Origin of the sequence: Ramlibacter aurantiacus, from assembly GCF_016722895.1 — a bacterium.
GTDB lineage: Bacteria > Pseudomonadota > Gammaproteobacteria > Burkholderiales > Burkholderiaceae_C > Ramlibacter > Ramlibacter aurantiacus.
Map to the genome: position 1 here is coordinate 1,071,829 of NZ_JAEQNA010000001.1, position 57,671 is coordinate 1,129,499.

The 57,671-nt window shown below is 68.3% G+C and carries 47 protein-coding genes (2 of these 47 only partly in view); 30 read left to right on the forward strand and 17 right to left on the reverse strand.

The genetic code is table 11. The annotated features are described in order from the left end of the window. The 13 genes from JI739_RS04950 to JI739_RS05010 all read left to right on the forward strand — a co-directional run. On the forward strand, positions 1-910 hold the 3' portion of the coding sequence (locus JI739_RS04950; protein ID WP_201682701.1) for an acyl-CoA dehydrogenase family protein. It extends 284 nt beyond the left edge of the window; only the last 910 of its 1,194 coding nucleotides appear in the window; its start codon lies off the left edge, out of view; its stop codon occupies positions 908-910. Between the two features lie 20 nt (positions 911-930). Continuing rightward, complete coding sequence (locus JI739_RS04955; RefSeq protein WP_201682702.1) at positions 931-2,064, forward strand: acyl-CoA dehydrogenase family protein; 1,134 nt, start codon at positions 931-933, stop codon at positions 2,062-2,064. A 35-nt stretch (positions 2,065-2,099) separates the two neighbouring features. Next, a complete protein-coding gene (locus JI739_RS04960; RefSeq protein WP_236589065.1) occupies positions 2,100-3,104 on the forward strand; it encodes a Bug family tripartite tricarboxylate transporter substrate binding protein in 1,005 nt (334 codons plus the stop codon). A gap of 1 nt (position 3,105) precedes the next feature. Next, on the forward strand, positions 3,106-4,323 hold the full coding sequence (locus JI739_RS04965; protein ID WP_201682703.1) for a thiolase family protein: 1,218 nt from the start codon (positions 3,106-3,108) through the stop codon (positions 4,321-4,323). A gap of 4 nt (positions 4,324-4,327) precedes the next feature. Next, on the forward strand, positions 4,328-4,708 hold the full coding sequence (locus tag JI739_RS04970; protein WP_201682704.1) for a Zn-ribbon domain-containing OB-fold protein: 381 nt from the start codon (positions 4,328-4,330) through the stop codon (positions 4,706-4,708). A 9-nt stretch (positions 4,709-4,717) separates the two neighbouring features. Beyond that, positions 4,718-5,917 (forward strand): CaiB/BaiF CoA transferase family protein, encoded by a 1,200-nt coding sequence (locus tag JI739_RS04975; protein ID WP_201682705.1) that lies wholly within the window; start codon positions 4,718-4,720, stop codon positions 5,915-5,917. A 34-nt stretch (positions 5,918-5,951) separates the two neighbouring features. Beyond that, positions 5,952-6,953, forward strand: a complete 1,002-nt coding sequence (locus tag JI739_RS04980; protein ID WP_201682706.1) for a DODA-type extradiol aromatic ring-opening family dioxygenase — start codon at positions 5,952-5,954, stop codon at positions 6,951-6,953. Between the two features lie 5 nt (positions 6,954-6,958). Next, the gene (locus tag JI739_RS04985; protein ID WP_201682707.1) at positions 6,959-7,654 is read left to right on the forward strand and encodes an RraA family protein; all 696 of its coding nucleotides are present in this window, start codon (positions 6,959-6,961) and stop codon (positions 7,652-7,654) included. Beyond that, positions 7,651-8,328, forward strand: a complete 678-nt coding sequence (locus tag JI739_RS04990) for an RraA family protein (protein WP_201682708.1) — start codon at positions 7,651-7,653, stop codon at positions 8,326-8,328. Before JI739_RS04985 ends, JI739_RS04990 begins: the two co-directional genes overlap by 4 nt. Beyond that, positions 8,325-8,987, forward strand: coding sequence for a 4-carboxy-4-hydroxy-2-oxoadipate aldolase/oxaloacetate decarboxylase (locus tag JI739_RS04995; RefSeq protein ID WP_201682709.1), 663 nt, complete (start codon positions 8,325-8,327; stop codon positions 8,985-8,987). The genes JI739_RS04990 and JI739_RS04995 overlap by 4 nt, the downstream gene beginning before the upstream one ends. Next, on the forward strand, positions 8,974-9,756 hold the full coding sequence (locus tag JI739_RS05000; RefSeq protein WP_201682710.1) for an enoyl-CoA hydratase/isomerase family protein: 783 nt from the start codon (positions 8,974-8,976) through the stop codon (positions 9,754-9,756). The genes JI739_RS04995 and JI739_RS05000 overlap by 14 nt, the downstream gene beginning before the upstream one ends. A 1,317-nt stretch (positions 9,757-11,073) precedes the next feature. Further along, positions 11,074-12,306: an NAD(P)/FAD-dependent oxidoreductase gene (locus JI739_RS05005; RefSeq protein ID WP_201682711.1), complete on the forward strand. Its 1,233-nt coding sequence runs from the start codon at positions 11,074-11,076 to the stop codon at positions 12,304-12,306. 88 nt (positions 12,307-12,394) lie between these two features. Further along, positions 12,395-12,919, forward strand: coding sequence for a DUF421 domain-containing protein (locus tag JI739_RS05010; protein ID WP_201682712.1), 525 nt, complete (start codon positions 12,395-12,397; stop codon positions 12,917-12,919). Between the two features lie 17 nt (positions 12,920-12,936). Here the strand turns inward: JI739_RS05010 and JI739_RS05015 are convergent, their stop codons facing one another. The 5 genes from JI739_RS05015 to JI739_RS05035 form a co-directional block, all read right to left on the reverse strand. Next, positions 12,937-14,265 (reverse strand): DUF2254 domain-containing protein, encoded by a 1,329-nt coding sequence (locus tag JI739_RS05015; RefSeq protein ID WP_201682713.1) that lies wholly within the window; start codon positions 14,263-14,265, stop codon positions 12,937-12,939. After that, positions 14,262-15,239, reverse strand: a complete 978-nt coding sequence (locus JI739_RS05020) for a mechanosensitive ion channel family protein (RefSeq protein ID WP_201682714.1) — start codon at positions 15,237-15,239, stop codon at positions 14,262-14,264. The genes JI739_RS05015 and JI739_RS05020 overlap by 4 nt, the downstream gene beginning before the upstream one ends. Before the next feature lie 10 nt (positions 15,240-15,249). Beyond that, positions 15,250-17,079: a sensor histidine kinase gene (locus tag JI739_RS05025; protein WP_201682715.1), complete on the reverse strand. Its 1,830-nt coding sequence runs from the start codon at positions 17,077-17,079 to the stop codon at positions 15,250-15,252. 109 nt (positions 17,080-17,188) lie between these two features. Next, a complete protein-coding gene (locus tag JI739_RS05030; protein WP_201682716.1) occupies positions 17,189-18,199 on the reverse strand; it encodes an AI-2E family transporter in 1,011 nt (336 codons plus the stop codon). A gap of 2 nt (positions 18,200-18,201) precedes the next feature. Continuing rightward, a complete protein-coding gene (locus JI739_RS05035; RefSeq protein ID WP_201682717.1) occupies positions 18,202-19,284 on the reverse strand; it encodes an AI-2E family transporter in 1,083 nt (360 codons plus the stop codon). A gap of 212 nt (positions 19,285-19,496) precedes the next feature. On the opposite strand from JI739_RS05035, the gene glgP reads away from it, so the two are divergent. Then, the gene (gene glgP, locus JI739_RS05040) at positions 19,497-21,176 is read left to right on the forward strand and encodes an alpha-glucan family phosphorylase (protein ID WP_201682718.1); all 1,680 of its coding nucleotides are present in this window, start codon (positions 19,497-19,499) and stop codon (positions 21,174-21,176) included. A gap of 184 nt (positions 21,177-21,360) precedes the next feature. Here the strand turns inward: glgP and JI739_RS05045 are convergent, their stop codons facing one another. Next, on the reverse strand, positions 21,361-22,575 hold the full coding sequence (locus JI739_RS05045) for an FAD-dependent monooxygenase (protein WP_201682719.1): 1,215 nt from the start codon (positions 22,573-22,575) through the stop codon (positions 21,361-21,363). Then, a complete protein-coding gene (gene acnA / locus JI739_RS05050; RefSeq protein WP_201682720.1) occupies positions 22,572-25,439 on the reverse strand; it encodes an aconitate hydratase AcnA in 2,868 nt (955 codons plus the stop codon). The genes JI739_RS05045 and acnA overlap by 4 nt, the downstream gene beginning before the upstream one ends. Before the next feature lie 114 nt (positions 25,440-25,553). Between acnA and JI739_RS05055 the strand changes: the two genes are divergently transcribed. From JI739_RS05055 to JI739_RS05080, 6 genes are all read left to right on the forward strand, one after another. Further along, complete coding sequence (locus JI739_RS05055) at positions 25,554-27,260, forward strand: hypothetical protein (RefSeq protein WP_201682721.1); 1,707 nt, start codon at positions 25,554-25,556, stop codon at positions 27,258-27,260. Positions 27,261-27,776: 516 nt separating this feature from the next. Continuing rightward, positions 27,777-29,426, forward strand: coding sequence for a hypothetical protein (locus tag JI739_RS05060; RefSeq protein WP_201682722.1), 1,650 nt, complete (start codon positions 27,777-27,779; stop codon positions 29,424-29,426). Positions 29,427-29,530: 104 nt separating this feature from the next. Continuing rightward, entirely contained in the window at positions 29,531-29,998 is a 468-nt protein-coding gene (locus JI739_RS05065; RefSeq protein ID WP_201682723.1) for a hypothetical protein, read from the forward strand. 249 nt (positions 29,999-30,247) lie between these two features. Further along, positions 30,248-31,396: a hypothetical protein gene (locus JI739_RS05070; RefSeq protein ID WP_201682724.1), complete on the forward strand. Its 1,149-nt coding sequence runs from the start codon at positions 30,248-30,250 to the stop codon at positions 31,394-31,396. Between the two features lie 447 nt (positions 31,397-31,843). Further along, a complete protein-coding gene (locus tag JI739_RS05075) occupies positions 31,844-32,296 on the forward strand; it encodes a hypothetical protein (protein ID WP_201682725.1) in 453 nt (150 codons plus the stop codon). Between the two features lie 658 nt (positions 32,297-32,954). After that, entirely contained in the window at positions 32,955-34,172 is a 1,218-nt protein-coding gene (locus tag JI739_RS05080) for a hypothetical protein (RefSeq protein WP_201682726.1), read from the forward strand. A gap of 40 nt (positions 34,173-34,212) precedes the next feature. On the opposite strand, the gene serC is transcribed toward JI739_RS05080, so the two are convergent. Both serC and sbmA read right to left on the reverse strand, forming a co-directional pair. Then, on the reverse strand, positions 34,213-35,298 hold the full coding sequence (gene serC, locus JI739_RS05085; RefSeq protein WP_201682727.1) for a 3-phosphoserine/phosphohydroxythreonine transaminase: 1,086 nt from the start codon (positions 35,296-35,298) through the stop codon (positions 34,213-34,215). Positions 35,299-35,373: 75 nt separating this feature from the next. Further along, on the reverse strand, positions 35,374-36,378 hold the full coding sequence (gene sbmA, locus JI739_RS05090) for a peptide antibiotic transporter SbmA (RefSeq protein ID WP_201682728.1): 1,005 nt from the start codon (positions 36,376-36,378) through the stop codon (positions 35,374-35,376). A gap of 147 nt (positions 36,379-36,525) precedes the next feature. Here sbmA and JI739_RS05095 point away from each other — a divergent pair, with 147 nt between their 5' ends. Beyond that, positions 36,526-37,035, forward strand: coding sequence for a pyridoxamine 5'-phosphate oxidase family protein (locus JI739_RS05095; protein WP_201682729.1), 510 nt, complete (start codon positions 36,526-36,528; stop codon positions 37,033-37,035). 133 nt (positions 37,036-37,168) lie between these two features. Continuing rightward, positions 37,169-37,363, forward strand: coding sequence for a hypothetical protein (locus JI739_RS05100; RefSeq protein ID WP_201682730.1), 195 nt, complete (start codon positions 37,169-37,171; stop codon positions 37,361-37,363). Positions 37,364-37,428: 65 nt separating this feature from the next. Here the strand turns inward: JI739_RS05100 and JI739_RS05105 are convergent, their stop codons facing one another. Further along, positions 37,429-37,932 (reverse strand): hypothetical protein, encoded by a 504-nt coding sequence (locus JI739_RS05105; RefSeq protein ID WP_201682731.1) that lies wholly within the window; start codon positions 37,930-37,932, stop codon positions 37,429-37,431. A 21-nt stretch (positions 37,933-37,953) separates the two neighbouring features. On the opposite strand from JI739_RS05105, the gene JI739_RS05110 reads away from it, so the two are divergent. The 4 genes from JI739_RS05110 to galE are packed head-to-tail and all read left to right on the forward strand — an operon-like array spanning position 37,954 to position 43,568. Then, positions 37,954-39,132: a glycosyltransferase gene (locus tag JI739_RS05110; RefSeq protein ID WP_201682732.1), complete on the forward strand. Its 1,179-nt coding sequence runs from the start codon at positions 37,954-37,956 to the stop codon at positions 39,130-39,132. A 58-nt stretch (positions 39,133-39,190) separates the two neighbouring features. Next, entirely contained in the window at positions 39,191-40,405 is a 1,215-nt protein-coding gene (glf, locus tag JI739_RS05115) for a UDP-galactopyranose mutase (RefSeq protein WP_201682733.1), read from the forward strand. A 32-nt stretch (positions 40,406-40,437) separates the two neighbouring features. Then, positions 40,438-42,576, forward strand: a complete 2,139-nt coding sequence (locus JI739_RS05120; RefSeq protein ID WP_354003680.1) for a family 1 glycosylhydrolase — start codon at positions 40,438-40,440, stop codon at positions 42,574-42,576. Next, positions 42,573-43,568, forward strand: coding sequence for a UDP-glucose 4-epimerase GalE (gene galE / locus JI739_RS05125; RefSeq protein WP_201682735.1), 996 nt, complete (start codon positions 42,573-42,575; stop codon positions 43,566-43,568). Before JI739_RS05120 ends, galE begins: the two co-directional genes overlap by 4 nt. Before the next feature lie 16 nt (positions 43,569-43,584). Here the strand turns inward: galE and galK are convergent, their stop codons facing one another. From galK to JI739_RS05140, 3 genes are read right to left on the reverse strand one after another with little or no spacing between them, the layout of a single operon-like run. Further along, complete coding sequence (gene galK / locus JI739_RS05130; protein WP_201682736.1) at positions 43,585-44,640, reverse strand: galactokinase; 1,056 nt, start codon at positions 44,638-44,640, stop codon at positions 43,585-43,587. Further along, complete coding sequence (gene galT, locus JI739_RS05135) at positions 44,637-45,722, reverse strand: galactose-1-phosphate uridylyltransferase (protein WP_201682737.1); 1,086 nt, start codon at positions 45,720-45,722, stop codon at positions 44,637-44,639. Before galT ends, galK begins: the two co-directional genes overlap by 4 nt. Further along, a complete protein-coding gene (locus tag JI739_RS05140) occupies positions 45,722-47,515 on the reverse strand; it encodes a glycoside hydrolase family 2 protein (RefSeq protein WP_236589066.1) in 1,794 nt (597 codons plus the stop codon). Before JI739_RS05140 ends, galT begins: the two co-directional genes overlap by 1 nt. A 610-nt stretch (positions 47,516-48,125) precedes the next feature. On the opposite strand from JI739_RS05140, the gene JI739_RS05145 reads away from it, so the two are divergent. Then, complete coding sequence (locus JI739_RS05145; RefSeq protein ID WP_201682739.1) at positions 48,126-48,344, forward strand: helix-turn-helix transcriptional regulator; 219 nt, start codon at positions 48,126-48,128, stop codon at positions 48,342-48,344. A 60-nt stretch (positions 48,345-48,404) separates the two neighbouring features. On the opposite strand, the gene JI739_RS05150 is transcribed toward JI739_RS05145, so the two are convergent. The 4 genes from JI739_RS05150 to JI739_RS05165 form a co-directional block, all read right to left on the reverse strand. After that, positions 48,405-49,535, reverse strand: a complete 1,131-nt coding sequence (locus JI739_RS05150) for a hypothetical protein (RefSeq protein ID WP_201682740.1) — start codon at positions 49,533-49,535, stop codon at positions 48,405-48,407. A 132-nt stretch (positions 49,536-49,667) separates the two neighbouring features. Continuing rightward, positions 49,668-50,453, reverse strand: coding sequence for a hypothetical protein (locus tag JI739_RS05155; RefSeq protein ID WP_201682741.1), 786 nt, complete (start codon positions 50,451-50,453; stop codon positions 49,668-49,670). Further along, positions 50,450-53,008, reverse strand: coding sequence for a phospholipase D-like domain-containing protein (locus JI739_RS05160; RefSeq protein ID WP_201682742.1), 2,559 nt, complete (start codon positions 53,006-53,008; stop codon positions 50,450-50,452). Before JI739_RS05160 ends, JI739_RS05155 begins: the two co-directional genes overlap by 4 nt. Further along, entirely contained in the window at positions 53,001-54,656 is a 1,656-nt protein-coding gene (locus JI739_RS05165) for a hypothetical protein (RefSeq protein ID WP_201682743.1), read from the reverse strand. Before JI739_RS05165 ends, JI739_RS05160 begins: the two co-directional genes overlap by 8 nt. A gap of 290 nt (positions 54,657-54,946) precedes the next feature. Here JI739_RS05165 and JI739_RS05170 point away from each other — a divergent pair, with 290 nt between their 5' ends. The 3 genes in view from JI739_RS05170 to JI739_RS05180 are tightly spaced (at most 5 nt apart) and all read left to right on the forward strand, a layout consistent with a single transcriptional unit that may run on beyond the window. Then, complete coding sequence (locus JI739_RS05170) at positions 54,947-55,255, forward strand: hypothetical protein (protein WP_201682744.1); 309 nt, start codon at positions 54,947-54,949, stop codon at positions 55,253-55,255. A 5-nt stretch (positions 55,256-55,260) separates the two neighbouring features. After that, a complete protein-coding gene (locus JI739_RS05175; RefSeq protein ID WP_201682745.1) occupies positions 55,261-57,180 on the forward strand; it encodes an N-6 DNA methylase in 1,920 nt (639 codons plus the stop codon). Next, positions 57,107-57,671 carry the 5' end (the start) of a type I restriction-modification system subunit M gene (locus JI739_RS05180; protein ID WP_435531588.1) on the forward strand. Its footprint extends 1,931 nt past the window's final position, so the window shows 565 of its 2,496 coding nt (coding positions 1-565); its start codon is at positions 57,107-57,109; the stop codon falls past the right edge of the window. The genes JI739_RS05175 and JI739_RS05180 overlap by 74 nt, the downstream gene beginning before the upstream one ends.

The window sequence follows — 57,671 nt, forward strand, 5'->3', positions numbered from 1 at the left end:
GATGCTGGGGCCGGTGCTGATCGGCTTCGGCACCGCGGAGCAGAAAAGGAAATACCTGCCCGACATCCGCCAGAGCAACACCTGGTGGGCCCAGGGCTTTTCCGAGCCCGGCGCCGGCTCCGACCTGGCGGCCGTGCGGACCACGGCCGTGATGGACGCGGACGGCAAGCACTTCGTCGTCAACGGCCACAAGGTCTGGACCTCGTACGCCCAGTGGTGCTCGATGATGTTCGCCCTGGTGCGCACCGACCCGCAAGCGGCCAAGCCGCAGGAGGGCATCTCCTTCCTGCTGATCGACATGGCCTCGCCCGGCGTCACCGTGCGGCCGATCCGCATGCTCGAAGGCGGCACCGATTTGAACGAGTGCTACCTGGACAACGTGCGCGTGCCGGTGGAGAACCTGGTGGGCGAGCTGCACAAGGGCTGGACCTGCGGCAAGTACCTGCTGGGGCACGAGCGCACCGGCATCGCCGGCATCGGCTCGTGCAAGCAGCAACTGGCCCGCGCCCGCCAGCTGGCCGAGCGCCAGGGCCTGGGCGGCGACCCGCTGCTGCTGGCCCGGCTGGCGCAGTTCGAGGTGGAGCTGATCGCACTGGAGGCCACGGCGCTTCGCCTGCTCAGCGCCAACCAGCAAAGCCGCGTGCCGGCGGTCGAGGCTTCCATGCTCAAGGTGCGCGGCACCGAGCTGCGCCAGGCCATCTTCGAGGCGCTGCTCGACATCGCCGGGCCGGACGCCATTCCCTTCGAGCCCGAGTGGCAGTTCCTGGAGCAGCTGGACCAGGCGATGGTGGACGAACCGCTGGTTTCCGTCGCCGCCAACTGCCTCGACTCCCGCAAGCTGACCCTGTACGGCGGGACCAACGAAGTACAGCGCAACCTCATCGCCCGCGCGGCGCTGGACGCCTTCTGACCCGCGCGAGGAACGCAGACATGGACTTCTCCCTCGACGACGAACACCTCGCCCTGCGCGAGGCCGTGCAGCGCTTCTGCGATGGCGAATACCCGGCCGAACACCGCGGTGCGCCCGAGACGCCCGAGGACCAGCGGCGCCGCTGGTCGGGCATGGCCGAACTGGGCCTGCTGGGCCTGAGCATTCCCGGCGCCTTCGGCGGCAGCGGACAAGGCCCGGTCGAAACCATGCTGGTCGCCCAGGAGCTGGGCCGCGCGCTGGGCGGCGGCGCCTTCGTGGCGTCCACCGTCGTGGCCGGCACGCTGCTCGCGCAACTCGGGTCGGACGCACAGCAGCAGCAGTGGCTGCCGGCACTGGCCACGGGCGAGATGCAGGCGGCCCTGGCCCTGGACGAGCCCGGCACCCGCTACGACTGGGACCGCGCGCAGCTGCGGGCCAGCCGTGATGGGGACGACTGGGTGCTCGATGGCAGCAAGGCCGGCGTGCCCCATGGCGATACCGCGCAGCTGTTGCTGGTGCTGGCACGTGTCGAAGGCGCAGCCGATGGGGACGCCGGCCTGGCGGTCTTCGCGGTGGACGCCGCCACCGCCGGCGTGCAGGTGCGTGGCCATGGCACCCTGGACGGCCGCCGTGCCGCGCAGGTGCGCTTCGAGCAAGTCCGCGTGCCCGCCACCCGGCTGCTGGGCGCGGTCGGTGGCGTGCGCGACGCGCTCGAGGCCGCGCTCGACGCCGGCACCGCCGCCCTGTGCGCCGAAGCCGCAGGAGCGGTGGAAGCGCTGATCGTGCACACCACCGAGCACCTGCGCACCCGGCGCCAGTTCGGCGCCCCGCTGGCCAAGTTCCAGGTGCTGCAGCACCGGCTGGCCGACCTGGTGATCGCGCTGGAGCAGCTCAAGTCCATGGCCTGCATCGCCGCCATGTCGGTGCAGCAGGGCGAGCCGGCGAGCCGCCGCCGGGGGGTCTCGGCCGCCAAGGTGCTGGCCAGCCAGCTCGGACGCCAGGTCGGCCTGGCCGCCATCCAGCTGCACGGTGCCATGGGCATGACCGACGAATGCCGCGTCGCCCATTACGCCAAGCGCCTGCTGGTCATCGGCCAGCTGCACGGCGATGCGGCCTGGCACCTGAGGCGTGTCGCGACCGCGAACGCCCGCTGAACCCTTTTTCCACCACCACCCCGGAGACACACCCCATGAAATGCACCCGCCGCGGCCTGATGGCCGCCATGGGCCTGGCCCTGACCTTGAGCGTCGCGCAGGCGCAAACCGCGCCGGCCGCCGCCGCACCCGCCGCGTCCAGCCAGGCCGTCAAGCTGCTGGTGGGCTTTCCGCCCGGCGGCTCCACAGACACCCTGGCCCGGCTGCTGGCCGACAAGCTCTCGCTGGTGCTGCGGCAGCCGGTGGTGGTGGAAAACAAGCCGGGCGCCGGCGGCCGCATCGCGGCGCAAGCCCTCAAGGCGAGCGCGCCCGACGGCCTGAACTTCATGGTCGCGCCCAACGCCACGCCGGTATTCCAGGCGCTGCTCTACCCCGTGGACGTGCTGAAGTTCGACGTGCTCAAGGACTTCGCTTCCGTGGGCGTGATCGCGTCCTACCCCTTCGCGCTGGCGGTCGGCCAGCAGACCGGGGCCACCCAGGTCAAGGACTACGTCGCCTGGCTCAAGGCCAACCCGCGCCAGGCCAGCTTCGGCACCGCCGGCGCCGGCGGCCAGACGCACTTCACCGGCATCCAGTTCGGACGCGCGATCGGCGTGGACATGCAGGCCGTGCCCTACCGCGGCAACGGTCCGCTGATCACCGACCTGCTCGGCGGCCAGGTGCCCGCGGGCGTGATGACGGCGGGCGACATCCTGCCTCAGGCGCGCAGCGGCCGCGTGCGCGTGCTGGGGGTGTTCGGCGGCAAGCGATCGCCGCTGATGCCCGAGGTGCCCACGTTGAAGGAACAGGGCATCGACATCGACGCCGGGGACGCCTGGACCGGCATGTGGGCCCCGGCCGCCACGCCCCGGGAGCACATCGAGCGCATGCAGAACGCGCTGCGTTATGTGGTGGGCCTGCCGGAAGTGCGCGAGGCCATGCAACGTGCGGCCCTGCAGCCCGACTTCCAGCCGGCCGCCGAGATGGACGCCTTGCTGCGCAAGGAACTCGCCTACTGGGGCCCGGTGATCAAAGCCTCCGGCTTCAAACCCGAGCAGTGACATGAGCTTGAATGGCAAAGCCCACATCGTCGGCGCCTACGAGCACCCGAGCCGCCTGGCCGAGAACCTCTCGGTGGCCCGCCTGCACGCCGACGTGGCGCGTGGCGCGCTGGAAGACGCGGGCCTCACCAAGGACGACATCGACGGCTACTTCTGCGCCGGTGACGCGCCCGGCCTGGGCACCACCCAGATGGCCGAGTACCTGGGCCTGAAACTGCGGCACGTCGACTCCACCGAGTGCGGCGGCTCGGCCCCCATCCTGCACGTGGCGCACGCGGCCGAAGCCATCGCCGCCGGCCGCTGCCATATCGCGTTGATCACGCTGGCCGGCCGGCCCCGTGCCGCCATGGCCGAAGCGCAGGCGCGCGCAGCCGCCGCCGCCGGCGAGGGCAAGCCCGCCAAGGCGCCGCTCGCGCTCAAGGCGCCCGATCCCGACGAGCCCAACGCCGCCTTCGAGCGGCCCTACGGCCCGACCACCCAGAACCTCTACGGCCTGGTCGCGCGCCGCCACATGCACGAGTTCGGCACCACCCCTGAGCAGCTGGCCTGGATCAAGGTGGCGGCCTCGCACCACGCCCAGCACAACCCGCATGCGCTGCTGCGCAAGGTGGTCACCGTGCAGGACGTGCTGCAGTCGCCGATGGTGTCCGACCCGCTGCACCGGCTCGACTGCTGCGTCATGACCGATGGCGGCGGCGCGCTGATCGTGGCCCGCCCGGAGATCGCGCGCGAACTCAAGCGGCCGCAGGTGGTGGTGCGCGGCACCGGCGAGGCGCCCAAGCACGCCATGGGCGGGCGCATCGACCTCACGCACTCGGCCGCCCTGTGGTCGGGCCGCCAGGCCTTCGCCGAGGCCGGCGTGTCTCCGGCCGACATGCAGTACGCCTCGCTCTACGACAGCTTCACCATCACCGTGCTGATGCAGCTGGAGGACCTGGGCTTCTGCAAGAAGGGCGAAGGCGGCCGCTTCGTCGCCGACGGCAACCTGATCTCGGGCGTGGGCAAGCTCCCCTTCAACACCGACGGCGGCGGGCTGTGCAGCAACCACCCGGCCAACCGCGGCGGCATCACCAAGGTGATCGAGGCCGTGCGCCAGCTGCGCGGCGAAGCCCACCCGGCGGTGCAGGTGCCCAATTGCACCTGGGCCCTGGCCAACGGCATCGGTGGCGCCCTGGCCTCGCGCCACACCGCCGCCACCCTGATCCTTGAAAGGGTCTGAAGCCATGACCAGACTCATCGCTGCGCAGGTGCTGCCCGAATCCCTCCCCTACTGGCAGGCGGCCGATCGCGGCGAGCTGCTGCTGAAAGGGTGCCGCGCCTGCGGCCAGGTGCACCACTACCCGCGCGACGTGTGCCCGTTCTGCCTGAGCGCGGACACCGAATGGGTGCCCGCCAGCGGCCGCGGCACCCTCTACAGCTACAGCACCATGGGCGCCGGCGACAAGGCCTACACCCTGGCCTACGTCACGCTGGCCGAGGGCGTGACCCTGATGACGCGCATGGTCGATTGCGACCCCGCGCAGCTGCACGTGGACATGCCGGTGCGCGTGGTGTTCCGCCCCTCGCAAGGCGGCCCTGCCGTGCCCGTGTTCGCCCCCGCCTGAGGAACCACGATGACCGACCGCAAGGGCCCGCTGGCCCGCTTCACCATCCTGGACGCCTCGCGCGTGCGCGCCGGCCCCACCGCCATCCGCACCTTCGCCGACCTGGGCGCGCGCGTGATCAAGCTGGAGATCCCGCCCGGCGCGCCGGGTGGCGACGACATGATCGGCGGGCGCGACCACAACCGCGCCGACTACGAGAACCTGCACCGCAACAAGGAGAGCCTCACGCTCAACATGAAGACGCCCGAGGGGCTGGAGATCCTGCGGCAGCTGGTGCGGCAGGCCGACGTCTTCATCGAGAACTGGCGGCCCGACGTGAAGCACCGCCTGGGAGTTGGCCCTGAGGAGCTGCGCGCGATCAATCCCCGGCTGGTGTACGCCAGCATCTCGGGCTTCGGCCAGAGCGGCCCCTATGCCCGCTGGCCCGGCTTCGACTCGATCGCCCAGGGCATGGGCGGCCTCATGAGCGTGACCGGCAAGCCCGGCGAAGGGCCGATGCGCGTGGGCATTCCCATCGCCGACCTGTGCTCGGGCCACTTCTGCGCGCAGGCGATCATGGCGGCGCTGCTGGAGCGCGAAGTCACCGGCGAAGGCCAGTGGGTGCAGACCTCGCTGCTGGAAGCGCAGATCGCCATGCTCGATTTCCAGGCCGCGCAGTGGCTGATCGACCGCAAGGTGCCGCAGGCCAGCGGCAACGAGCACCCGCTGACGGTGCCCACCGGCGTGTTCGCCACGCGCGACGGCTTCATCAACATCGCCGCCATCGGCCAGACCATGTGGAAGCGCCTGTGCGAGGCACTGGGCGCGCCGCAGCTGGTGCAGGAACCGGGCTTCGGCTCCGACCCCGAGCGGGTGGAGAACCGCGACCGCGTGAACGCCGCCGTGGGCGAGCTGCTGCGCACGCGCGGCACGCAGGAATGGACCGAGCGACTGATCGAGGCCGGCGTGCCCTGCGGGCCCATCTACAGCGTGGACCGCATGTTCGATGATCCGCAGGTGCGCCACATCGGCATCGCCCGCCCCATGCACCACCCGGAGCTGGGCGAGGTGGAGGTGGTGGGCCTGCCGATGCAGTTCTCGCGCCATCCGCGCGACGCAGGGCCGCTGGAGCCCGCCCCCGAGCAGGGCGCGCAGACCGATGCCATCTTGTCCAGCCTGGGCTGGGGCGCCACCGACATCGCGCGGCTGCGCGCCCGGCACGTGGTCTGATCCACGCTGCCGCAACCGACAAAGGAATCGACACATGGCACGACTCGTCGCAGCGTTCGGCTCATCGCACAGCATCATGCTGGTGTCCCGGCGCGAGGACTGGCAGCACGGCTTCAAGGTCATCGACAGGACCAACCCGCACTACTACGACCGCGAGGGCCGCAAGACCGACTACGCCGCCCTGCTGGCCGCCGCGCCGGCCGACGCGCAAGCCCAGGTGACGCCCGATCGCATGGGCGAGCGCTTCGACGCCGCCCAGGCCGCGATGGACCAGTTGGGCCAGCGCATCCGCGACGCCCGGCTCGACGTGCTGCTGGTGGTGGGCGACGACCAGACCGAGCTGTTTCGCACCACCAACAATCCGGCGATCGCCATCTACTACGGCAAGACCATCCGCAACACCGCGCGCGAGCCGGCGCAGGCGGGCGACCCCTGGCCCAAGACCGCGCGCATGTGGCGGCACGAGCCGGAGCAGGACCGCGAGTACCCGGTGGCCAGCGAGCTGGCCGAGTGGCTGGTGCGCGAGCTGTGCGACCGCGACTTCGACATCGCGGCGATGGACGGCCTGGAGCCCGGCCAGTCGGAAGGCCACGCCTTCCAGTTCGTGCACCGGCGCCTGCTGGCCGGGTACGAGCTGCCGGTCATCCCGGTGATCCTGAACACCTTCGATCCGCCCAACCAGCCGACCCCGCGCCGCTGCGTCGCCCTGGGCCGCGTTCTGCGCGAGCTGGTCGCGCAATGGCCGCAGGAGCTGCGCGTGGGCGTGATCGCCTCGGGTGGCCTGAGCCACTTCGTGGTCGACGAGGAACTCGACCAGCAGGTGCTCTCGGCCATCCGCCGCAAGGACAGCGCGGCGCTCGCGGGCTTCGATCCCGGGCGCCTGCAGGCCGGCAGCTCGGAGATCCGCAACTGGCTGGTGGTGGGCGAGCTGGCGCGCGATCTGGACCTGGATTGGGTGGAGTACATCCCGGGCTATCGCACCCCGGCGATGACCGGCACCGGCCTGGCCTTCGCCGCCTGGAAGACCCTGGACTGAATGACATGAGCGACGAAAACATCCAACGATTGCGCCGGCTCGATGCCTGCGCGGTTTCCGACGCCCTGGACAAGCTGGGCCTGCCGGGCGTGGTCACCGGGCTGCCTCAGCGCAGCGGCCGCGACGACAGCGGCGGCGGCCGCATCGCCGGCCGCGCGGTCACCATGAAGGTGGGCCCGGGCGAGCGGCCGCCAGGGCCGCCGGTCCACCTGGGCTGCAGCGCCATCGAACACGCCGGCCCCGGCCAGGTCATCGTGGTCGAGCAGCGCAGCGGCGTCAAGGCGGGCTGCTGGGGCGGGCTGCTGACCCTGGGCGCCCGCCTGCGCGGCGTCGAAGGCGTGGTCGCCGACGGGCCGCTGCGCGACGTGGACGAGGCCATCGGGTATCGCTTTCCGATCTGGAGCCGCAGCCTCACCTCACGCACCGCGCGCGGCCGCGTGGTGGAGCTGGGCACGCAGGTACCCGTGACCATCGGCGCCGAGGCCGGCGGCCAGGTGACGGTGCAGCCGGGCGACTATGTGCTGGCCGACCGCAGCGCGGTGATCTTCATCAGCCCGCTCCACATCGAACGCGTGCTGGATGCGGCCGAGTCCATCGTGGCGCGGGAAGCGGCGATGGCCAGGGCCATCCTGGCCGGCACGCCCATCTCGCAGGTGATGGGCGGCAACTACGAACACATGCTGGAGAAAGAAAAACCATGAGCACCGAACCCGCAACCACCGACCGCAACGTCGCGCGCGCCGCGCGGCTGGACACCGCCACCCTGAGCGATGCGCTGGACAAGCTGGGCATCGCCGGCCAGTGCTACCGCATCAAGCCGCGCGACGGCGGCTTTCGCATGGCTGGGCGCGCCTGGACGCTGCTCTACGGCCCGGCCGGCAACCCGGCCGGCACGGTGGGCGACTACATCGACGACGTGCCGCCGGGCAGCGTGATCGTGCTGGACAACGGTGGCCGCGACAACGCCACCGTGTGGGGCGACATCCTCACCGAGATCGCGCACCGGCGCGGCATCGCCGGCACCGTGATCGACGGCGTCTGCCGCGACACGCACCTGTGCATCTCGCTGGGCTATCCCGTGTTCAGCAAGGACCACTGGATGCGCACCGGCAAGGACCGCGTGCAGGTCGAGGCCACCGGCGTGCCGGTCAACATCGGCGACGCCCGCGTGGCACCCGGCGATCTGGTCAAGGGCGATGCCGACGGCGTGGTGGTGATCCCCCGCGCGCACGAGGACGCCGTGCTCGACACGGCCGAGGCCATCGAGGCCGCCGAGGAGCGCATCCGCCAGGCGGTGCGCGGCGGCATGCGGCTGGACGAGGCGCGACGCGAGTTCAAGTACCACCAGTTGCAGACGCGGGAGGTGACTCCGTGAAGCGGCACGACCCGGCCCTCACCACCCGCCTGGGCGTGCCGCGCCTGGGTGCCGCACTCATCGAGCAAGCCACGCGGCTGCCCACCGCCACGCTGCACGAAGCCGGCGGCAAGATCGGCGCGCTGCCCAGCGCCATCAAGCCCCTCGATGCGTCCATGCGCTTTGCCGGCACGGCCCTCACCGTGCACTCGCCGCCCGGCGACAACCTCTGGCTGCATCGCGCGCTGGAACGGGTGCAGCCCGGCGACGTGATGGTGGTCAGCTGCAGCGGCGCCTACGAGCACGGCTACTGGGGCGAGATCATGGGCACCATGGCCCGCGTCCGCGGCCTGGCCGCGCTGGTCATCGACGGCTGCGTGCGCGACGGTGCGCTGCTCACGCAACTGGGCGTGCCGGTGTTCGCGCGCGGCCTGTGCATCCGCGGCACCGGCAAGGATTTCGGCGCCATCGGCTGGATCGATCATCCGGTGGCCATCGGCGACGTGGTGGTCGATGCCGGCGACCTGGTGGTCGGTGATGCCGATGGGGTGGTCGCCATTCCGGCGGCGCAGGCGGCTCCGGTCCTGGAGGCGGGCCGTGCCCGCGAGGAGCAGGAAGCCGCCATCCTGCGCCGGCTGGAAGCCGGCGAAGCCACAATGAACGTCTATGGCTGGAACTGAACCCGCCCCCCCCCTGCTGGAGGTCGCCGACGGCATCGCCACCGTGACCCTGCGCCGGCCCGCGCACCGGAACCGGCTGGAGCACGGCGACCTGCAGGTGTTGATGGCTCATTTCGAACACATCGACGCCGATGCCGGCATCCGCGTGCTGGTGCTCACCGCCGCCACCGAAGGCCAGCCGAGGCCGGTGTTCTGCGCCGGCTACCACATCGGCGAGTTCGACCAGGGCCAGGACCCCGACCTGTTTGAAAAAGTCGCGGACCGCCTGGCGCGGCTGCGTCCGGTGACGGTCTGCGGGCTCAACGGCAGCGTGTACGGCGGCGCCACCGACCTGGTACTGGCCTGCGATTTCCGCGTCGGGCTGCAAGGCATGGAGCTGCGCATGCCGGCCGCCGCGCTGGGCCTGCACTACTACCCGGGCGGCCTGCGCCGCTACGTGGCCACCTTGGGCCTGCAGGACGCGAAGCGGGCTTTCCTGTCCGCCCGGCCATTCTCGGCTGCGCGCCTGCTGCAGGCGGGGGTGCTGGACGAGTTGGCGCCCAGTGAAGAGTCGTTGCGCGCGTCGGTCGCGCAACTGGCCGGCGAGATCGCGGCGCTGGCGCCGTTGGCGGTGCAGGCGATGAAGCAGTCGCTCAACGACGTGGCGATGGGTGGCGCGGACGACGAGGTGCTGCGCGCGCGCAGCAGGCTGACGCAGGCGAGTGAAGATTTCTCGGAGGGACGGCTGGCGTTCCAGGAGAAGCGCCAGCCACGGTTCGTGGGGCGGTGACGCTCGCTGGGCCGCATCGATCCCCGGGGTGCGTTCGATCCGGGCCTGTCGCCCACCGTTTGCCCACCGTTTGCCGTGAGCCTGTCTCCCACCGTCGCCCTGAGCTGTCGGCCACCGTTCCGTTCGCCTTGAGCTGTCTCCCACCGTTCGCCCTGAGCTGTCTCCCACCGTTCGCCCTGAGCTGTCTCCCACCGTTCGCCCTGAGCTGTCTCCCACCGTTCGCCCTGAGCCTGTCTCCCACCGTTCGCCCTGAGCCTGTCGAAGGGCCCCGGACGGGGATCGTGCCGGAGAAGACTTCTTCGTTCCGGGTCTTCGCAGCAATGGCTACAAGACTTCAGTTGAAGAGGCCTCGTCCCGGCAACGTCACGGCGGGGGCCCTTCGACGGGCTCAGGGCGAACGGGGTGACGCTCAGGGCGAACGGCGTGACGCTCAGGGCGAACGGGGTGACGCTCAGGGCGAACGGCGTGACGCTCAGGGCGAACGGGGTGACGCTCAGGGCGAACGGCGTGTGGCTCAGGGCGCGCGGCGTGACGCTCAGGGCGAACGGCGTGACGCTCAGGGCGAACGGCGCGAGGCTCAGGGCGCGCGGGGTGACGCTCGGTGCGCGCGGGGTGACGCTCGGGCGTGCGGGGTGACGCTCGGGCGCGCGGGGTGACGCTCGGGCGTGCGGCGTGAGGCTCAGGGCGCGAGGGGTGACGCTCGGGCGTGCGGCGTGAGGCTCAGGGCGCGAGGGGTGACGCTCGGGCGCGCGGGGTGACGCTCGGGCGTGCGGCGTGAGGCTCAGGGCGCGCGGGGTGACGCTCGGGCGCGAGGGGTGAGGCTCGGGCGCGCGGGGTGACGCTCGGGCGCGAGGGGTGGGGCTCAGCGCGCGCGGGGTGATGCTCACGGGGGCGGCAGGCTCATCGCGACGGGAGCGGTTCCTCCCAGGCCGAGCGCAGCGATGGCCCGCGAAGAAAATCCCCTGTGGCTGCGCCGAGGAGCGCAGGGCGGCGGGGAAAAAGAAGCGCAGACTGTCTGAGCCCCGCAGGGGCGAGTTTCTGCGCTTCCCCCGCCGTCCGAGCACCGCAGGTTGCCCTCGGTACCCGCAGGGTGCCGAGGGACGCAGACAGTGGGGTCGCCTTTCTTTGGTTCCTTTCTTTGGCGAGACAAAGAAAGGGACTCGCCCGCCGGGGCGACATCCCGGCTAGCCGCGAGCGCTACAAGAACCGAACCGTAAAGGTGTCCTCCGGCAAGACCATGCAGGGGGCCCTTCGGCAGGCTCAGGGCGAACGGGTGGCGGGGCACACCCAGCGCCATGCCGTGGGTACGATCTCCCCATGAAACAACGAGTCATCGTGCTCGGCGCCGGTATGGTCGGCACCTGCAGCGCCATCCACCTCGCCCTGCGCGGGCACGAGGTGCTGCTGGTGGACCGAGGCGACCCCGGGCGCGAGACCTCCTACGGCAACGCCGGCCTGATCCAGCGCGAAGCCGTCGAGCCCTACCCCTTCCCGCGCGAGTGGACGCGGGTGGCCCGCGCCGCGGCCAGGCTCGGAGTCGACGTCAACTACCACTTCGACGCCCTGCCCGCCATCGCACGACCCCTCGCGCGCTACTGGCTGAACTCGGCGCCTGCCGCGCATGCCCGCGCGTCCGCCGCCTACGAACGGCTGATCGCCCACTGCCTCACCGAACACCAGTTCCTCATGGACCGCATCGCCGCCGACGACCTGGTGCGCCGCGACGGCTACCTCTGGGTGTTCCGCCATGAATCGACCTTCCAGGAAGCCCGCGCGCGGGCCCGGCGGCTGGCCGAAGACAGCGGCGTGCGCCACGTCGTGCTGGAGACGGAAGCCGTGAGAGCGCTGCAGCCCATGCTGCAAACGCGCCTGCCGGCCATCCATTGGCTGGACCCGTGGGCGGTCAACGATCCCGGCGAACTCGTCGCGCGCTATGCCGCCTTGTTCCGGCAATCGGGCGGGCACATCGTCACGGGCGACGCGCTCACGCTGGCCGAATCGAGCACCGGCTGGCAGGTACGCACGGCGGAAGGCGTGGTCGATGCGCCGCACGCCGTGGTCGCCCTCGGCCCCTGGTCCGACGCCTTGCTGCGCCGCCTGGGCTACCGATGGCCCTTGTTCGTGAAGCGCGGCTACCACCGCCACTACCGCATGGACCCCGCGCCGCCGCTGGCGATGCTGGATGCCGATTCGGGGTTCGTGCTGGCGCCCATGCGGACGGGGGTGCGGCTGACCACCGGCGCCGAGTTCGCCCGCATCGATGCGCCCGCCACCCCGGTCCAGCTGCGCCGCGCCGAAGTGCTGGCGCGCGGCCTGCTGCCCCTGGGAGAACCGGTGGAAGCGACGCCCTGGCTGGGCGCCCGGCCGTGCACGGCCGACATGCTGCCGGTCATCGGGGCCGCGCCCCGCCACCCGGGCCTGTGGCTCAACTTCGGACACGCCCACCAGGGCTTCACCCTGGGCCCGGTCAGCGGGCGGCTGATCGCCGAGCTGGTCGATGGAAGTCCCACGCTGGTGCCGCTGGACGCGTACGCGCCGACGCGGTTCTGAAGCCCCCGCGCGGCGACATGCGCTGCTACCATCCGCGCCCCCGGGGCCCGGCCCCGGGGGCGAGCGATATCGAACATGAAGGACCGATATGTGGTTTGACTCGTGGAGCGGCATCGGCCGCGTGTTCCTCGTGGGGTTCGCCAGCTATGTGGTGCTGGTGCTGGTGCTGCGGGTGTCGGGCAAGCGGACCCTGTCCAAGCTGAACGCGTTCGACCTGGTGGTCACGGTGGCCATGGGGTCGGCCCTGGCGACCACGCTGCTGTCCAAGGACGTGGCCTTCCTGGAGGGCCTCGCCGCCTTCCTGGTGCTGGTGCTGGGGCAGTACGCGGTGGCGCGGCTGTCGGTGAATTCGGGCCGTTTCGCCCACCTCGTGCGGTCGGAGCCGCGGCTGCTGGTGCACCGCGGGCGCTTCCTGGATGGCGCCTTGTCCGACGAGCGGGTCCTGCGCGACGAGGTGTTTTCCTCGATCCGCGCCGCCGGCATCGGGCGCCTGGAGGACGTGCAGGCCGTCGTCCTGGAGACCGACGGTTCCATGACGGTCTTGCGTTCCCTTCCCGACCAGGGGCCGGGAACGCTGCACGGCGTGCGGCATCCGGATACCCCCGAGGCCTGAGCGCTGAGCTGGGAGCCCTAGGCCGGCTCGTCCGGCTCCAGCCGCCGCATGTCCTGCGCCAGGTCCGCGGCCTGCCAGCGTGCCAGCATGAGCTGCGACGACCGGGCGGGGTCGGCCAGCGATCGCCGGATCGCCGTGGCGACCCAGGCGATGGCGCGGCGGCGCTGCGGATCGTCGGTGGCTTCGCCGATCGGGCGCAGCCGCTCCAGGATGCGCGCGAGCAGCAGCGGCTCCTGGCGGGCGTGGTGCACGACCGCGCCGAACGAGCGGATGACGATGTCCCGGAAATCCGGCACCGGCGCGATCACGCGCAGCTTGCCATCGGCCATGCGATAGGGATCCGGCATGCGTCGGCGCGCCAGGCGCGACAGGAGCGCGGCCAGCCGGTCCACGCACAGGGCGGCGGTGGTCGGGTCGTTGATCCCGGGTGAGAGGGCCTTGACCGCGACATCGACGAGTTGCTGGATGGCGAAGATCGGATCCTGCTCCACCGTCCGCTGCCGGCCCAGGGTGATCGCATCGAGCAGCAGTTTCTCCTGGGCTTCGTCGATGGGGGCGCAACCGCTCATCTCCACGACCACGCTGTCGCGCATCACGAAGTCGCCGATCCGGGGTCGCAGCCGCACCACCCGGTCCTGGGCGCAGGCGCAGGAAAGCAGGTCATCGCTGGCGACCGCGGTCAGGTAGCCCTCCGATGCGGCCCGGATGCCGGTCCAGGCCATGGGCACGACGACGACCGGCGGATCGGTGCGGGCGGGGCCTTCGCCGATTTCCTCGGGAAAGAGATTCGCGATCGCCTTGTCCGCCTCGTCGGCGATGCGGGCCACGATGAACGAGGCCTGGATGCTCTGGGCGACATGGTGGATGAAGAAGATCAGCAGCGCGATGGCCGCGAACGCGTAGGCCATCGCGCCCAGCACGGCGGCGGCAGGAATGAAGTTGCCGAGTTCTTCGTCGCTGCTGCGGATGGTCCGCAGGACCACCAGGCAATAGGCGAAGCAGCCGACGAAGATCCCCAGCACGTACTGGGTCGGACGGTCGCGCATGAAATTGCGCAGCACCCGGGGCGAATACTGCGAGGCCGCCATCGACAGCGCGACGATGGTGATGGAGAACACCACCCCGGCCACGGTGATCATGGAAGTGGCGATGGCGCTGAGCATCGCGCGAGAGCCGTCCGCCCCGGCCGCGAGCAGCCGCGGCCACTGGGCGACCATCTCGTCGCCCACCAGTTCAGACATCTCCACCAGCCCCACGGCCGCCGCGATCGACACCAGCACCATGATCGTCGGGACGAACCAAAGGCTGGAGCGCAGCAGGGTCCACAGGCGGCTGACTTCGTTCATCGACGCGGCTCCTCCGGCGGACGGGCACCTTGCCGCTCCATCGCTTCGGCGAGCCGCGGCGCCCGCTCGGGCGGTCGGTCACCGGCGGGCCAGCCCTCCCGCTGGCGCCGACGGTCGCCGTCGGAGGCCTCGGTCTGGTCATGGAACAGCACCTGCTGCGTGGGAAACGGCAGGTCGATCCCCGCCTTCACCAGCGCGACCTTCACCCGTTCGAGCACTGCATCGCGCACCACGAAGACGTCGGCCTGGCGCGGAGGATGGATCCACCAGCGCAGCCGCAGGTTGACGCTGCTGCCGGCCAGGTCCACCACCAGCGCCTCCGGCGGCGGATCGGCGAGCACGCCCTCGATGCCGCGCACGGCTTCGAGCATGGCGTGGCGAGCGTGCGCGATGTCGTCGCCGTAGCCGATGCCCACGTCGTATTCCAGGCGCCGCCTGTCGAAGGCCGTGTTGACCGTGACCGGATCGGTGAAGAGCGTCGAGTTGGGAATCACCACGCGCCGCCCGTCATAGGTGCGGATCAAGGTGGCGCGCGTCTGGATCTCCTCCACCGTGCCCTCGAAGCTGCCCGAGACGATCTGGTCACCGATGCGGAAGGGCTCGGCCAGCAGGATGAGGATGCCGGCCAGGAAGTTCTGCAGGATGTCGCGGAAGGCGAAGCCGATGGCGACGCTGGACAGGCCCAGCACGCTGATCAGCTGTCCGGGCGTGAAGCCCGGGATGGCGATCACCAGCGAGGTCAGCAGGCCCAGGAACAGGATGGCGCCGTACGCGAGCCGCCCGAGCACCAGGCCCAGGTTCTGGCGCCGCCGCCGGCGCACGGCGAAGGCGCGCGCGCTGGCGCGCACCACATGCGCGACGATGACGAACAGGACGAAGACGACGACGGCCACCACCAGGTAGGGCAGGCGCTGAGCGAACCCGGTGGCCATCGCCTGGACGGCGCCGGTGGCTTGCGACAGGTCGAATTCCATGGCTTGCTGTTCAGGCCAGCGGCAGCTGGACGATGAAGGTCGACCCGTGGCCCGGACCCTGGCTTTCGGCCCATACACGGCCGTTGTGGCGTTCCACTACCCGCCGGACCACGCTGAGCCCGATGCCCAGGCCGCGGCGCTGCACCCCGCGCGGCCCGACCTGGACGAAGAGCCCGAAAACGCGGTCGAGATCCTCCGGCCGCATGCCGATGCCGCTGTCCTGCACCCTCAGCTCAGCGCAGGGCACGGGCTGGTCCAGCCGGTGCAGTCGCACGTGGATCGAGCCGTTCGCCGGCGTGTAGCGCAGGGCGTTTACCAGCAGGTTGATGACCATCTGCTGGAGCCGGTCGGCATCGCCCTCGATCTCGACCGCGTCGAGCGACAGATCCAGCCGGTGATCGCCCGAGGCCTGGGCCAGCTCGAGCACCTGCACGGCCTGCCGCACGACGTCGGCCAGGTCGACGCGCGTGACCTCCAGCGGCACGTTGCCGCTGATGAGGCGGCCCACCTCGGTCAGGTCTTCGACCATCCGCGTCAGCGCGCGCGCCTGTCGCTGGATGGCCTGGGCGAGGCTGCGCGCGCGGGCATCGTGCTCCAGGCGCTTGTCCAGCGCGCCAGCCCCGTGCAGCACGGCGGCCAGCGGGCTTCTCATCTCGTGCCCCAGCACGCCCAGGAACTCGTCCTTGAAACGGTTGGCCTCGTCCGACTCCCGCCTGGCGGCCTGCTCCTTGGCCAGCAGCTCGGCCCTCGCCCGCTCGAGCTGCTCGGCCCGCTCGTCCTGTTGCCGAAGCAGCTCGGCCGCCTGCACCAGCCCTTGGCGGATCGTCTCGAACTCGCGGATGGCGATGGGCGATTGCTCGACCTTGCGGTCCACGACCATGTGGGTCGCGTTGCGCGACAGCCGGTCCGCGCCACGCACGAGGACGTGCCCGAACCACCAGGCCAGCGCCGAGCCGATGCCGGCCAGCGCCGCCACCAAGGCCAGGTGGTGGCGGATGCTGCTCAGCAAGGTCTCCTCCCAAGGCCCCGCCGGCACGGCGATGAGCAGGGTCCAACCGGTGCCGGGCAGCCGCGACCAGGCGCCGTACGCATCCACGCCTTCGCGTGTCACGACCCGCACCAGCCCCGTGCGCTGCTCGCCGAACGCGGGGGCCCAGTCGTCGCTCACGAACTTGCCGAGCCAACGCTGCGGCTCCGAGGTCCGGGTCACGATGCGGCGGTTGGTGTCGACCACGGCCGCCACCCCGCCCTGCCGGCTGACCAGCGGCATCAGGCGCTGGGACCAGGCCGTCACGTCGATGCTGCCCACGAGCACCCGCTCGGCACCGCCCAGCACCACGGGCACCACGAAGGACGCGAGCAAGTCGCCCTGGCTGCGGCTCTCATACAGGTTGCTCACCAGCGGCTGCATCAGGTGCAGCGCCCGCTGCTCGTGTTCGATCAGCCGGGGAGGCACCCACCTGGACTCGCGCAGGCGCGTGTTCCAGATTTGAGAACCAGTCGCGGAGTTGAGCGCGACCGCCCTCAGGTCGGGGTTGATCGCCAGCAGCGCACGGGCGCGGCGTAGCAGGCTGGCTTCGGCCGCATCACGCTGCACCGGCAGGTCCAGCGTGATCGCCTGGAGCTTGCGCAAGCCCGATTCCAGTTCCCGTCCGATGGAATCGCCCAGCGCGTCCGCCACGCGGGCCAGCTGCGACTGCATCATGTCGCGCTGCGACACCCAGGTGCGCCAGCCCAGCCACGAGGCGATGGCTGCCGACGTGAGCAGCACGCTGAGGGTCAGGGCCAGTGTCACCGTGCGCAGGGACAGGCTCTGCGTCGAGCGAAGGGTCGGCGCCATCCGCGCAGATTTTGCCGGGGCGCGGTTCACTGGCGGGGCCGCTGGAGGCTGCGCGGCCGCATTGCGCGCCATCGTCCTACGCCACCGGAGCGGGGCAGCCGGCTGAGCTTCAGGGGCCGGCGTCGACCGGCCTGGATTCGAGGTAGTGCTCCACATACAGCTGGCGCACCAGCACCATCAGCACCACCATCATGGGCGTGGCCAGCAGCACGCCCCCCAAGCCCAGCAGCGTGCCGAAGACCAGCACCGCCACCAGGCCCAGTACGGGCGGCAGGCGCACGGTCCAGCGCTGCGCCAGCGGCGTGACGACATAGGCCTCCAGCTGCTGCACCGCCAGCATCACCACCGCGACGTACAGCGCCGTTTCGGGGCCGACGGTGAAGGCGAACACCACCGCGAGCACGCCCGCGACCAGCGGCCCGAAGAAGGGCACGAACTCCAGCAGCCCGGCCAGCAGCGCCAGCACCACCGGCAGGGGCGCACCCACCAGCGCCAGGCCGATCCAGGTGAACAGGCCGACGAACACCATGGCAATGCCCTGGCCCCTCAGCCACCCTGCCAGTGCCTGGCCGGCGCAACGCAGCGCGGCGTCGGCCAGGTCGCGCCGATCGACCGGGAACAGACGCAACAGCCCGTCGTGGTACAGCCGCCGCTCCGCTGCCAGGTAGATGCCCGCCGTCAGCACCAGCAGCAGGTGCAGGACCACGGTGATCGTCAGTCCCGCCGCGCTGGCCAGTCGCGGCCACGGCAGCCCGTCGCCGGTGGCCCGGTCCCAGAGCGAGAGCACGCGTGATCCGAGCGGCTGCGAACCGAGCCACGCGCGCAGCTTGGCGATCGCGTCGTCGAAGTTGTCCCGGAGCGTTTCGACCTGGTCGCTGACCTCGACGCCGATGAACCACACCAGCGAGGACAGCAGCACCATGGCCACGATCACCGTGACCAGCACCGCCAGCTGGTGGCGCATGGCTGCCAGCCGGTTGATCCAGTCCGCGGCGCCGCTCACGATCACCGCCACGATCACGGCGCCGAACACCAGCAAGCCCACCTGCCGCAGCCACCAGGCGAGCACCAGCAGCGCCCCCAGTGCGAGGGCGACCAGGACGCGGGAGACGAAGGGCATGGTCAAGCCCGGCGGCCGGGCGTGCCCGGCACCTTGACCGGCTCTCCCAGCACGTCCTGCTGATAGAGCATCTTCACGCCCACCATCAGCACCACCAGCAAGGGGGTGGCGAAAACGGCACCGGCAATGCCGAACAGCAAGGTGAACGCGATGGCCGCCACCAGGATCAACGCCGGCGGGACCGACACGGCCTTTTTCTCCACCAGGGGCTCGAACAGGTTGCCTTCGGTTTGCTGGATCGCCAGCACCAGCAGGAGCGCGTAGACCGCGGTCGTCGGATCGACGGTCAGCGCCACCAGCACGATGGGGATGCCGGCGACGATGGAGCCGAAGAAGGGCACGAATTCCAGCAGGCCGGCGATGACGCCCAGCGGAACGGCCAACGGCACGCCGACCAGCAGCAGGCCTGCCGAAGTCACCAGCGCCACCAGCAGCATCACCACGGCACGGCCCATCAGCCACAGCCACAGCGCACGACCGCACGCGTGCAGCACCTCCCGGATCCGGGCCTGCCGGTGCCGGGGAAACAGCCGCACCGCGCCCTCGACATAGAGCTGCGGCGACACCGCCAGGTACAGCCCGGCGAAGGCCACCACTACGATGCTGAGCGCACCTTCCACCGTCTTGCCCAGCATGGCGGGCAGCTGCCCCAGCACGCTGGTGCCGCTCCTGACCCCTTCGGAGGCCGCCGACAGCACGGACTCTCCCCAAGGCAGCTGCGCCACCATCTCGCGCACCCGCTGCACGCCCTCCTGCAGCGTCTGCGACAACTGGGACAGCTCGCGGCCCATGGCGGCGCCCATGGCCACCGCGCCACCGACCACCAGGACCAGCAGCAGCGCCGCCACCGCCACCGTGCCCACCGCCATCGACAGGCCCGTCCAGCGGTGCACCGGCCGCGCCAGGCCGCGCAGGAACACGGCCAGCAGCACGCCACCGAATGCGAGCAGCAGGGCCGGGTAGATCCACCACAGCGCCAGCACCAGCGCCACCAGCCCGATGACGATTCCCGTGAGGCGGACCATCGTTCGGGATCGAGGTTGTTCGGCGACGGACGGCTCGCCCGCTTCGGGAGGATGACTCATGCCGCGATTGTTGTGCCGCCGGCAGGCGGCGGGGAAACAAAGCGCAGCGCTGAGATGACACCGGCACCCCGCGCCCCGGCACGGGCGGTAGCAGACGTTCGATCTCGTCACGCGGGCGAGTCGCCCCGGCGGGCGGCGACCGCGTTAACCTTCCCGGCCAGCCCGACAGCCCTCGTCGAACGCCCTCCGGGCGGGACGACCAAGAACAAGTCATGACATCAGCCCGACTCCCCCGCATCGCCTACTTCTCCATGGAAATCGCCTTGGAGGACGGGATCCCCACCTACAGCGGCGGCCTGGGCGTGCTGGCCGGCGACACCATGCGCAGCGCGGCCGACCTGGCGTTGCCCGTGGTGGGCGTGACGCTCGCCAGCCGCAGCGGCTATTTCCGCCAGCAGATCGCCGCCGGCGCCCAGCACGAGCAGCCGCAGGACTGGAACCCGGCCAGCCGAACCGAGCCGGTGAAGCTGAAGGTGCCGGTGCGGATCGGCGGCCGTGAAGTCTGGGTCACGGCCTGGGAGTACCGGGTCTCGAGCCGTTGCGTCGACTCGCAGCCGGTGCCGGTGCTGCTGCTGGACACCGACCTGCCCGAGAACCATCCGCAGGACCGCTCGCTCACCGGCGCGCTGTATGGCGGCGACAACCCGTACCGGCTGGCCCAGGAGATCGTGCTGGGCATCGGCGGCGCGCGGCTGCTCGCGGCGATGGGCCTGGGCATCGACAAGTACCACCTGAACGAGGGGCATGCCGCCCTGCTGACGCTGGAGCTGCTGCGCGACCGGCTGCAGGCGCCTGGGGCCACGCCGGAGGCCGCCATCGAGTCCGTGCGCCAGCGATGCGTCTTCACCACCCACACGCCGGTGCCGGCGGGCCACGACCAATTCGAGTACGACCTCGCGTTCGCCTACCTGGGCGAGCCGGTGCCGCCGGGGCTGCTGCGCTCACTCGGCGGGGCCGAGCGGCTGAACATGACGCGGCTGGCGCTGAACCTCAGTGGCTGGGTCAACGGCGTGGCCCAGCGCCACGCGGAGGTCTCGCGCACCATGTTCCCGGGCTACGAGGTGCATGCGATCACCAACGGCGTGCATCCCTGGTCCTGGGCGTCCGACGGGCATCGCGCGCTGTATGACCGCTACGTGCCGCACTGGTGCCACGAGCCCGAACAACTGATCCACGCCACCCGGATTCCGCTGCCGGAGATCGCGCAGGCCCACGCCTCGGCCAAGGAGGCGCTGCTGCGGACGGCTGCCGAACGGGTGGGCGACCATGGCCTGCGGATGGACCGGCTGACCGTGGGCTTCGCCCGGCGCATGACGGCCTACAAGCGCCCCCTGCTGCTGTTCTCGGACCTGCCGCGACTGCGCCGCATCGCGCAGCGCTGGCCGCTGCAGATCGTGATGGGCGGCAAGGCGCATCCGCGCGACCTGGAAGGCAAGCAGCACATCGAGCGCCTGCACGGGCTGGCGCGCGAGTTGGCGCCGGAGATTTCGCTGGTGTTCCTGCCCGACTACGGCATGGGCCTGGCGCGCTGCATGGTCCCGGGCGTGGACCTGTGGCTGAACACGCCCCAGCGCCCGCTGGAGGCCTCGGGCACCAGCGGCATGAAGGCGGCGCTGAACGGCGTTCCCAACCTCAGCGTGCTGGACGGCTGGTGGCTGGAAGGCTGCGAGGAAGGCATCACCGGCTGGGCCGTGGGCCCGGACGGCCCGCACGACCCGGCGGTGGATGCGCAGTCGCTGTACCAGAAACTGGAACATGTGGTGGCACCGATGTTCTACCAGGATCCGCAGGCCTGGCACTTCCTCGGCCGCGAGGCCATCTCGCGCAACGGCTCGCAGTTCAATTCACACCGGATGCTGCGGCGCTATGTGCTGGAGGCCTATTCGCGGTGAGGAAGGAAGAGGCTTCCTCCGGATAGGTCGGTGCGGGGGCCCTTCGACAGGCTCAGGGCGAACGGGGGTGGGGCTCAGGGCGAACGGGGGTGGGGCTCAGGGCGAACGGGGGTGGGGCTCAGGGCGAACGGGGGTGGGGCTCAGGGCGAACGGGGGTGGGGCTCAGGGCGAACGAGGGTGGGGCTCAGGGCGAACGAGGGTGGGGCTCAGGGCGAACGAGGGTGCTCGTCGGCGCCTCCCCGTACAACCAGGGAAGGTCCATCAACCGCGCCCCCAGCAGGCGCAGCGACGCATCCCGCGCGAGCCGCAGCGGGCCTGCGGCGTGGAAGATGACCCCGTTGCGCAGCGAGCGGCGCTGCACCCGCGCGCAGCGTGCCCAACGGGCCTGCGCATAGCGGGCGAAGGCCTGCTCCACGGGCAGCTGCGTCGCCAGCAGGCGGCCGAGGACGTGGGCATCTTCGAGCGCCATGGCCGCACCCTGCGCCAGGTAGGGCCGCATCGGATGCGCCGCGTCACCCAGCAGCGCCAGCGGGCCGCGGGCCATCCCGGCGGGGCCGGCCAGCGGCGGCCGGTCGTGCAGCACCCACATGCCCCAGGCGGGCACGCACTCGAGCAGCTCGCGCAGCGGGCCGCCCAGGCGCAGCCGCGCCAGGTCCGGGCCGGCTGACGCGGCGGGGTCGTCCCAGCCGGCGCGGTCGCCCGAAGTGGATTGCTCGATCACGCAGACGAGGTTCAACGCCTCGCCCGCGCGCACCGGGTAGCTGACCGCATGCAGGCGCGGGCCGAGCCAGGCATGGACCTCCGGGGCGCGAAACGGCGCCGGCACGTCCTGCATCGGCAACAGCGCGCGCCAGGCCACGTGGTCCGACGCGCGAGGCGGACCGTCGCCCAGCAGCCATTGCCGCAGCGCGCTCCACAGGCCGTCGGCACCGACCGCCGCATCCGCTTCCAGCGCGGATGCGGCGCTGCGGCGCAGCCGCACCCGGCCTTGCGCCAACTGCAGGTCCTGGACCCGCGCGCCGGTCTGCAGGTCGACGCCGGCCTCGCGCACCGCCTGCAGCAGCGTGGCTTGCAGATCGGCCCGGTGCACCGTGAGATAGGGGGCGCCGTAGCGCCGGTCGAATGCCGGGCCCAGCGGCAGTGACGCCAGCTCGCGGCCGCAGGCCGCATCGCGTGCCACCAGCCGCTGCGGGTGCGCGGCGCGCGCGGCCATCGCGTCCAGCAGCCCGAAGTCGCGCAGCACGCGCGTCGCGTTGGGGCCGAGCTGGATGCCGGCGCCGACCTCGGACAGGCTCGCCGCCTGCTCCAGCACGCGCACCTGCCAGCCGGCGCGCGTTGCGGCCAGCGATGCCGCCAGGCCACCGATGCCGGCGCCGGCGACCACCAGGTGCCGGGTCACTGCGCCAGCAGCTGGCGCAGCACGAAGGGCAGGATGCCGCCGTGGCGGTAGTACTCGACCTCGATCGGCGTGTCGATGCGCAGGGTGACGGTGAGCTCCCGGCGGCTGCCGTCGGCGCGGGTGATCACCAGGCGCGCATCACTCATGGGCCGCAGGCTGGCATCGGGCTCGACGTCCACCCGCTCGGAGCCATCGAGCTGCAGCGACTGCCAGCTGTCCGCGCCCTTGAACTGCAGCGGCAGCACGCCCATGCCCACCAGGTTGCTGCGGTGGATGCGCTCGAAGCTGCGCGCGATGACCGCGCGGATGCCCAGGAGCTGCGTGCCCTTGGCCGCCCAGTCGCGCGAGGATCCGGTGCCGTATTCCTCGCCCGCGAAGATGACGGTGGGCCGGCCCTGGGCCATGTAGCGCATGGCGGCGTCGTAGATGGACATCTCCTCGGGCTGGCCGCCGCCCTCGCCGCGGTACAGGGTGAGGCCGCCTTCCACGCGCGAGCCGTCGGGGCGCGCCGGCAGCATCAGGTTCTTGATGCGCACGTTGGCGAAGGTGCCGCGCATCATGACCTCGTGGTTGCCGCGGCGCGAACCGTAGCTGTTGAAGTCGAGCTTGCTGACCCCCTGCTCCTTCAGGTAGCGGCCGGCTGGCGAGCTCTCCTTGATGTTGCCCGCGGGCGAGATGTGGTCGGTGGTGATGGAGTCGCCGAACAGCGCCATGACCCGGGCACCAGTCACCCGCTCGGGCGCCGCGGTGGTTTCGCGGGCCATGCCGAAGCGATCGAAGAACGGCGGCTCGGCGATGTAGGTGCTGGGCGGCCAGGCATAGGTCTCGCCGGTGACGCCCTCGATGCGTTCCCACAGCGTGCCGGGGTCGGACTTCACCTTGGCGTAGTTGCTCTGGTAGGCCTTGCCGTTCAGGGCGTACTTCATCAGCGCGTGAATCTCGTCGCTGGTGGGCCAGATGTCGCCCAGCCACACGTCCTTGCCGCCGTGGCCCTTCCCCACCGGCTCGGTCATCAGGTCGCGCAGCACGGTGCCAGCCAGCGCGTAGGCCACCACCAGCGGCGGGCTGGCCAGGAAGTTGGCCTTGATGTTCGGGTGGATGCGCGCCTCGAAGTTGCGGTTTCCCGAGAGCACGGAGGCACAGACCAGGTCGTTCTTGCTGATGGCCTCGTTGATTTCGGGTGCCAGGTCGCCCGAGTTGCCGATGCAGGTCATGCAGCCGTAGCCGGCGACGGTGAACCCCAGTTGCTCCAGGTACGGCAGCAGGTCGGACTTGACCAGGTAGTCGGTGACGATGCGCGAGCCGGGCGACAGCGAGGTCTTGACATGCGGCCTGACCTTCAGGCCCGCCTGCACCGCCTTCTTGGCCAACAGGCCGGCCGCCACCATCACGCTGGGGTTGGAGGTGTTGGTGCAGCTGGTGATGGCGGCGATGAGCACGTCGCCGTTGCCGATGTTGAGGTCCTCCTGCACGTGTTGCGGCCCGGGGTCGGCCTCGGCGATGGCTGCGCGCCTCGAGGGCTTGTTGGCTTCCATCTCCAGCTCGAAGCGCGGGGCCGCGGCTGGTGTGTCCGGCGTCACCGGCACCTTCACGTCGGGCAAGGCCTCGATGTCGACCAACACGCGCGTGAGCAGCGTCTCGGCGGGCTGGTTGAAGCCGTTCTCGGCGGGTGGCTTGCTGAACAAGCTCGTGAACTGTTTCGCCAGGTGACCAATCTCGATGCGGTCCTGCGGGCGCTTGGGACCGGACAGGCTGGGCGCCACGTCGCCCAGGTCGAGGCGCACCACCTGTGAGTAATCGACCTCGCCGGCCAGCGGAACGCCGAACAGCTTCTGCGCCTTGAAGTAGGCCTCCAGCGCGGCGACCTCCTCCTTGCTGCGGCCCGTTCCCGTGAAGTACTCGATGGTCTTCTCGTCCACCGGGAAGAAGCCCATGGTGGCGCCGTACTCGGGCGCCATGTTGCCGATGGTGGCGCGGTCGGGCACGGCCAGGGTGCGCGTGCCCTCGCCGAAGAACTCGACGAACTTGCCCACCACCTTGTGCCTGCGCAGGATCTCCGTGATGGTCAGCACCAGGTCGGTGGCGGTGCAGCCTTCGCGCAGGCGGCCGGTGAGTTCGAAGCCGACCACGTCGGGCGTGAGGAAGTACACCGGCTGGCCCAGCATGGCGGCCTCGCCCTCGATGCCGCCCACGCCCCAGCCGACCACGCCCACGCCGTTGATCATGGTGGTGTGGCTGTCGGTGCCCACCAGGGTGTCGGGGTAGTAGGTGTCGCCCGCGCCCTTGTGCACGCCACGTGCCAGGTATTCGAGGTTGACCTGGTGGACGATGCCGAAACCGGGTGGCACGACACCGAAGGTCTGGAAGGCCTGCATGCCCCATTTCATGAACTCGTAGCGCTCGCGATTGCGCTGGAATTCGAGCTTCATGTTCAGGTCGAGCGCATCGCGCGTGCCGTAGTGGTCGACCATGATCGAGTGGTCGACCACCAGGTCGACCGGCACCAGCGGTTCGATGGCGCTGGGCTTCTTGCCCAGGCGGGCCGCGGCGCTGCGCATGGCCGCCAGGTCGGCCAGCAGCGGCACGCCGGTGAAGTCCTGCAGGACCACGCGGGCCACCACGAACGGAATTTCTTCGGTGCGGGAGGCGTTCGGCTGCCAGTTGGCAAGCTGGCGCACGTGGTCGGGCGAGATCTTCAGGCCATCGCAGTTGCGCAGCACCGACTCCAGCACGATGCGCAGGGACACCGGCAGACGCTGCAGGTTGGGAAATTCTTCAGCCAGGGCAGGCAGCGAAAAAAGCTGACCGCTTTTTCCTTGGCTGATCTTGAAGGGCCGAACCGTGTGGGCAAACGCATGAGTCATGCTGGGGCGTCCTCTCTCTGAAACCGGACATTTTGCCGCGACCTGTCGCCTGCGGGTGTCAACGCCTCCGTCAGCTTAGACCCTGTAGGAACTACCAGGGGTGAGCCGCCACACATGCGCGCCCAGCTCATCCGCTGGATATTCAGGGAGATTTCACAGATGTATCCGATGGTGTCCAAGACGCCCCAGCACCGGCCGTTTGCGCTGGCCGACTCCAAGCATTGTTCTCATCTCGACTCGCCGGCCGACCAGGCTCGCATGCCGCTGGCCCGGCCGCATACCGACCCTGAGCCCAGCACCGTGGTCGAGCTGCAAGCCAAGGTCCTGCCCGACGCCACCTGGATCAACCAGGCGCAGCGCCTCGCCAAGCTGGGCCGCTCCGCCACCCGGCACTGCAACCTGGAGATGGAAGCCCACACCATCGGGCCGACCGGACCACGCCACCGGAAGATCACTGAGCTCATCAGCGACTGCGAAAACTTGCTCGCCGCGCCGCCACCTCACGGCGGCGATGCGCCCGCTGAAGCTCGCACGCGCGAGCTGCTGCAGGAGCTGCGGGAAGTCCAGGCCCTGGCGAGCGGCCACTTGGCCGTGGCACGGTCGGCTTACGACAGCGTCAGCATCCTCGCGTCGACCCTGCTGCACGCCTCCGAGGGCCGCGATGCGCAGTTGATCGATGGGCTGCGGGCCGGGCTTCAGGACGGCTCGGCCGGCGGGCGGCGCAGGACCCTGCAGAGCACCGCCTCGTATTTCGCGAGCGCTGCCTACGGCAATGGGTTGGTCCTCGGCAAGGTGCTGGGCGGCTCGGGCGTGACGAGCGCGGACCACGCGGCGGCGCTGGACGGCTGCTTCGATCCGGCCAAGGAGAGCGCCCCGCCGGGGTGGGGGAGGCCCGATGCGCACCAGTTTCTGGCAGGGTACCGGGCCGCGATCCAGATGGATGCCCAACGATTCGCACGGACCTGGATGACCCGACTGACGCAGCTGCTCGCATCCGGCCCGGCCCAGCAGCTGAGTGCAGCGCAGCGGCTGCAACTGATGGCCGAAGGGACCGCTGTGATGATCCGCGCGCTGGGAGGACCACAGTTCGATGCCTCCGATCTATCGCTGGTGTTGCGCGGCCTTTCTCACCTGATCCGCTCGTCCGGGCGCGATCTCTCCTTTATCCACCAGGCACTCGTCGCGATGCAGAGCGGCCTGGTGCAGGGGATCTGCGACGGCGCACTGCACCCACGATTCGTGAAGCCCTTGGCCGAACACATCGAGGACCTGGGGCGGCAGCTCTCGCCGGCGGTCGCACTGGATATGAGCTTCGACCTTCGCGGCGCACTCGGAACGAACCATCCGGCCCTCCAGCGTCTGTGGAAGTCCTCGTGGGCCGGCGGCTCTTCGGCACTCTATTCCGGGCTGCGCGACTACCTGGCGCCCCGGGTGATCCAGACGAATCCCGATGAATGGCCCGGGTACTGGTTGGCCCTCGTGGGTGATGTCGCGCCCTTCAAGGCACGGCGCCCGGTTTTCGGCTCTCCAGGGCCCGACTTCGGTCACTTCGTTTCCACCGCCGTCTACGCGGCAGAACTGGCAAGCGCGCACCGCCAGGATGCCGATGCATGGCTGATCGATTCGGGCCGTGAGCTGGCTCGCCGCCTGAGCGGGCCGGAGGGGATGACCAGACACCTCAAGGGGCAGTTCCAACGAGCGGCGAAGACGGCGGCGCATGGCAACACCGAGATCGCCAGTCGACGGGCCAACCTGGTGACGCACGGCTTCGTCGAGTCGGCGTCCAGGCCGATGCAGCTTGCCGCGCTGGCGCCAGACTGACCCACACGGGCACCGGCGTGGCACCAGCGGCATCTGTGGCTGCTGGGCTGAACCGCAGAGAGTCCGCTCCCACCAACCGCTGCCAGGCCAGCCGGCCTGGTTCAGGAGATGAACACATGCGCCGCCGACGACATACGACACGCGTCCAGCCCGCTGGGCCGACAGATGATGGACGGCCTTCTTCGCGGCTTCACAGCCGTGACTTCGCCACCGGAGTGCAAGAGCGGTTCGTCGGTCCGCGGCTCACTCCAACCAGGAGTTGCCATGGATAGGAAAGTGGCGGGCCACGCGCGCCCAACGCCCGCGCACGACGTAGGCCGCACGGCCGGCGCCGCAACGCGGACGCCGACGGACCGCCTGCCCGCAAGGTCCCGACCTTCCCCGCTGAACGTGCCAGCTGCGCGAACGCTGCGCTTGGCAGACCGCAGCCCGAAAAACCCCGCCGCATCTGGCGCCGGCGCGGCCAGCCAGTCGACGCACGCGCCAACCGAAGGACCGAAAGCGGCGAGGCTGGCCATGGACTGCAAGACTCCGCAGGGCGAGCTGCCCTCGCGGGTACGTGAATTCGATGGGTCCTGGCGAGGCCGAGCCGACGGCATCCTGGACCAGGCTCGGCAGCTGCGCCGCCTGGACCTGAACCTGGAAGCCCGCACCCTCGGCGCCTGCGGGCCGCGGCAGCGCCGACTGGCGCAAGGGCTGTTGATCACCGACCAGCTGCTGGACGAGCACGCGCGCGGCGCATCCGCCAGCATGGCGACCCCGCAGCTGCTGCAGGCGCTGCAGGCGCTGCAGGCAGACGGTCGCGCCGCGGTCAGCGATGCCTGCGCGCGCATCGAGTTGGCGGACGGCCGGTCCCTCACTTCTGTCTTCTTCTCCAAATTCCGGCACGACGACCGGCCGGTTCCACCCACCGCGCGCCAGCGGATGCAGGACGGCTACCTGCTCGGGTGCGCGCTCGGTGGCCCGACCCTGTCGGCGGACAACCTGCAGGACGTCGTGAGCCAGTGGTTCGCTGCGTCTCGCGTGGGCGGCGCATCGAGCTGGACCCTGCCGAACGCCCAGTGGTTCTTGCAAGGCTTCCTGAGGGCGAGCGGGGTGGGCGCGCAACTTGCGCCCCCGTGGCTGCGTGGCCTGCTCGAGCAGCTGATGTCGCCGGCCTTGCGCGAGCTTCCGTTGGGGGCTAGCGCCGTGCACCTGCAAGGCGGGGTCGCCGTGCTGGTGGACGCCCTGGAGGGCCCCCACATGTTGCGGGCCACCCTCAAGAGCCTGCTCAGGGCGATCGCGGACGTTGTTCCCATGCCGGAGCCGGCCGCCGAGACCAGCCACGCGTCCGCAGCCGGTACCGCACCGGCGCCGCACGCACAAGTCGCGGGGATCCCGGTGGACGCGGTCCTGGTCGCCCTGCATTCGGGGGTGATCAGAGGGCTCAGGCAGCCCGACGGGCAGCTGAGCGAAAGATGGGTTCCGCGCTTTGAAAAGCATCTGAACGAGCTGGCCCGTGCAAGGCCGGGCACGGCCGCGCTGGAGATCGCCACCGAGCTGCGGATCGCACTGAACGACCGGCAGCCGTCAGCCATGGCTTCGCTGTGGAACACGCAGTGGGAGCTGTGGGCCCGCATGCCACCGGATCCCATGGCCACCCGCCAGCTGGCCGTCGACCTGGCCACCAAGACGTCCCGCCGGGCAGGTGACATGACGCCGCACGCCTGGACCTCGCTCTGCCTGGACCTTGGCAAGGCGGCTGCCGGCCTGGACCCCGAGGCCCACCTCCCTTTCCTGCCGAACTTCGCCAGCTTCCTGCAGATCGCGATGGCCGCCGCAACGTCCCGGTCGGCCCGCGGCCTCCCCACCGACGACTGGCTGGCCGGGTCGGGCCGGGCGCTGGCCGATCAACTGCAACCAGACGATGCGGCGCTGAAGGCGTTCGAGTCTTCCCTCGCCAACCTGGAGCGCTGCCTCGGCACGGAGCAGCGGGCCAAGCTCGCGTTGCTGGCGACCGGCTTCCGCCCCGCGGCAGTCCCGCGGCCAGTCGGCACGACGCCCCTGCGCTCGCCAGAGCGGGCCGAAGCCGCGGATCGCAGACCTGCAGCCCACGCCGCCGACCGCCAGGTACCCGCTGAGCACCGGGCAGCGAGAGCGCCTCGATCACCCGTGCGCGAGGACTGAGCGCACCGCCTCGCCCTTTGCGGCTGCACGACGGAACCGCCAGCGCTGCGGACCTACCAACCCGCCGGCCAGGTCGGCTGGCCTGCCTTACCGGGAATCGACACATGCAAGCACATTCAAGGGGGATTGGCATGGGCTCGTCCTACCGGCCAGAACGCCCGATAGCCACCGATTCCAAGATCGACGTGCCGCGCGCGGCACGGCCGCGGGAAGCGCAGCCCGAGACCCCTCGCCCGACGCTATTCGCTTGGCTTGAAGAAAGCATCCCTGTCCTGGTCAGGGGACTGGGTGGAGCCGCCATGCCCGTGGAAGATGCCCGGTTCCTGGGCAGGCTGTTCCGGGCTGCGGGCCAGCAATCGGGCCGCACCTCGACGGGCCTCGACGCGCAAGCACGGAGGGCCGTGCACGAAGGAGTGATCGCCGGGCTGAGGGAGGAAGGCTTTGCGACGCGCCTGCCAAAGCCCTTGGCGGGCCCGATACCCGATCTCCTGCTGCAGCCGATCCAAGAGGCTCTGGAGCAGTCGCTGCCGACACTTTCGAGCACCCCTGTCGGGCCTGTGCACGGCAAGTGAACCGAACCTGCGCCTCGCACCCCGCCGCGGGCGGTCGAGGTCTCCACCGGAGTGCCACCTCGAAGCCGTTTCGCGGCTCACGACTTCACGTCGTCGCGTCGCGGCCGGACGAGAAGAAGTGAGTTGCCCCATCCGATCCGACCCCCACCCCACCTGAAACGGAGAGTTGTCATGGATACCAAATTGACGCGCCATGCGCCTTACAGCCCGAGACCCGGCTCGCGCGGCCCTGCTGCCGATCAGCCGGACATGCAGGACGACAGCCCGCTCGAGGACGCGCCGAGGCCCCGCCCTCGTCCGGCCCGCCCTGCATCGCAGTCCACCACGGCGACGTTGCCCGACCGGCACCCGCGGCAACTCGGCGGGGACGTGCACGGTCCCGACGACGCGCGCGCCTCGGTCGCGGCGGGCACGGAGACCAGGCAGATTCGCGCCCTGCTGACTCAACTGCGCGCGCAGGCCTCTCGCGACCTGACCGCGCAGGCCATGCTGGGACAAGCCGAGTTAAGCGCCGCGAGGCTGGCCTCGTGTCTGGGCGGGCCCGAGATCAGCGAGGCGCACCTCAGGTCTGTGACCAGAACGCTGTCGATCGCCGCCCCACGGCTCGAGCCGCAGGAACAGGCCGGCTCGGGGGTCACTCCCAAGACTGGCGCATCGGTCTCCGCGGACCAGCTCCTGATCGCCCTTCACAAAGGGTTGATCGGCGCGCTGCGCCCGCAGGACGGACCGCTGAATGCTCGCTTCAGTCCCTGGTTCGAGGAGCATCTCCACGCGCTGGCACGTACGCGCCCGGGTACTGCGCCCCTGGAAATCGCGACCGAACTGCGGATTGCACAGGATGACCAGCAGCCGGCAACCATGGCCAGGCACTGGAGCTGGCAATGGCAGGCGCTGGCCGCAAAGACCGACGACCTGTTCGCGATCGGCCGCGCCAGCACCGATCTGCTGACCAGGCTGCACGGCCGGGCAGACGGCATGCAAGCGCGTGCCTGGGTCGGCCTCTGGGTGGACCTGGCCGAGGCGTCCGTGCGGTGGGACCCTCACGTGCGCGCCTATGCCAACCCGCTGAACTTCAGCACCTTTTTGCAGATCGCGATCGACGGCGCCGAGCGCCGGCAGGCTCGCGGGGGCGACACGAAGGAATGGCTGGCCGCCTCCGGCAGTGAACTGGCCCTTCGACTCGGCCCGCGCGAGCCCCTGCGACGGCAGTTCGAGCTGGCCGTCGCCCACTGCAAGCGCGACCTGGACGAGCGGCACCACGCATCGATCAACGCGCTGGCGAGCGGCTTTCGAGCGGCGGCGACCGTCCCGCCGGCGCAACCAAGCCCGCCCCAGCCCGGTGGATCTCGCAGCACGGCCATGCCTGGCGCCGACGGCGCCACGACCAACCCTCACTGACCCCCAAGGACGCCCATGGAACTGAAGTCGGCGCGCTACGCGCGCCAAAGTCAAACGACGCCCGTGAGCGGCGGCTCGGTCGCAACGCAGCCCGCGCGCGCCACGGCCGGCCCCCGGGAAGCGAGTTCAGCCGCTCGGCGCCCGACCTCCCGACCGAAGGCGCCACCTGCGCATCCGCGCCAGTTGGCCGACCTGAGCGTTTTGGCGACTGCCCCCGCAGACCCTGGCCGCAGCGCCCGGTCAACGAGCTCCCTGCCCCATGAAGCTGGCGCCGCGACACCGGCCGTGAGCTTGAAGCGATCGCGCGACGGTGAAGGCCCTGCAACGGCTGTCGTGCCGCCGGCTCTCTCGCCAGCGGCTGTCTTGCGGACCACTTTCGCGGCGCGAATCGCTCAAGGTGATGAGCCCCAGCCGAGCCCTGAGCAATGGAACAAGCCCTGGAAAGGGTTGGCCCAGTCCGCCACGGATTCGCTTGCGGTCAGCGCAGCGAGCGTCGAGCTCCTCGAGCGGCTGCACCGAGACGCACGCACCCTGCAGCCGCGCGCATGGGTGGGCCTCTGGGTCGACCTGGGCGAGGCGGCCGCGCGGTGGGACCCGCACCTGCACGCCTATGACAACCCCCTGGACTTCAGCACCTTCCTGCAGATCGCCATCGACAGCGCCGAATCCCGACGGGCAAGCGGCCCCGACGCACGGAAATGGCTGGCCGCCTCCGGCAGCGAACTGGCCCTGCGCCTCGGCCCGCGCGAGGCGCCCCGGCGGCAGTTCGAGCTTGCCGTAGCCCACTGCAAGCACGACCTGGACGAGCGGCACCAGGCGCCGATCGACACGCTGGCGAGCGGCTTTCGAGCGGCCATCGCCCCGCCGGCGCAGGAGGCGCCAGGCGCGCAGCCCGGTTGATCCCGCAGGACCGCCAACCCTCACTGACCGACAAGGAGCCCCCGTGGAGCTGAAGTCCGCGCCCCCGCGCCCGAGTCAAATGACGCCCTTGCGGGCTGGCTCGGCCGGCATGCAGCCCGGGCGCGCCCGCGCGCCGGAGCCGATCCGGATCCCATCAAGTCGCCGGCCGGCCCCCCGGGCCGCATCAAGGGAGATGAACACGATGGAACCACGACCGAGCCGCGCAGGATCCGCGCTTTCCTGGCGCGGCCAACCGCCCAGCGATTTCAAGCTGCCACCTGCTGTCGCGACAAGCGAATCGGCAGCAACGCCCGGCGCAACGCCTACCCCAGCACCTACAACAACGCCCCTCGTGCGCATGGCGCGCCCGCTTTCCCGTGCCCAGTCAACTCGCCTGGTGACCGCCCAGCAGCTGCTTCGTGATAGCCAACGACCGTCGGGCAACTTTTGGGATCTGGCCAGAGGAGCCTACGCCACGACGGCTAGAGGGCCCTACCACCGACAGCTCGCGCGGTTTCACAGGGATGCCACCCGGCTGCTGGCGAACTGCCCGGATTGCGAGTCCGCACCGGCGACGAGTCTCGACCGAGCCACCCGCATGCGCCTCCAGAGCTTGCAGGACAGGGCCCGGCGAGGGCTGGCGGGCGCTGCACGGACCATGTCCCTGGAAGGCCAGTCCATTCCCGCGCGCTGGTTTTCCCTGCCCATAGGACCGTTTTCGTACGGCGCCGAAGATGGCTATTCGCTGGGAATGCTGCTGGGTGGACCGACCTGCTCCGAGGCCGACAGGCTCGAGGTCTTGCGACAATGGTTTGCTGCCGTCCGTTCCACCGGGGGGCGACCAGGGCGCAACGGCGCAACCGCCATTCTGGAAGGCTTCGGGGAGGCCACACGAATGAGTCTGGACGAAGCCGCGGCCACCTACATGCGCGCGACCTGCACAGACCTGCCGGCGAGCCGGGACGATCGCTCCTCGCAAGACCGGGCCTGGCACCTGGAACTGAGGGTCGCCACGCTCATGGGACACGGCTTCGGTGGCGGCGACATGCCCGAGGCCATCGCGCGCGACTTGGTCAAAGCGGTCATGCAGACGAGCCTCGCACGGGCTCGCGCCGCGGAGGGTCGCGCCACGCACGACCTGGTGGCGATGCACCAAGGCCTGGTGGACGGCCTCACCACCCACCCTGCGACGCTCACGCCGACGATGGCTGATGTTCTTCAACAGCATTTGCAGGAGTTGTCGGGCGAATTCCTCGGTACCGCTCCCCTGCAGATGGCGCTTCAACTGAAGATCAAGTTGCACGCCGATCCCCCGGCATCACTGCAGGCGCTGTGGGACCTGCAGTGGCAGTTATTGGCCGATGAGCTGTCGTTGCGGCACCCCGCGGCCGATGTGTCCGACGAGCTCGACAAGGCATGCGCCGAGCTGAGCCGGCAGCTCGCGATCTGGGCAGGCGACATGGACTCGCAGGTCTGGCCCCGCATCTGGTTGGACGTGGCCCAGCCGCTTACCAGCAACCTCAGCGACTTCGAAGAGGTCCGGCGGCCACCCAACTTCGAAGCCTTCATCCATGCTGCGGTCGAGGCGGCCGAGCGCAGGGGACGCTTCGGTCGTCCGTGCGACGACTGGCTGGTCGAGTCCGGCGCAGAGCTGGCCAGCGGCTTACCCATCGGCCACCTCCGGAGGTTCGAACACGCGGCCAACGCCACTCGAGGTGCGTTGAATCCGTCGCGCCAGCGAATGGTGGACTGTCTGGTTCGCGGCTTCACCGGCGTTGCTTCAGGCGCTGGCCGGCGCGAGCTGAGCACCGCCCCTGGCGAACAAGCTGTCGTCGCGCAGACCAAGCCGTCCGGCCAGACGCAACCCGGCTCTTGATACGCCGGCACCCAGACTCGGCCCATCGCCCAGGCACGGCTCAGCCGTGCCGCGCCTCGAACTCGCGCATGTAGTCCACCAGGGCGCGCACCCCCTCGATGGGCATGGCGTTGTAAATCGAGGCGCGCATGCCGCCGACCGACCGGTGCCCCTTGAGCTGCACCAGGCCTCGGGCCTGCGCGCCCTTGAGGAAAACCTCATCGAGTGAGGTATCGCGCAGCCAAAACGGCACGTTCATGCGCGAGCGGTCGGCGGGCTCGACGGGGTTGCTGAAAAAGCGGCTCTGGTCGAGAAAGTCGTACAGCACGGCCGCCTTGGCCCGGTTGTGCGCCTCCATGGCCGCCAATCCGCCCAGCGACTGCACATGCTTGAAGACCAGCCCTGCGATGTAGATCGCGTAGGTGGGTGGCGTGTTGTACATGGAGTCCGCCTTGGCCTGGATCTGGTAGTTGAAGACCGAGGGTGTGGTGGGCAGGGCATGGCCCAGCAGGTCTTCGCGCACGATGACCAGCGTGAGGCCCGACATACCGACGTTCTTTTGAGCGCCGGCGTAGATCAGGCCGTAACGCGAGACGTCGATGGGCCGCGACAGGAGGTTGGACGACATGTCCGACACCAGCGGCACGCCGCCGGTGTCGGGCGTCCAGAAGCACTCGACGCCGCCGATCGTTTCGTTGGCGCAGTAGTGCACGTAGGCGGCACCAGGATCGAGCTTCCATTCGGATGGCGCCGGCATGCGCAGGTAGCGACCGCCCTCCTCGCTGGAAGCGGCGATGCGGATGGGACCGAAGTGCGCGGCTTCGTCGGCGCTTCTCTTGGACCAGTCGCCGCTGAGCACGTAGTCAGCCCGCCCGGTTCGCCCGATCAGGTTCATCGGCACGATGGCGTTCTGGCCGATGCCGCCGCCTTGCAGGAACAGCACCGTGTAGTTCGGCGGAATGGCCAGCAGTTCGCGCAGGCTGGCTTCAGCCTCCGCCTGGATGGACATGAACTCCTTGCCGCGATGGCTCATCTCCATCACCGACATGCCACTGCCGCGCCAGTCGAGCATCTCGTCGGCGGCTTGCCGCAGGACGGGCTCGGGAAGGGTGGCGGGACCGGGGCTGAAGTTGAAGACGCGGGGCATGGCTGGGAACTCTGGCTGGAAGATGGGAGCGCCCGGCGCGAGGCCGGGCCGCGTCATTTTCGCATCGGCAGTCGGTCAGGCCGACGCGGGTGCGGGGTCGGCGAGGGGCTCGCCCTTGATCTGGCGCTCGAAGGCCCGCAGGCGCTTGTAGACGGACATCAGCTCGACGATGGTGCCCCAGCTCAGGACCAGGAACTGGAAGGAGCTTTCCACGCGGTCGAAGGCCCGCGTGATCTGCTGCATGACGCCCAGAGTGATGACGCCGGCCACCACCGTGGGCGCCAGGGCGATCAGCGGGATCAGCACCGAGAACTGCAGGTACGACCACTTGGCCACGTCGAAGTACAGGTAGTGGAAGAACAGCCGGAAGTAATTGCGCCGCACGTCGGCGAAGAGCTTGCCGACCACCGGTGGACTGGCGCGGTCGTGGTGGTCCTCGCCGTAGACCAGCTCCTTGCGGTACGCGGCCTCGACACGCTGGTTCTGGAACTCCAGCCCCGGCAGCTTGAAACCCACCACCGCCAGCAGCACGGTGCCGAACATCGCCGACATCAGCGCCACCCACACCAGCGAGTGAGGCACCGGCCCGAACCACGGCAGCTCGGTCACCTGCTCGGAGAGCACCCACAGGATGGGCAGGAACGCGCCCAGCGTCATCACGCTGCGCATGAACTCGACGCCAAGCCCTTCCATGATGCGCGCGAAGCGCATGGTGTCTTCCTGCACGCGCTGCGCCGCGCCTTCGATGGCCCGCAGCCGCTCCCAGTGCGCCATGTAGTAGTCGTTCATGGCCGTGCGCCAGCGGAAGATGTAGTGCTTGATGAAGAACTCCAGCACCACGGCGATGGTGACGTAGAGCATGGCGATGCGCCCGAACACCATGAGCTGCCCGCCGAATTCGTCCAGCGTGACGCTGCGGGGGGTGGTCAGCGCCTTCTGGACCAGGTCGTAGAAGCTGCCGAACCATTCGTTGATGCGCACGTCCAGCCCGACCCGGTACCAAGTGGCGTAAAGGATGAGCGCGGTGCCCGCCAGCGACCACAGCCACCAGCGGCGCGACAGGAAGAACGACTTGAACATGTGCGGGTCCGACGGAGTGCCAAAGGGCGGCATGGTACCTGTCGGCCCACGCGTACAGCAGGGCACGCGCCCGGCCGACGCCACGACCGGGGCACCGCTCGAATCATGGACGACGACCCACTGGCATCCACCACAAAAGGAAGACCCATGAGCACCACCACCCTCGAAGAACGCCTGGACTACAAGCACCTGTGGTCACTGATCAAGGACATGCGTTTCGGCATGCTGGCCCATCGCCATGCGGACGGCGGCCTGCACGCGCACCCGCTGACCACGCAGAACAAGTCGCTGGACGAGGGCGTGCTGTACTTCTTCGTCTCCAGGGCGACCGAGGTGGGGCGACGCCTGCAGGCGGACGGCGACGTGAATGTGTCGTACTCGGACCCGCAGAAGGACCACTACGTGTCCATCGCCGGGAAGGCCACGATCAACAACGATCGCGCCAAGAAGGAGCGGCTGTTCAACATGATGACCAAGGCCTGGTTCCCGCAGGGCGTGGACGACCCGAACCTCGAACTGGTGGAGGTGCGCATCACCCACGCCGAGTTCTGGGACGTGAAGGAGAGCAAGACGAAACAGTTGGTGAAGATGGCCTCGGCGGCCATGACGGGCCAGCCGCCCCGCATGGGAGAGCACAAGGAAGTGCACTTCAGTTGACCGCCTGTAAGCGGTTCTGCCGCATCCGCCCGTTGCACAGCTTGCCGGCGGCACTGTCCACCCCGTGTTTCCGCTCATCCTGTTTGCGGCGGGAGGGTCCATACTGCCGGCTTCGTATCGCGATGGAGGGCTGATGAAGCGAGACACCAAAACCGAGGTCGATACGGCCGGGCTGCGATACACCTCCAAGGTGAGCGGCACCCAGTTCCCCGGAGCCTGGGGCCGCTCCATGAGCTGTTTCCGCTGCGGCAAGCACGTGGCGCGTTCGTCCCTGGAATCCTTCCACCTCGCCGGCAGTGTCCGGTGGCGCTGCCGCGAAGGCTGCTGAAGCCCCTTCAGTGCGGCACCTGCCGCACCACGGAGACATTCCACGCGGCCGGCCCAGCCTGGCCTTCAGCCGGCCCGGCGACCACCTGCCCGGTCGGTGGTCGCCACTCGACCAAGGTCCGATAGCGCGGTGCCACCCGTGTGGTTGCCGTACCCGACGAAGCGGCGCGCGGCCTGGGCGCCGCGCGTGCCGAGGTTCACGGCCACCATCGCTTCGGTCCCTGCCCGGCGGCTCCCCGCGATGAACTCGTTGCTGCCGAAGGCATCGGGTTCAGTGCCGCCCCCGGCCAGGTCGAACCGCACGGGCTCGTGCGGACCCACGCCGTTTCCCCACTGGTCGCCGGAGACGAACTTGCCGGCGCGGTAGGACCCGGCGCTCACGCCCCGTTCATGCGTGGGGTCCGGCACGTCCTCGCGAACGCCCTGCGTGTCGGCGGTCGGGTGCGCCAGGCCCCGCGCCGGCGCGCGCGCCACAACCCCCGACTGTGCCTCGGGATCGGGGGTGATGGTTTGCCAGAGGCGCTTGAAGCATTGCGTAGGACGAGGCCGATCGGCCGCATGGTCGAGCATCCACTCTGCAGAATGGCCCGCATGAACACACTCGTCGTCTTCTCCCACCTGCGGTGGAACTTCGTCTATCAACGGCCACAGCACCTGCTGTCGAGGATGGCGCAGCGATGGCCAGTGATTTTCATCGAGGAACCGGTGCCGAACGCGGCTGAAGAGCGCCTCGAGCTGATCGACGCCGCTCCGGGCGTCACGGTTTGGCGACCGCATGTGCGCGGCGGCGCTCAGGGCTTCCACCACGAGCACAAGCCGGCACTTCAGCGGATGGTCGGCGAGGCGCTGCGCGGCGGCCGCGCCAGTGACTACTGGATCTGGTTCTACACGCCGATGGCACTGCCGTTCGCCGAAATGCTGCAGCCGCAGGGCGTGATCTACGACTGCATGGACGAGTTGTCGCTGTTTCGCGGCGCGCCGCGCGAACTGGTGGACCAGGAGTCGGCGTTGTTCCGCATGGCCGATGTGGTGTTCACCGGCGGGCGCAGCCTCTATAACGCGAAGCGCGACCGCCATCGCAACGTGCACTGCTTTCCGAGCAGCGTGGACGCCTTGCACTTCCGCTTCGGCCCTCTCGACCATCCGCTGCAGCAGCACCTGGGCCGGCCGCGCCTGGGCTACTGCGGCGTGATCGACGAACGGCTGGACCTGGACATCATCGCGGGCATGGCCGACCAGCGGCCGGACTGGCAGATCGTGATGGTGGGGCCGATCGTGAAGATCGATCCGGCCACCGTGCCGCGCCGCGACAACATCCATTGGCTCGGGCAGCAGGGGTATGACGAACTGCCGGCCTTCATCAACGGCTGGGACGTCTGCCTGTTGCCCTTCGCGTTGAACGAGGCGACCCGCTTCATCAGCCCGACCAAGACGCTGGAGTACATGGCCTGCGGCCGCCCCATGGTGAGCACGGCGATCCGCGACGTGGTCGAGCCGTACGGCCATGTGGTGCCCATCCAGCACGATGCCGACGGGTTCGTGAAGGCTTGCGAGGCGCTCCTGCGGCGCCCCCGCCACGAGCAGGAGGCTCACCGCCAGGCGATGGCCGGGATCATCGCCCGCACGTCCTGGGACAGCACCGCCGATGCGATGGCCGATCTCATCGCCGGCGCTGAAGCCGCCCGCGAGGCCGAGGCAATGGCCGCGCCTCCGGACATCAAGGGCGAACTCGCCCGGGCCTGCGCCTCATCGGCGATGGCCGCCAGTTGAACCCTGTCGGCCGGGTCGGCCGCACGGCCGACCGGCCGGCCCCAGCACAGGAAGACCCATGGACAAGATCAGCCATGACCTCGCGCGCGCCGTCGCGGCGAGCGTCCCCGGCCGCGCCGGATTCGACTACCTCATCGTGGGCGCGGGCTTCGCCGGCAGCGTGCTGGCCGAACGACTGGCCACCGTGCTGGACCAGCGCGTGCTCATCGTCGACAAGCGCCCCCACATCGGCGGGAACGCCTATGACCGCTACGACGATGCCGGCATCCTCATCCACCCCTACGGCCCGCACATCTTCCACACCAACTCGGAGGAGATCTTCGACTACCTCTCGTCGTTCACCGCATGGCGCCCCTACCAGCACCGGGTGTTGGCGAGCGTGGACGGACAGCTCGTGCCCATGCCCATCAACCTGGACACCATCAACAAGCTGTACGGGCTGCACCTGAACTCCTTCGAGCTGGACAAGTTCTTCGAGTCGGTGGCGGAGAAGAAGGAGGTGGTGAAGACCTCGGAGGACGTGGTGGTGAGCAAGGTGGGCCGCGAGCTTTACAACAAGTTCTTCCGCGGCTACACGCGCAAGCAGTGGGGGCTGGACCCGTCCGAGCTGGACGCCAGCGTCACCGCGCGCGTGCCCACCCGCACCAACCGCGACGACCGCTACTTCGCCGACCGCTACCAGGCGATGCCGCTGCACGGCTACACGCGCATGTTCGAGAAGATGCTCTCGCATCCCAACATCAAGATCATGCTGAACACGGATTACCGCGACATCGTGGACCTGGTGCCGTGGAGCCACATGGTCTACACCGGCCCCATCGACGCCTTCTTCGACTACAGCTGGGGCAAGCTGCCCTATCGCAGCCTGCGTTTCGAGCATGTGAACGTGCCCCGGGAACGCTTCCAGCCGGTGGGCACGGTGAACTACCCCAACGACTACGGCTACACCCGCATCAGCGAGTTCAAGCACATCACCGGCCAGGAGCACCCCACCACGTCGGTGGTGTACGAGTACCCCTGCGCCGAAGGCGATCCTTACTACCCGGTGCCGCGGGCCGAGAACGCCGAGCTGTACAGGCGCTACGAGGCCAAGGCCGAGGAGACGCGCAACGTGACCTTCGTGGGCCGCCTGGCCACCTACCGCTACTACAACATGGACCAGGTGGTGGGCCAGTCGCTGGCCGCGTTCCGCAAGCTGCAGGCTGCGCACGAGGCCGCGCAGCGCAGTATCGGCAGCGCCGAAACGCTGGCGGCATCGGTGGTCCGGGGATGAAGCTGGAACTTTGGGCGGGACCGGAGTGCACCGTGAACCGCGTCGGCGATCGGTACAAGGACCAGCTGGCGCTGAGCGGATTCGCCCACCGCATCGATGACCTGGACCGCCTCGCGGGGCTCGGCGTGACGCGCCTGCGATTCCCGCTGGTATGGGAACGCACCGAGCGCTCCCGCGGACAGCTGGACTGGCGCTGGAGCGACGAGCGGCTGGCTCGCCTGCGCGAGCTGGGCGTGGCACCCATCGTGGGCCTGCTGCACCATGGCAGCGGCCCGCCGTGGACCAGCCTGCTCGACCCGCAGCTGCCCCGGTTGCTGGCGCGATACGCGCGGTCGGTGGCCCAGCGCTACCCGCACGTGGACGCCTGGACGCCCGTGAACGAGCCACTGACCACGGCCCGCTTCAGCGCGCTCTATGGCGTGTGGTACCCCCATCGACGGGATGACCATTCCTTCGTGCGCGCCCTGCTGAACCAGATGCAGGCGACGGTGCTGGCGATGCAAGCGGTGCGCGAGGTGAATCCAAGCGCGCAGCTGGTGCAGACCGAGGACCTGGGCCACATCACGAGCGCGCCCGCGCTGCGCTACCAGGCCGAGTTCGAGAACCTGAGGCGCTGGCTGTCCTTCGACCTGCTCACGGGGCGCGTCGGGCCCGGCCACGGCATGTGGGACTTCCTGCGCGGGTGCGGCGCGACCGAGCACGAACTGCGCTTCTTCCAGGAGCACCCCTGCCCGCCCGCCATCGTGGGCATCAACAGCTATCTCACCAGCGAGCGGCACCTGGACGACCGCATCGAGCTGTACCCCGCCGAGCGCGTCGGCGGCAACGGACGTGATGCCTACGCCGACGTGGAATCGGTGCGCGTGCTCGGCCGGCTGGTGGGCAGCTTCGAGGAACGCCTGCGCGAGACCTGCCAGCGCTACGGACTGCCGGTGGCCATCACCGAGGTGCACCTGGGCTGTTCGCGCGAGGAGCAGCTGCGCTGGCTGCACCAGGCCTGGCGTGCCGCCGACAAGCTGCGGCACGAGGGCCTGAACGTGCGCGCCGTGACCTGCTGGGCCGCCTTCGGCAGCTTCGACTGGAACAGCCTGGCGACGCGCGACGACGGCCACTACGAACCCGGCCTGTGGGACGTGCGCTCCGATCCGCCGCGTCCGACGGTGCTGGCCACGCTCGCGCGGCAGCTGGCCTGCGGCGAAGCACCCAGCCATCCGGCCCTGGACGGCCCGGGCTGGTGGCAGCGCAGCGGGCGCATCAGGTACCCGGCGCGCGGCGCGGTGCAGAGCCTGCCCGTGCAGGGACGGCCGGTGCTGGTCACCGGCGGCACGGGCACGCTGGGCCAGGCTTTCGCGCGGCTGTGCGAGCTGCGCGGGCTGGCGCACCGGCTGCTGCGCCGAGCCGACATGGACGTCGCCGACCCGGCATCGGTGGACGCGGCGCTGGAACACTGGCAACCCTGGGCCGTGATCAACACCGCCGGTTTCGTGCGGGTGGACGACGCCGAACACGACCCGAGGCAGTGGCGCGAGAACGTGACCGGCCCCCAGGTGCTGGCCCAGGCCTGCGCCCGGCACGGCGTGCGGCTGATCGGATTTTCCAGCGACCTGGTGTTCGACGGCGCCAAGGACCACCCCTACCTGGAGGGCGACGAGGCGCAGCCGCTCAACGCCTATGGACGTGCCAAGCGCGAGGCCGAACGGCTGATGCTGCAGCTGCACCCGCAGAGCCTGGTGGTCCGCACGGCCGCGTTCTTCGGGCCCTGGGACCGCCACAACTTCGTCACCCTGGCGCTGGAAGCCATGCGCCGCGGCGGGAGCTGGAAGGCGGCGGCGGACCAGTGGGTGTCGCCGACCTATGTGCCCGACCTGGTCAACGGCTCGCTGGACCTGCTGGTGGACCAGGAGAGCGGCATCTGGCACCTGGCCAACCGTGGCGCGGTGAGCTGGGCCGAACTGGCCTGCATGGCCGCCGAGGCCGCGGGGCTGGACCGTTGCCTGGTCGATGCCGTGCCGGGTGCCACCCTGGGCCAGCGCGCCGCGCGGCCGCGCTACTCGGCACTGGGCAGCGAACGCGGCCTGCTGATGCCCACGCTGGAAGACGGCCTGGCCTGCTACCTCGGCGAATGCGAGATCATGCGGAATCCAGAAACGGAAACGACGACAACCCAATGACGCAGCACTCTCCTTCCGTGGTGGTCGCGGGCGGCGCCGGCTACATCGGCTCGCACATGGTTCGCATGTTGCGGGACCAGGGCTGGCACCCCGTGGTGGTGGACAACCTCGCCACCGGGCACGGCGACTCGGTGGTGGACGGCGCCACGTTCCGCCAGGGCGACATCGGCGACGCCGAGTTCATGGGCGCGCTGCTGCGCGAGTTCACGCCGCCCTGCGTGATGCACTTCGCGGCGGCCAGCCTGGTGGGCGAGTCGATGGTGGCGCCGGCCAAGTACTGGCGCAACAACCTGGTGCAGACCTTGACGCTGCTGGACACCATGGTGGCCTGCGGGGTGCAGCAGTTCATCTTCTCGTCCACGGCCGCGGTATACGGCAACCCGGTCGAGGTGCCGATCACCGAGCAGCATCCGCAGCAGCCGATCAACCCCTATGGCCAGAGCAAGCTGGCGGTGGAGCGCGCCTTGGCCGACTACAGCCAGGCCTACGGCTTGCGGTCGATCACGCTGCGCTACTTCAACGCCGCCGGCGCGCACCCCGATGGCACGCTGGGCGAGCGGCACGAGCCGGAGACGCACCTGATTCCGCTGGTGCTGCAGGTGGCCTCGGGCCGGCGGCCCTTCATCTCGCGCTTCGGCTCGGACTTTCCCACGCCGGATGGTTCGTGCATCCGCGACTACATCCACGTGCAGGACCTGTGCACGGCGCACCTGCTGGCGCTGGAGAAGCTGGCACGCGGCGCGGCGACCACGGTCTACAACCTGGGCAATGGCAACGGGCATTCGGTCAACGAGGTGATCGAGGCCGCACGCCGCGTCACGGGTCATCCCATTCCGTTGCGCGACGACCCGCGGCGTGCGGGCGACCCGCCGGTGCTGGTGGCCGACGCCAGCCGCGCCAGGGCGCAGCTGGGTTGGGTGCCGCAGCACCCCGATATCGAGACGATCATTGCGCACGCCTGGCAGTGGGAGCAGCGGGCCTTGCGGGCCTGAGCGGTCTTCGGCCCGGTCAAGGCACCAGTTGGCGCCCCTGCTGGCCGGCCCGCTGGTATTGCGCCAGCACGGTTCCCGCCACCTGCGGCAGGGCATCGCCCCGGCACAAGGCGACGCAGGCGCCGCCGAAACCGGCGCCGGTGAGCCGCGCGCCGAACACGGCGGGTTGCGCCTGCAGCAGTCCCACCAGCAGGTCGAGCTCGGGCGTGGACACCTCGTAGTCGTCGCGCAGGCTGGCGTGCGAGGCGTTCATCAGCACGCCCAGCGCACGGGCGTCGCCCTGGGTCGCGCCCGCATGCAGCACCCGCAGGTTCTCGCTGAGCACGTGTCGCGCCCGCCGGCGCAGGATCTCGTCCGGCAGGGACTCGACCAGGTGCGGATCCTGAACGCCACGCAGCGAGGCCACGCCCAGCCGCCGGGCGGCGGTCTCGCATTCGCTGCGGCGCTGGTTGTAGCCGCTGCCGGCCAGCGTGCGGGCGATGCCCGAGTCGAGCACCAGCACGGCGCTGCCGGCGGGTAGCGGCACGTCGCGCCGCGTCAGCGATCGCGTGTCGATGAGCAAGGCGCGGTCGGTGCTGGCCAGGCTGGAGGCCATCTGGTCCATGATCCCGCAGCGCACGCCGGCGTACTCGATCTCGGCGCGCTGCCCGAGCCGCGCGATCTCCACGTCGTCGATCGCCAGGCCCAGCAGCGTACGCAGCGCACGCAGCGTGGCCACCTCCAGCGCCGCGCTGGAGGACAGGCCCACGCCCATGGGAACTTCGGATCGCACCTCGATGTCGAGTCCCGGCACCTGCGCGCCGCGCTCCTTCACCAGCGCGAGGCAGCCGAAGACGTAGGTGGCGAACTGCTCGGCGGGCGGCTTCTCGAGGCTGAAGCGAACCGTCTGCCCGAGGTCGTCCGCATGCAGCGAAAAGCCGGGCGTGCCGTTGGGACGCAGGGTCACGCGGGTGCGCTGGCGGATCGCCACCGGCAGGACGAATCCGTCGTTGTAGTCGGTGTGCTCACCCAGCAGGTTGACTCGCCCCGGGGCATCCGCGGTGACGCTGTCGGTCGGGGACATCGCGCTCATGGCAGTCGGGCCTCCACCTGTTGCAACTCGCGCGCCTTGTCTTCGGGCAAGGCGTCCATGGCGAAGAAGCCGGCGGCCAGCTCGGTGCCCGCCAGGTACTTGAGCCGATCGCGCGTGCGGTACGGAGGCCACAACTGCGCATGCAGGTGCGACTCGGGATGGGCCTGGCCGTCGGTGGGCGCCTGGTACCAGGCCATAAGATAGGGGAAGGGCCGCCGCCACAAGCCGTCGTACTTGAGCAGCACGGTCTTGAGCGCACGCGCGAGGTCGATGCGCTCCCCGTCTCGCAGTTGAGCGAAGCCGGGGACCGGCCGCGAGGGCGCTATCCACACCTCGTAGGGATAGCGGGCGCACACCGGCACGAAGGCCACGGCATGCGGCCCCTCGTAGAGCATGCGCGCGCCATCGCGGCGTTCGGCCTCGATATGCGTCTCGAGCAGGCCGCGGCCGTGGCGGGCATGGTGCTCCAGCGCCACCTGCTGCATGCGTTGCGGCACCGGCGGCACCACCGGATAGGCGTAGACCTGCCCGTGCGGATGGTGCAGCGTGACGCCGACTTCGGCGCCCCGGTTCTCGAAGGGCAGCACGTACCGGATGGACGGGTCGGCGCCGAGGCGGACGGTGCGGTCGCCCCAGACCTCCAGCAGCAGGGCCACGTGGTCCAGCGGCAGCGCGCCCAGCGAGGCCTGGCGATCCTGCGTGAAGACCACGACTTCGCATCGGCCGCTGGCCGGCGCGGTGGGCACGATCAGGTCGGGCGGCGGCGGCACGGAGCCGCCCAATGAAGGGAAGCGGTTCTCGAACACCGCCACGTCCCAGGGCGCGTCGGGGACTTCGGTCGGGTTGGCCGCATCGACCGTGGGCGCCAGGGGGTTGTATTCGGGCGGCGGCAGGAAGGTGCGGTCCTGCCGATGCGCGGCATAGGTCACCCATTCGCCTCTCAACGGATGCCAGCGCAGGTGCGCGCCGCCGGTGAGCGGATCGGGAAAGGGGCTGGGAGCCTGGATGCCGGCGGGCAAGGGGTGGCGCGCGTAGAGCGTCATCTCCCTCCCATCCGGCTTGCGCAGTTCCACCCGATGCATCACACCCCTCCGGGGATGTAGGTACGCGACTGGGAGGTCACCTGGCGGACGCGCTCCAGCGGGATCTTGGGCGTGCGGTCGGCGTAGAGCAGGCCGTTGGCCTCCTGGAACGTGTCGGCGAATTGCGTGTAGCAAAAGCCACTGAAAAGGGCGGTGAAGATCACCGTCTCCAGCAACTGCTCGTAGGTGCGCGCGAAGGTTTCCTCGTCGCCGATCTCGGTGTAGCCCCAGATCTTCTTGACGCCCTGCTCCGCCCGGGCCTGGAAGGAGATGCCGCCGAACTCGGTGAGCATGATGGGCTGGCCGCGGTGGGGGTAGCCGTCGAGCGTGAGCACGCGGCCGCCCGGCCGCCGCCGGTCGAAGAGCTTCTCGGGCTCGACCTCGGGGCCGTAGCGCTGGCGGATGTGATCGAGGTTGGAGTCGTAGTCGTGGATGCCGATGATGTCGGTGGCCGACGATTCCCAGCCGTCGTTGCCGATGACGGCGCGGGTCTGGTCCAGCGTCTTGGTGAGGTGGTAGAGCGCCTCCACGGCGTGCCGGTGCGCCTTGACCGCCGGCAGCTCGGGCACCCCCCAGGACTCGTTGAACGGCACCCAGACGATGACGCAGGGATGGCTGTAGTCGCGGTCCATCGCCTCCGTCCATTCGCGCACGATGCGCTTGATGGCGGTGCGGGTGAAGCGGTAGGCCGATGGCATCTCCTCCCACACCACCAGGCCCAGCTTGTCGGCCCAGTAGAGATAGCGCGGGTCCTCGATCTTCTGGTGCTTGCGCACGCCATTGAAGCCCATGGCCTTGGCCAGCTCGACGTCCCGGCGCAGGGCGTCGTCATCGGGCGCTGCCAGCAGCGTGTCCGGCCAGTAGCCCTGGTCCAGCACCATGCGCAGCACGTAGGGGCGGCCGTTGAGCATGAAGCGGTCCCGCGAGACATTGGCCGAGCGAAGCGCCGTGTACGAATGAACTTCATCGATCATCCGGCCGCCGCGCCACAGGCGCAGCTTGGCTTCCAGCAGCGTGGGCCGCTCGGGGCTCCACAGCAGCTCGTTGCGGAAGTCGTCGATGCCGGGGTCGGACAGAACGACGAAACGGTCGACTTCGCCATCGACCACCCGATAGCGGTCCCGCGCGAGCAGCTGCTCGCCATGCCACAACTCGAGCTCCAGCGAGGTGTCGCCCCCGGAATCGCCCGCCACCCGGGCTTCCAGCCCGAGCGCGAAACCTTCGAGCTTGGGCGTCCAGCGGATCTTGTCGATGTGAATGGGTGACACCCGCTCCAGCCACACGGTCTGCCAAATGCCGGTGGTGCGGGGATACCAGATGGAGTGCGGCTCCGGTTGCCAGTCCTGCTTGCCGCGGGGCTTGGTCAGGTCGTGCGGGTCGTCGTCCGCGCGCACGGTGACGACCTGCTTGCCGTCGGGCCTGAGCGCCTGGGTGATATCGGCCCGAAAGGGGGTGTGGCCACCCTCGTGCGTGACGACCAGTTCTCCGTTGACCCAAACGCGGGCCGCATAGTCGACGGCGCCGAAGTGCAGGATGACCCGGTCATCGGCGGGCGTGAGCTCGAACTCACGCTGGTACCAGCAGACCTGATGGAAGCCACGGTCGCCGATGCCGCTGGCCTGGGATTCCGGCGGGTAGGGCACGACGATTTCCAAAGGCCACTCGGTGATGTCGGCGGGGCCGACGTGCCGCGCCTCGTTGTCGAAGCAGAAGCGCCAGCTGCCGTTGAGTGATTGCCAATGGTCGCGCCGCAACTGCGGTCGCGGATAGCCGTGTCGGGAAGATGGCTCCAAGTTTCGTTCTCCTGCCAAAAGCGCCTGCAAGCTTTGCGCGCTGGCGTCCAGGGGCCTGTCGGACAAGCGCGCGAATGGCTCGCTCGGCCCGCCGTGCCAGGCAACGCGGCCGGAGTCAGGGGCGCCGGCGAATCGCAGGCCACCGTGAAGCATTCGCAGCGCTTACCGGCAGGTCAATCGGAGGCTGGAACCGCGCGCCACGCGGGGATTCCGGGCAAAAGAAAGGGCCCGGAGATCATCCGGGCCCATGTGTTTGGTGGTGGGATGATAGCCGGCGCCAAACTGAGTTGAAAGTACGCAATACAACGCTTGCGGGCTGGCGCAAACCACTGCGGAAACAACCGGAATCCCCAACCAGGACGCCGGACGTTCAAGCGGTTTTATCGCCGGACTGGTCGCCAATCTCGGTGGCCCAACTTCCAAGGACACCGCCAGGTCAATTCCGTTTGCGGGAATTGAACCCGCGTCCGCAGTCGCAAGACGGCGGAGAACGGGCCCTCTTATCGCCGCAACAAACGCGGCGAATAGCCGACTTCGGGAAATGCCCTTGGCTTGACTACGGAACAGCGTCCTTATGGACTCCTGCCAACTCATTCGGAAGGAGCCCAAAATGGAAATCGTGCACTTCAATCAACGCCAGCTCGCCGCCCGCTGGGCCATCAGTGAGGCAACTCTTGAACGCTGGCGCAGCGAGGGCATCGGTCCCAAGTTTCTGAAGCTCTGCGGCCGCGTCCTCTACCGCCAGGTCGACATCGAAGCCTACGAAGAATCGTGCCTTGCGACTTCGACCAAGGCCACCAGCCCAGTTACCCACGTCGGCGGACGATGAGCGGCATCGCGGACCTTGCAGCGGCCCACGTGCAGCGCGACGCTGCTGCCGACTGGGTGATCAGGCTGCCACGGAAACCGTGTTGAAGTAGTCCGGCGACGCCGCCGTGACTGGATCGATTCGTTGCGCCTGCGCCAGCGCGAAGCTGCACCACGCTCCGAATGCAGAGTCGAGGCTCTGGGCTGCAAGTTCTGGCTTTTGCTTCAATGCGGCAACGAGCGAGCGGATGTCGTTGGCTGCGCGGTGATCCGCAACCATCCCCAGCAGCCGATCTCTTGCCAGCTGCCGCTGCTGCGCTGCTTGCTCGGCGCGCTTTCGCTCCGCAGCGTCGCGCCTGGCAAGCTCCTCCCGTTCCTGCTCGGCTTTTTGCTCGAGTGCACGCTGATGCCGCCATTGCGCGTCGGCACGGCGCCGGCGCTCAGCGGACTCGAGCAGGCCGCGAGCGATGTCGTCGAGCTGCCGCTCCAGCGGACGCCGAGGTTCGTCACGCCACTCCAGCGGGGCGCTCTTACTGGCGATTGCCAGAACGAGCCCGCCATTCTTTGCCTCGGTAAATCCGAAGCTGACCGACGTGCCGCCGAAGCCGACGTGTCCAAGGACGTCATGTGTCGTCCCTCGGCCTTGCACCCACTCAGCTCCGTCGGACATCGTACCGCTGCAGCCCAGGCGATCGAACGCATGGAGCAGCGAATTCACTATGCGCATCTCGCGCTGGTGGGCGGGGTCGTCGAAGTGGGGACGATAGAAGTCCCACTTGTCGGCCTCGTACTTCTGGCGCCGGCCGGCTTCGGCGCGAAGGACCTTTGATAAACCGGGGTGCGGGTCGGCCAGGTCCCGCAGCGCGCTGACGTGCCCGAGCCGCCGAAGCGCCGCCTGCAACAGTTCCTCGATCGACTCGGAAAATGTTGGCGGCTGCAGGTCCTCATCGGTCAGACGATGAGACCCATAACGGTCGTGGTCGAACGAGACGGTCTCGCGCGACCCCGGAAGGCGCAACGGCAAAGTTGGGCGCTTTGGCTTTGATACGCCGGCCTGCAGCTTCGCCCAGTAGCCCCGAGGAGGCATGGGAATGTTGGCCTGCAGGCAACGCTTGGCGAGCGCCACGTCCGAGATTTTGAATTGCTTCGCCAGGACGGTCCGGGGCTGCGACCATACGAGTTCATACAGCTCAGATCGCGTGATGTCTTTCATGAGGGGCTCCAGCTTCGTGCGCCGGGTGCTATGCCCTCCTGCAACGCGCCCGTAAACGGCGACTCGTTCGGCCGCCAAAGTCCGAAGCACCGGCACAAAAGATCTCTGCAAACGACGGTGAAGAAGCGAGGATCAACTCGCATCGCCGTCCAAGTGATCAAATATTTCGCTCTGCATGTCTTCAAGTGCGGGGAGTACGTCCTTCTGTGTTAACAGTGTTTTGATATCGTCGGCGAAGTGCCCCAAGAATTCACAGAGCGCCGGGCTGGAATCGGTTTCCGAACTGATAACCTCCATGTATGCATCGATCACCTCAGCTGCGATCGCAGATAAGTCAGCTTCGGGGATGATCAACGTGTCGACGTGCGACGCCAGAATTTCCGAGAGTAAATCGGCGTTTGCGACCGCTGTGCAAACGAGTCCTGTGTGGCTCACTACGTAACCGATGACATCGCCGCGGTGGGGGCCGATTAGGTCGAGATTCCGGCACGATGCCTTTTCGGCCATCTTGTCCATGACGAACGACTCGATGGCCTCGACCGATATAGTGCCCAGTTCGTACTCATTGGCAGCGGGGCCGCGTTCCGACGCATATACGGTCAGGAAAACCTGCAAATGCCGCGGCAAGTTATCAATTTGCGACGTCACAATGGCACGGACGGTCGAATCCCAATTCTCTGATAGGGAGCCAAACCCTGAAAGGTCATCATCAAAGGGACCTTCCTGTAGTACCCAGCAGTACTCGTCCCACAGATGACGAGCAGCGACGTCGCCGAAGATGCCAACCGCAGATCGGGATTGCAGCTGATTAATTACCCGTTGGACGAGCAGATCGACTTCTGGACCTGATATGCCTTCGATGGCAGACGTAAGTCTCGAAACGCTTGCTGGATCGATCTCGGTGCGGTCGTTGGTCATGGTTTCGTACCACCGGCAGGAATGCGCCCACTGAACGAAGCGACGCGCCGGTCGAAAACGCGTTGTCCGTCGAACTCGTAGAGGCTGACCTCAGAGCCGGTCAGCGCCGCGACGACCCGAAGTCGTGGTGGGCGTGACCCTGGAACGACCGCGAGCGCCCCGACCCGAAGTTCGGCGTGCTTTCCAACGCTGATCTGACCCGCGTTCGCGATTTGAAGTCCAACACCGAGGTGCCGAGTGATCCACGTCGTGGCGCGCGCGCCCTCCTCTCCAGTCGGCGTAGCCGTCATCGCGACGCTGCGCTCGAGTTCCGCGACTTCTTCGCCATCGGCTGCTACTGATGGCAGAAGCTCGTAGAGAATAGCGTTGGCTTGAATTCGGCGCATCAAATCTTCCGGCTCCAGCATCGGGCTGATGCGGTCCGTGAGCTCTTCGCCCAGGTCCCATGCCAGCCAGAGAAGCAGGGATCGCAGATGGCTGACTTCTTCGATCGGTTCATCTGATTGGCCGAGCAACTTCCAGAGCAGCATCGACTTGGTCCCAAACAGGTAGGCCATTGCTCGCTCCAGCAGCAGGCGCCTGTCCTTTTCAGCGACGAAGGAGGGTCGGCTCCTCCATCGAGGAAAGTTGCGCAGCCGTCGAAGCTCGCGCACGACACCCAGCACTGCAACCAACTGCACAATGGCCATCCCCACCCGACTTTCGTCCTTGGCCGCGAGTTCGAGTTGATCCACCATTCTGCGAATGAGCGTACGCGACTTGCGCAGGACTATTTCGGCGATTTCGGTATCGCTAAGGCCGGTAGGCTCGGCGGCTGGCTCAGGCGTTTGGTCATCCTTTCCGATCGACTCCTCCTCTGTTCTTCCACGTTGATCAGTCCCTTTGTTCCCGCCAGGAAGATCCAGCCCCAGGCGTCGGATCAGCACGTCGAGAAGATAGGCTAGGTCACCCGACTTCAACAAACGCAGCTTCCTCCTCTGCTTGGGCATGTCGGTCACATGCACGCCCAAACTCTCCGGCCTTTCCGGCAGCCCTGTCGGTGGCCGGTTCCCTTGACGGCCTGCGCCTGCACGCACCTCGTTCGCCACATCTTCAGAGAAGATCACTTTCTCGACACTCGCTATCAAGCGAGCGACGTCAGCTTCACCAGAACCTAAGGCGCCAAGTGCCTCGCGCAGCGCCGCTTGCCGCTTGGTGCGTGCCAGTCCGCTCAGTGCCGCGGGGTGATGGACCAGAACCCTCAGCGGCGTACCGTAATCGGCTGGCCTGACGAGCAAAGATCGCACTGCCGTGATATCAGCCTCAACCCGAAAATGGGTCCACCCCTCTTGACCGCCTTGGATGCTGGCCGGCCATTGATCGTGGGGATCGGCGCCGACAGCGATCGCGGAAGCAAATGCCCTTCCGCCAGAATTCGGCATTGCGATGACATCCTGCTCTGTATCGGACACGCCCACGCAGATCGTCTCGGCTGGCGCAGTTGAAGCCGAAATTTCGGCCCGGGTCCTGGCGGCGGCTCTGAGCAGAACATCTGTATCGAGCGCGGCGCATGCGAACACGTCTAATATCCCCATCGCCTTCGCGGCCGCTTTTGCAGCGGCCGAAGTTCGCACCACTACCGCTTCCGTGTTTCCGTGATCATCGGTCGTCATCCAGGCGGGCCAGCTCGGATTCGCGCTGCCCGAAACCAGCACCGCAGCCTCGTCGCCTTCAATGTAGACGGCCTTTGCGTGCAAGTACGTCATGGCTGGCTCGTGCCACAGGCTCCTTGCATCGACGAATCGCGACCGTAACCCGCTGACATCCGCGCCGAGCTGCACGGTCTCGGGGTCGATGGCGACGACTACTTCAGCCAAAGGCCATTGCGCCTCCAGGGTACGTAGAAACTTGCACCCAGAGTCAAAAAAGGCACCGATGACGGCGACGCGTTTAGTTTCCTCGGGAAGTTGAGGAATCAGCTGCGCCCACAAGGTGGGGCTTCCGCGGAATTGACCTAATACGCCGGAGTGTCCAGCGGGCGGCGCCCTCTGCGTCAATGGCTGCAAGAAGTTGGAAAACGCCTTGGCGGTATCCACAACCTGCTCGGGTAGGAACGGCCTTTGCTGCTCGATCCACTGCTCGATCAACGCCCAGGTGTCCGTCAATGCCGCGGCGCCCTCTGCGTCCTTGGGGCCCTCGACCTCAATCCAGTTCGTAACCTCGTGGTTGTAGCCAAAGCCGGAGAGCGTGAGGTTGTGACTACCAATCAGGACGGCCGCCTTTTTCGGCCCAACCAGTACGCATATTTTGGGGTGAAATGCTCCGTGCATTCTCATGGGCACGAGCGTGTAGGCATGCCCGGCAAGCCTGGGCCTTGAAGCCTCGCTTGCCCAAGATTGCGCGCACTGCACTGCGTCCATGAGCACGATGTTGTGTCGCACTCCCACCGCAACCAATCGCCGCAGAACGACCTCCTCGTAAAACGGCAATGTCGCGTTGAATGTCGTGATCAGGGAGGCCTCGTACCCTCCGCGCTTCACGATGTCCAGGATAGAGACCGCTTCAATATCAGCCACCGGCTTCTTTCATCAACATCGCGCCCTCTGCCGACGGCATCGTCGGATTGCCGGCGAGCGCACCGTCGCGGATGAGAGCTCCGATATCACGCAGGACTTGGACGGCCTGCCGGAAACGCGGTGTAGTCGGCGCTGGCGGCGGGATGTCGTCCACGATCCTGAGCCCGCGTTCCGTCGGCCTGAACCGGAAGGTTGATTGGCCATTGTGGCGAAGCTTACGCAGTGCCACCCGCAAATGGGTGTTCATGAGCCAGGCGAATAGATCGGCCATCACGTCTTCCAGACGCAGATCACGCCACCTGTCACATCGAAGCCTGAGGCTGCCAAGGTTGATCGGATAGTCGATTAGGTCGTCAGCCGACATGGGCAGTGAACCGTACGGATTGGCATTCTGATCATCACGAAGGTGAAGCAGGACGAGGATGTGAACGGCATCGGCCAGCAGATTCGCCACCTTGCCGCCGCGCTGTACGCCATCCACCAACCTCTCGGCGATCTGTATCTCGTGCTCGGGGGACTCCCAGCTGCTTGGCAAGTTTCCCTCTTTTCCCAGGGCTTGGCAGAGATCGCCGAACGATCCGCCCCCGAGGAGAGCGCTGGCATTGTGCGCATCAGCCGAGTTCGCGAGGTGTGCAGCAAATGCTTCGACCGAAGACCTGTCGGGCTCCTCTCCTCTGCCTATCGGGTTCAATGCGTCCAAGCACAAGGCAAACACACTCTGCATCGTCACGGAGAACAGATCGTTGCGCTCATAGACGGCCCATGCATCGCGTGTCGACCGCAATTTTTCAGGCACGGCCCACGCAGTCTGGCCAGGCAATTTGCCCGTATAGATCGCGGCTCGAAAATGTTCTTCCGTCAAGTCGGATCCGCCCGCTGCATGCAACGCACGAGCCAGGTTCATGACTAACGCAAGAGACTTTCGACGCTGCTCGCCCAGCGCCGCGAAGCCGTTCCCACGATCGAAGAAGATGTCCGTCAGGGTCTGGCACTCGTTGCCGTTGCCTGGAATGCGGCACGCGCAAAACGCGGATAGCACATCCAAATCTGACAGCGTCACTCGATCTGCCTGAAGGACCGACCAGAACCTGTCGCTGGGTACAGCCGCCTCAACCGCCTCTGCCAGCGGCTTGCCACGTTCGATCGTGTACTTGATCCATGGCTTCGAAGACGGGTCCATCAGCTCGAGCTGACCCAGCGTCCCTGCGTAGTATTGGCCCAAGCCGCCCATTCGATTCAGGAAGTACCGACGCGCGGAATCTTTGTCCGTGTACTCCGACAGGCGCAGTTCCTCGCCACCCTCAAGCCGTTCAAGTGCCGGAATCAACTTGATGCGCCCAACCATGGCGATGCCATGTCTCTCGGCGTCGCGGTCGGTCATTCGGCCATGACGCTCCGAGATCAACGTGAAGAGGCAGTCGGCGCGCCTAAAGAACTCAATGAAATTTTCAGCGTCCGCCTCTGGAAATCGAATTTCGAAGGACCAGACGAACCACGGGTACAGCGAAAAATACCGCGCTCGATCCGTCACATTGGTAATGCCGGGAAGTAGCTGCGAGTAGATCAGGACGCATGGAGCCTGCGTACCAAGGTGGTCCAGGCCACCAATCGCGGACGGCGGCTGAAGCCAGGCAGTGGTGAGTTGCATTGAGTTTCAATTATCAACCCAGCTGCCACCCCGAGCCCTTCACCGATTCCCGACGCCACCCCATCTCCGGACAGGAACTCGTTCCTGCATGAGGTGGCCGCCGTGGTGGAGGGGGTGTGCGCGGATTTTGGGGCTGCCCTGACCTGACAGCTGAGCGGTTTGCGTTTCGGGAGCAGCCGCCGGGACCCTCCCGTCTCCCATAGAACTGGGGTAGAAAAAATTTCATCTTGCTATTGACAACAATTTCTTGGATGTACTAAACTTCGCACATTGAAGAAAAGGAACATGCGATGCCCAGTGCCTCAAATGCCCAGTACGACCCTCTCGCCCGACGCAAGATCGAGCTCAGCCGCCATGCCAGCAAGCGCGCGAGTCAGCGGGCCATTACCCAAGACTGCGTTCCGCTGATCCTTGCCTACGGGGAGCGCAGTCATGACGGACGTGGTGGCGTCCGCTACCTGTTGACCCAGCGCTCCATGGCGTCCCTCGGGCGCGCCATCGGCCACAGCCAACGGCTCGAGGCCCTGGCGGGGTGCTACGCGGTTGTCGATGCCGCCAACGAGCAGACGGTGATCACGCTTGGGCATCGTTACCAATAGTACTCATGACCAACAAGAACACGCCTGCCTATCGCGCTCTGTGGGAGCTGATGGACCTTGCCCGCGGATCGCACAGGGCGAACAACGCATGGCTCTATGCGTTGACCTGGCTGGCCGCCAGCCGACTGGCCATGTCGGGCCATTTGCCAGGGGCGACAAGCATCAACGACTTGATTTCGGCATCCGCATGGGACATCCAGCAGGATGGCCTGATTCCGACGGAGGCGAAGGACTTGGTGTGGGGCGCAGGAGATTCGACGCATGAATCAGCCATGCGCACCCGAGCGCTAGGGATCGTGACCCAGCTAATCGAAGAGTATGGCCATCATGAATGGGACGTCATCGACGCGGCTTGGCAGCAGGCAGATACTTGGCGCGCCGATGTGAACAGCGGTATCGCGCTGGCTCCCGAACTTTGCGAATTGGCTATTGACGTCCTTCAAGCCCCAAGGCAAAGCGCTGTATGGATTCCCTTTGACCTCAGTGGGCAGCTGGTGATGAGGGCCGTTCGCAAAGGTCTGCGTGTCATCGTCGCCGGGCCGGGGCGCAGGACGGAAACGCACTTGCGGCTCCTATTGGCCATTGAAGGACAAACAGACTTGGCCGGATCGGCTGTCGTCTTTGATGTTCCACGCGGAGAAGTAAAACGGGACCTGACGGCTGACTTCCTGCTGGCCACCCCCCCGATTGGCATGAAGCTGCAAGTCGGGGCTGGCTGGCGCCAGTGGGAAGGCGAGGAACCGGATGCCGCGGACCCAAACAGTCTCTATCAGCGGCAGGGCCCGATAAGCCAGGTTCAAATTGACCGCAGCGACAGCTGGGCTATTGCGGCCTTCTGGCCGCGCGTAAGTCAACGCGCCGTCTTCCTTACCTCACCCAGTGTCCTTTTTGCAAAGGGCCAAGAGCAACGTCTTCGCGAGCACCTGCTAATGGAGAGGCGCTGCCTTGCGGCGGTGGCAGTGCTTCCGACACGACAAATGAGCATAACAAGTCTCGCACCCGTCATGCTCTTGCTTGACCGCGCGCGCGATCAGCTTTCGATCCGGCTCGTCGATGCAACGGAGATGACCGTCGACACCAGGTCGTCAATGCGCTATGGGCGGGTATTGGACTACGAGCGCATCGCCCCCCTTATGTTGCGCACGGGCGAAGACGAAAAGGTTGCCTGCGACGTCAGCATCGAAGCGGTAATCAGACGCGACTTCAACCTCATGCCGGCGCGATATTTGCGCCCTGCTCTCACGGCAGCCGGAGGCCCTCGCCGTCCCCTGGGTGACTTGGTCACCGTGATCCGCGCACCCGTGGTCTACAAGGATCCCGCAGCGACTGTCGTTCAGGAAGCAGGCTTCCCGGAACTGGATCGGTGGCGGGCGATTGCTGGGCCTTGCGTAAAGACAACTGCGATCCAACCCCGCAAACTTGAGCATTCCATCTTGAGGGACGGCGATCTGCTGCTCTCAATTAAGGGCACCTTGGGCAAGTCCGCACTGGTGGGGGAAGTTCCAACGGCGGAACATTTCCCTTTCGGCACCACCAGGAAAGACGGTGGATTGGTTTTTCCAGACCTGCACAGGGCCCCAGTTGTGCCCTCCCAAAGCTGCATTGCGCTGCGGGTCCGCGACAACTCCATCAGCCCCGTATTGTTGTTTCTGTATCTCCGGTCGAACGACTTCAAGAAGCAGATCGACTCGCTCCGACTCGGTGCGACGATAGCCCACGTCACTCCGGCCACATTGCTGCAGGAAATCCAGGTTCCGATTCCTCCGGCCGAACAGCAACAAGATTACATTCGACGCTGGTCAGAGTTATGCGAGCTTGAAGCATCAATTGAGGACGCACAACAACGTACGGATGAAATTCGACGAGCGCTTTGGCTCGGTGATGCACAACAAGAGTCAACCGCGAACCAGGAAACCAATGAATAAACAACAAGCACTAACGCCGCAGATCAATAACGCAGCTCAAAAGGACCAAAGCCAACTCAAGTGGATTGCCGACTTCATCTGGAACATCGCCGATGACCGCTTGCGCGACGTGTACGTGCGCGGCAAGTACCGTGACGTCATCCTGCCGTTCACCGTGCTGCGGCGGCTTGACGCCGTACTGGAGTCCACCAAGCAAGCCGTACTGGAGCGGAAGAAGTTCCTCGACACGCACAAAGTGGCAGAACAGGATGGCGCGCTGCGGATGGCTGCGGGGCAGGCCTTCTACAACACCTCCGACTTCACGCTCGAAAAACTGAAGGCAAGTAGTGCTGACCAGCGTCTGCGCGATGACTTCATCGACTATCTGGACGGCTTCTCGCCCAACGTCCAGGAAATCCTCACGAAGTTCAAGTTCCGTGACCAGATTCAAACGCTGGTCGACGCACACGTCTTGGGTTACCTCATCGAGGATTTCCTCGACCCCGAGGTCA

Coding starts and splice junctions, on each gene's coding strand:
- JI739_RS04955 (WP_201682702.1), top strand. CDS start 931: ATGGACTTCTCCCTCGACGACGAACACCTCGCCCTGCGCGAGGCCGTG.
- JI739_RS04960 (WP_236589065.1), top strand. CDS start 2,100: ATGAAATGCACCCGCCGCGGCCTGATGGCCGCCATGGGCCTGGCCCTG.
- JI739_RS04965 (WP_201682703.1), top strand. CDS start 3,106: ATGAGCTTGAATGGCAAAGCCCACATCGTCGGCGCCTACGAGCACCCG.
- JI739_RS04970 (WP_201682704.1), top strand. CDS start 4,328: ATGACCAGACTCATCGCTGCGCAGGTGCTGCCCGAATCCCTCCCCTAC.
- JI739_RS04975 (WP_201682705.1), top strand. CDS start 4,718: ATGACCGACCGCAAGGGCCCGCTGGCCCGCTTCACCATCCTGGACGCC.
- JI739_RS04980 (WP_201682706.1), top strand. CDS start 5,952: ATGGCACGACTCGTCGCAGCGTTCGGCTCATCGCACAGCATCATGCTG.
- JI739_RS04985 (WP_201682707.1), top strand. CDS start 6,959: ATGAGCGACGAAAACATCCAACGATTGCGCCGGCTCGATGCCTGCGCG.
- JI739_RS04990 (WP_201682708.1), top strand. CDS start 7,651: ATGAGCACCGAACCCGCAACCACCGACCGCAACGTCGCGCGCGCCGCG.
- JI739_RS05000 (WP_201682710.1), top strand. CDS start 8,974: ATGGCTGGAACTGAACCCGCCCCCCCCCTGCTGGAGGTCGCCGACGGC.
- JI739_RS05005 (WP_201682711.1), top strand. CDS start 11,074: ATGAAACAACGAGTCATCGTGCTCGGCGCCGGTATGGTCGGCACCTGC.
- JI739_RS05010 (WP_201682712.1), top strand. CDS start 12,395: ATGTGGTTTGACTCGTGGAGCGGCATCGGCCGCGTGTTCCTCGTGGGG.
- JI739_RS05015 (WP_201682713.1), bottom strand. CDS start 14,265: ATGAACGAAGTCAGCCGCCTGTGGACCCTGCTGCGCTCCAGCCTTTGG.
- JI739_RS05020 (WP_201682714.1), bottom strand. CDS start 15,239: ATGGAATTCGACCTGTCGCAAGCCACCGGCGCCGTCCAGGCGATGGCC.
- JI739_RS05025 (WP_201682715.1), bottom strand. CDS start 17,079: ATGGCGCCGACCCTTCGCTCGACGCAGAGCCTGTCCCTGCGCACGGTG.
- JI739_RS05030 (WP_201682716.1), bottom strand. CDS start 18,199: ATGCCCTTCGTCTCCCGCGTCCTGGTCGCCCTCGCACTGGGGGCGCTG.
- JI739_RS05035 (WP_201682717.1), bottom strand. CDS start 19,284: ATGAGTCATCCTCCCGAAGCGGGCGAGCCGTCCGTCGCCGAACAACCT.
- glgP (WP_201682718.1), top strand. CDS start 19,497: ATGACATCAGCCCGACTCCCCCGCATCGCCTACTTCTCCATGGAAATC.
- acnA (WP_201682720.1), bottom strand. CDS start 25,439: ATGACTCATGCGTTTGCCCACACGGTTCGGCCCTTCAAGATCAGCCAA.
- JI739_RS05055 (WP_201682721.1), top strand. CDS start 25,554: ATGCGCGCCCAGCTCATCCGCTGGATATTCAGGGAGATTTCACAGATG.
- JI739_RS05060 (WP_201682722.1), top strand. CDS start 27,777: ATGGACTGCAAGACTCCGCAGGGCGAGCTGCCCTCGCGGGTACGTGAA.
- JI739_RS05065 (WP_201682723.1), top strand. CDS start 29,531: ATGCAAGCACATTCAAGGGGGATTGGCATGGGCTCGTCCTACCGGCCA.
- JI739_RS05070 (WP_201682724.1), top strand. CDS start 30,248: ATGCAGGACGACAGCCCGCTCGAGGACGCGCCGAGGCCCCGCCCTCGT.
- JI739_RS05080 (WP_201682726.1), top strand. CDS start 32,955: ATGTCCCTGGAAGGCCAGTCCATTCCCGCGCGCTGGTTTTCCCTGCCC.
- serC (WP_201682727.1), bottom strand. CDS start 35,298: ATGCCCCGCGTCTTCAACTTCAGCCCCGGTCCCGCCACCCTTCCCGAG.
- sbmA (WP_201682728.1), bottom strand. CDS start 36,378: ATGTTCAAGTCGTTCTTCCTGTCGCGCCGCTGGTGGCTGTGGTCGCTG.
- JI739_RS05095 (WP_201682729.1), top strand. CDS start 36,526: ATGAGCACCACCACCCTCGAAGAACGCCTGGACTACAAGCACCTGTGG.
- JI739_RS05100 (WP_201682730.1), top strand. CDS start 37,169: ATGAAGCGAGACACCAAAACCGAGGTCGATACGGCCGGGCTGCGATAC.
- JI739_RS05105 (WP_201682731.1), bottom strand. CDS start 37,932: ATGCTCGACCATGCGGCCGATCGGCCTCGTCCTACGCAATGCTTCAAG.
- JI739_RS05110 (WP_201682732.1), top strand. CDS start 37,954: ATGAACACACTCGTCGTCTTCTCCCACCTGCGGTGGAACTTCGTCTAT.
- glf (WP_201682733.1), top strand. CDS start 39,191: ATGGACAAGATCAGCCATGACCTCGCGCGCGCCGTCGCGGCGAGCGTC.
- galE (WP_201682735.1), top strand. CDS start 42,573: ATGACGCAGCACTCTCCTTCCGTGGTGGTCGCGGGCGGCGCCGGCTAC.
- galK (WP_201682736.1), bottom strand. CDS start 44,640: ATGAGCGCGATGTCCCCGACCGACAGCGTCACCGCGGATGCCCCGGGG.
- galT (WP_201682737.1), bottom strand. CDS start 45,722: ATGCATCGGGTGGAACTGCGCAAGCCGGATGGGAGGGAGATGACGCTC.
- JI739_RS05145 (WP_201682739.1), top strand. CDS start 48,126: ATGGAAATCGTGCACTTCAATCAACGCCAGCTCGCCGCCCGCTGGGCC.
- JI739_RS05150 (WP_201682740.1), bottom strand. CDS start 49,535: ATGAAAGACATCACGCGATCTGAGCTGTATGAACTCGTATGGTCGCAG.
- JI739_RS05155 (WP_201682741.1), bottom strand. CDS start 50,453: ATGACCAACGACCGCACCGAGATCGATCCAGCAAGCGTTTCGAGACTT.
- JI739_RS05165 (WP_201682743.1), bottom strand. CDS start 54,656: ATGCAACTCACCACTGCCTGGCTTCAGCCGCCGTCCGCGATTGGTGGC.
- JI739_RS05170 (WP_201682744.1), top strand. CDS start 54,947: ATGCCCAGTGCCTCAAATGCCCAGTACGACCCTCTCGCCCGACGCAAG.
- JI739_RS05175 (WP_201682745.1), top strand. CDS start 55,261: ATGACCAACAAGAACACGCCTGCCTATCGCGCTCTGTGGGAGCTGATG.